Origin of the sequence: Roseisalinus antarcticus, from assembly GCF_900172355.1 — a bacterium.
GTDB classification, from domain to species: Bacteria; Pseudomonadota; Alphaproteobacteria; order Rhodobacterales; family Rhodobacteraceae; genus Oceanicola; species Oceanicola antarcticus_A.
The window spans coordinates 1-56,377 of record NZ_FWFZ01000001.1 but is presented as its reverse complement, the minus strand read 5'-3'; the positions used below and the strand labels follow the sequence as shown (position 1 = coordinate 56,377).

The window sequence follows — 56,377 nt, the reverse complement described above, 5'->3', positions numbered from 1 at the left end:
TGCCGCAGATCAAGGGCACGATCGTCGTGGTCTGGACGACCATCACGATCCTCGTGCTCAAGGTCTATGACATCGTGGCGGCCATGGGCAGCCAGTACCGCAACCTCGAGATCCTGCCCACCCAGATGATGCAATACTTCGACAGCGGAAACTATGGTTTCGCGACAGCGATTTCCGTCGTGATCATGGTGCTCGTCCTGCCCGTGATGGTCTGGAACATCCGTCAAGCCCGCGCAGAAATGCGCTGAGAGGGGGACAGTAACATGGAAAATATCGCTGGACAGAAATCGAGCCTCGGGATCGTCACCCATGTGGCGACCTTCCTGCTGGTCCTGATCTGGATCATCCCCACGCTGGGGCTGTTCGTCACCTCGATGCGCGACCAGGATGCGATCTCGCAGACCGGCTGGTGGCGGGCGCTTCAGGGCTCTCCGCAGACCTATGTCCTTTCGGCGCCGGTCGACGACCAGGTGCAGGACGGAGACCTCTGGGTCGTCGAGTTGAACGTCTTCGAGGGAGCCAGCGCCGAGGAACTGCCCGAGGACATCATGGACCGCAGCGCCGTCGCCTCGTTCGGTACGTCGCGTCTGCGCGGCCCCTCCACCGATCCGGGCGAAACCGCCGAGGGGCGCGGCGATCTGATGGTCACCGTGCAGTCCAACGGGGATCTGCGCGCCACGTCGCCGGAACGGTTCGACGGACCATTGGTCCTGCCGATGGCGCTGGTCGCGCCGCCGCAGCTGACCACCGAGAACTACTCCGAAGTCCTGACCGACATGAACGCCGAGGAGCGGGCCCAGGCCCGCGACCAGGGGGCGACGCTCACCGACATGCTGTTCAGCGACGAGGCCCTGTTCGGCCCCTTCATCAACACGCTGACCGTGTCGATCCCCGCGACGGTGATCCCGATCATCATCGCGGCCTTCGCGGCCTACGCGCTGGCCTGGATGGATTTCCCGGGGCGCGGGCTGTTGATCGCCATCGTTGTCGGCCTTCTGGTGGTGCCGTTGCAGCTTGCCTTCGTGCCGTTGACGATCATCCACAGCTGGTTCGGAATCGAGAAGAGCTTTCTCGGGATCTGGCTGGCGCATACCGGCTTCGGCTTACCACTCGCGGTCTATCTCTTGCGAAACTACATGGTGGGCCTGCCGCGCGACATCATCGAATGCGCTAAGGTCGACGGCGCCACGGATTTCGAGATCTTCCTCAAGATCGTCCTGCCGCTGAGCTTTCCGGCGCTGGCCAGTTTCGCGATCTTCCAGTTCCTGTGGACCTGGAACGACCTTCTGGTGGCCTCGGTGTTCCTGCCGTCCGATACCGAAAGCACGGTCATGACACGGTTCGTCGTGACCAACCTGCTCGGCTCGCGCGGGGGGGAATGGCACATCCTGGCCGCGGCCGCCTTCGTGATGATCGCGGTCCCGCTCGTGGTGTTCTTCACGATGCAGCGTTACCTTGTCCGCGGACTCCTCGCGGGATCGGTAAAATAGGAACGCAAAATGAGCTTGGCTGAATCAGACGCGCCACAAGCGCATCTCGAAGCGGACCCTGACTGGTGGCGGGGCGCGGTGATCTACCAGATCTATCCGCGCTCCTACCAGGACAGCAACAGCGACGGCGTGGGGGACCTGGGCGGCATCGTGCAGCGTCTGCCCTACATCGCCTCGCTGGGGGTCGACGCGATCTGGATAAGCCCGTTCTTCACCTCGCCGATGAAGGATTTCGGCTACGACGTCTCGGATTATTGCGACGTCGATCCGCTGTTCGGGACGATCGACGATTTCGACGCGGTGGTCGAGATGGCCCACAGCCTTGGCGTCCGGGTGATGATCGACCTGGTGTTGTCGCACACCAGCGCAGAGCATCCGTGGTTCATCGAGAGCCGCGCCAACCGCCAAAACCCCAAGGCCAACTGGTATGTCTGGGCCGACGCCAAGCCCGACGGCACGCCGCCCAACAACTGGCTGTCGATCTTCGGCGGATCAGGCTGGCAATGGGACAGCCGGCGCGAGCAATATTATCTGCACAATTTCCTCGTGTCGCAGCCCGACCTCAACTTTCACGAACCCCAGGTCCAGGAGGCGCTGCTCGACGTGGCGCGCTTCTGGTTGGAGCGGGGGGTCGATGGCTTCCGTCTCGACACGATCAATTTCTATATCCATGACAAGCATTTGCGGGACAATCCTCCGCTGGCGCCCGAGCTTCGCAACGCCAGTATCGCGCCCTCGGTGAACCCCTATAATTACCAGGAGCACCTCTACTCCAAGAACCAGCCGGAAAACCTTGATTTCCTGCGCAAATTCCGCGCGGTCATGACCCCCTACAACGCCGCCGCCGTGGGCGAGGTCGGCGATGCGCAGCGGGGCATGCAGATCATGGGCGAATATACCGCCGGCGACGATCTGATGCAGATGTGCTATGCGTTCGAATTTCTCGCGCAGGATCAACCTACTGCGGGACGTATCGCAGAGGTGATGACCCGCCTCGACGAGGAAGCGGCCGATGGCTGGGCCTGCTGGGCGTTTTCCAACCATGACGTGGTCCGTCACGTCTCTCGCTGGAACCTGACGGAACCGGCCAACCGGATGCTGACCACGCTCATCATGTGCCTGCGCGGCTCGGTCTGCCTCTACCAGGGCGAAGAGCTGGGCCTGCCGGAGGCGGATGTCTCCTACGAGGACCTGCAGGATCCCTATGGCATCGAGTTCTGGCCCGAGTTCAAGGGCCGCGACGGCTGCCGGACCCCGATCCCTTGGGAGCCGTCGAACCAGTCGGCCGGCTTTACCGATGTGAAGCCCTGGCTGCCTGTTCCGATCAAGCACCTGCACCAATCCGTCGCCGTGCAGGAACAGGACGCGTCCGCAATCCTGCACCATTACCGCCGGGCGATCGCCTTCCGTCACGCCAATCCGGTGCTGATGAACGGCGACCACGACGCGGTGCGCCACATGGGCGACGTCGTCTATTTCTTGCGGTCGCAGGACGGGGTGAGCCTGCTGTGTGCGTTCAACGTCTCGGACCAGCCGTCCGAATTCGAATTGCCCGAGGGTAGGTGGAAGCAGGTGGGTGCAGAGCTTGGCTCGGCCGCCGTGCCCACAGATGGCAAGCTGCTTCTGGAGCCATGGCAGGTCTGCCTGGCCGAGCGGCAATAACAAAGAAAACGTCAGGGAGGGAACACAATGGCCGACTTGAAGCTGACGAATGTCGCCAAGACTTATGGTGGCACCGTCGAGGTGCTCAAGAACATCAACCTCGATATCAAGAAGGGCGAACTCATCGTGTTCGTTGGGCCATCGGGCTGCGGCAAGTCCACGCTGTTGCGGATGATCGCGGGGCTGGAAAAGATCTCGGGCGGCGAGCTGGAGATTGACGGGGACGTGGTCAACGACGTGCCGCCCGCGCAGCGCGGGATCGCGATGGTGTTCCAGTCCTACGCGCTCTATCCGCACATGACCGTGCGCGACAACATGACCTTCGCGCTGAAGCTGGCCAAGAAGTCGCCGGCCGAGATCGACGCCGCGGTGGCGAAGGCCTCCCGGATCCTGCAGCTTGAACCCTATCTGGACCGTCTGCCCAAGGCCCTGTCGGGCGGGCAGCGTCAGCGGGTGGCCATCGGCCGGTCCATCGTGCGCGATCCCAAGGTGTATCTCTTTGACGAACCGCTTTCGAACCTCGATGCGGCGCTTCGTGTGGCGACCCGGATCGAGATCGCGCAGCTCAAGGAATCGATGCCGAATTCCACGATGATCTACGTGACCCACGACCAGGTCGAGGCGATGACCCTGGCCAGCCGGATCGTGGTCCTGGCCAACAAGGGCATCGCCCAGGTCGGCACCCCGCTGGAGCTTTATGAGCGGCCCGAGAACGAGTTCGTCGCCCGCTTCATCGGCTCGCCCGCCATGAACCTGTTTTCCGGCGAAGTGACCGAGACCGGAAGCCGGACCGTGGTCAAGCTCGACAATGGCGGGACGGCCGTCTCATCGGTGCCGACCCAAGCCGCGGACAAGGGGCTGAAGGTCAATGTCGGCGTGCGCCCGGAGGATTTCGTGCCCGCCGACGGCGAACCGCTCTATACCGGCCATGTGGACATCACCGAGGCGCTTGGCGAGGTCACGCTGCTCTATTGCGATGCCGTCGATAACGAAGAGCCGGTGATCGCCAAGCTGCCGGGCATCCAGGCCAATGTGCGGGGCACGGATGTCAAGCTGACGGCCGAGCCGGACAAGGTGCAGATCTTCGCCAACGGCCAGTCGCTCTATTACCGCTAGGCGTATGGCGCAGGTCCTGACGAAAGGATGTCACGCGGTCGTCGCGTGGCATCCTTTTTCATGTCCGGAGGAGGCGTCAGTCAGGGAATGATGCGGGTGTACTTGGTCCCGTCGACCGTGGCGCCGACGCGCAGCCCCGCCTGGGCAAAGACCAGCGCGATGATCGGCGAGCGCGAGGTCAGCGTCTCGGCCGCCAGGCTGTCGGCCTGATCGCGCAGGGCGTATTCGACGTTGGCCCCGGCGACCCAGCCGTCGCTGCGGCGGAACTCCAGCAGCGCCTCATCGGTCATGAAGAACAGGACGTGCGAATATTGCTGCGCCCCGATCTGCAGCCCGCCCGAGAGCGTCGTGGCCGAATAGTAATCCACCGTGGTGCCGCCGACCCGTAGGGCGCCGGTGCCGTAGGCGCCGCCGATGCCGAAGCCGGCCTCGGTGATCAGCGGCATGACCAGCATGCCGGTGGATTTGCCCATCAGGTCGAAGGAGGAAGGGTAGCGCTGTTGCATGAAGGCCAGCGTGCTGTCCACGCGGGCGTCGATGGTCGCATCGTTGGTGTTGCCGATCCCGTTGCCACAGGCGGCAAGCGCCACGGGCGCGACCGAGGCGGCGATAAAGCCGCGTCTGGTGAAAGTGCTCATGTTGTGCCTCATCTGCCTGTCGGCCTTATGTGACCGATCACCGCAGACTATAGGGGCCAAGACGCCCGCTGTCACTACGGGTTGCGCACGGCCGGCGGTCCGCGGCCGGGTCAGCCGCCCAGAAGCTCGGCCGCCTCGGGGGCGAAATAGGTCAGGATGCCGTCGCAACCCGCCCGGCGGAAGGCCATCAGGCTTTCCATCATCACCTTCGGCCCGTCGAGCCATCCGTTCTGGGACGCCGCCTTCAGCATCGCGTATTCGCCCGAGACCTGGTAGGCGAAAGTCGGTACGCCGAAGCTGTCCTTCACCCGCCGGCAGATGTCGAGATAGGGCATGCCGGGCTTGACCATGATCATGTCCGCTCCCTCGGCCAGGTCCCGTTCCACCAGTCGCAGCGCCTCGTCGGAATTGGAAGGGTCCATCTGGTAGGTCGTCTTGTCGCCCTTCAGCGCCCCCGAGGCGCCCACCGCGTCGCGGAACGGGCCGTAGAAGGCGCTGGCATATTTCGCGGTGTAGGACAGGATCGCAACTTTCTGATATCCCTCGCTTTCAAGTGCCGTGCGCATGGCGCCGATACGGCCGTCCATCATGTCCGAGGGTCCGAGGATATCGGCGCCGCAGGCGGCCTGGGCCAGCGCCATCTTCACCAGCGCCTCGACCGTGCGGTCGTTGACGATCTCGCCGTCTTCGACATAGCCGTCCTGGCCGTTGATGTTATAGGGATCGAGCGCGATGTCGGTCATCACGGCGATCCCGGGGGCGGCGTCCTTGACCGCGCGGATCGCGCGGTTGGCGATGTTGTCGGGGTCCCAGGCCATGGCGCAATCCTCGGTCCGGGCCTCCTGCGGGGTGTAGGGAAAGATGCAGATCGCGGGAATGCCCAGGGCTTCGGCGCGCCTGGCGGCCTTTGCGACCCGGTCCACGGTCAGCCGCGAGACGCCGGGCATCGAGGGGATCGGCTCTTCGGCGTCGTGCCCGTCCATCACGAAGACCGGCCAGATGAAATCGGCGGGGGTGAGGGTTGTCTCGCGCACCATGGCGCGCAGGGCGGGCGTGCCGCGCAGGCGGCGCAGGCGCGCCGCGGGGAAGGGGGCTACGGTGGGTTTCATCTGGGCAGGCCTTTCGTGTCACAATTTCGAGGTGCCATGGAATATCGCGTTCCACAAGGCTCGCCTTCCCGGAAATGCGCGGTTAGGTTCCGCGAAAATGACGAGCGGCGGCTGCAAGTGAACTGGACAGAAACGGTCTTCGAAGTCATCGACATGCGATCCTTCTCGAATCTGTGGTTCTGGATCGCGCTGGCGGTGGTGTGGTCGACGGCAAGCCATTGGGTGCTTGGCGTTCCGTTCGACATGGTCACCCGGGCCCGGCGACACGGCGGCCAGGCGCAGGCCGACCTCGAGGAGATGGTGCGGATCAACGTCTCGCGGATCCTCTATATCGGGCGGGTGTCCGGCCTGGTCCTGCTGGGGTTTCTCTGCTTCGTGCTGACGAGCCTCGCGGTGCTGGGCTTTGCCTATAACGTGGAGTTCGCCCAGGCGCTGTTCCTGCTCGGCCTGCCGATGTCCTTCGTGGGGGCGCTGTCGCTGTCGACCGCCCGGCTGATCGAGACCGAACGGCCGGAAGCGGAGGTGTTGAACAAGCGGCTCACCCGGCACCGCCAATATGTCCAGGTCATCGGGATGCTGTCGATCTTTGTCACAGCACTTTGGGGTATGTGGCAGAACCTCGACCGCAGCTTTCTGTTCAACGGCTTCTAGGGGGCGCTGCCCCCTCTTGGCCCGGGGCCAATTCACCCCCGGGATATGGCAAGGCAATGAAGAGCCGGGGGGCGCATCGCGCTTGACACGGACCGCGCAGGGGGTAGGTCAGCCACCATGTCCGAGACAACCTCCCTGACCGTCGGCGGCGCTCCCGAAGGGTTCGACGCGCGCCTTGTCCTTGCCGAGGCCGCCAGGCGCGGCGGGGCCGTCATCCATGTGGCCCGCGATGACAAGCGCATGGCCGCGATGCAGGCGGCGCTTGCGTTCTTCGCGCCCGAGATGCCGGTTTTCGTCTTTCCGGGCTGGGATTGCCTGCCCTATGACCGGGTGTCGCCCAATGCCGATATCTCGGCCACGCGGATGGCGACGCTGGCGGCGCTGGTACATGCGATGCCCAAGCGGTTCGTCCTGCTGACGACGATCAACGCGGCCAGCCAGAAGGTGCCGGCCCGCGAGACCCTGCGCGAGGCGGCGTTCCGCGCGGTTGTGGGCGAGCGCATCGACGAGAGTGCGCTGCGCGGGTTCCTGGCGCGGATGGGGTTCTCGCAGGCGCCCACGGTGACCGAGCCCGGGGATTACGCGGTGCGCGGGGGGATCATCGACATCTATCCGCCGGGCGAGAGCGGGCCGGTGCGGCTCGACCTGTTCGGGGATACGCTGGACGGGGCGCGGAGGTTCGATCCGGCGACCCAGCGGACCACGGAGAAGCTCGACATGGTCGAGCTTGCGCCGGTGTCCGAGGTCATTCTGGACGAGGCGGCGATCACCCGGTTCCGGCAGAACTACCGCCTGGAATTCGGCGCCGCGGGCACCGACGACCCGCTCTACGAGGCGGTGAGCGCGGGGCGCAAGCACCAGGGGGTGGAGCATTGGCTGGGCCTGTTCCACGACCGGCTGGAGACCCTGTTCGACTACCTGCCCGGTGTCTCCGTGACGCTGGATGACCAAACCGACGCGGTCCGCGACAGCCGCTGGCTGATGATCGCGGATGCCTACGAGACCCGCCGGCTGGCCCTGGAGCAGAAATCGCGGCACGACAGTGTCTACAAGCCCGCGCCGCCCGGGACGCTCTATCTCGACGATGCGGGCTGGCAGGAGGCCATCGGGGGGCGGCGGGCGCTGCGGTTCTCGCCACTGCCGCGGGCCTCGGGGCCCGGCGTGATCGACGCAGGCGGGCGCGTGGGGCGCAACTTTGCGCCGGAGCGTCAACAGGAAAGTATAAGCCTTTTCGGTGCCTTGGCCGCGCATATTCGTGCAAAGCTCGAAGACGGGCCGGTGGTCATCGCCTCTTACTCCGACGGGGCGCGGGAGCGTCTTGCCGGGTTGATCGAGGACGAGGGGCTGACGGAGACGATTGCGGTCCCGGACTTCACGCGGGTTGGCAAGAGAGGCCTGCATCTTGTTGTCTGGGCATTGGAATCCGGCTTCGAAGGGCCGCTGGACGACCGCCGGTTCACGGTCATTGCCGAGCAGGATGTGCTGGGCGACAGGCTGATCCGCACCACAAGGCGCAAGCGGCGGGCCGAAAATTTCCTGACCGAGACCCAGAGCCTGACGCCCGGCGATCTGGTGGTCCATGTGGACCACGGCGTCGGCCGCTACCTGGGGCTGGAGGTGGTGACGGCGGCGGGCGCGGCGCACGAATGCCTGCTGCTGGAATATGCCGAAAAGTCAAAGCTCTACCTGCCAGTCGAGAATATCGAGCTGCTGTCGCGCTTCGGCCACGAGGAGGGCCTGCTCGACCGGCTGGGCGGCGGTGCCTGGCAGGCCAAGAAGGCCCGCCTGAAGGAGCGGATCCGCGAGATGGCCGAGCGCCTGATCCGCGTCGCCGCCGAACGCGCCCTGCGCACGGCCGCAACCCTCACGCCGCCCGACGGCATGTGGGAGCAGTTCCTGACCCGCTTCCCCTATGCCGAGACCGACGACCAGTTGACGGCGATCGAGCAGGTGCTGGACGACATGTCTTCGGGCAGCCCGATGGATCGGCTGATCTGCGGCGACGTGGGCTTCGGCAAGACCGAGGTGGCCATGCGCGCGGCCTTCGTCGCGGCGATGTCGGGGGTGCAGGTCGCGGTGATCGCGCCCACGACGCTGCTTGCCCGCCAGCACGCGCAATCGTTCAAGGAGCGGTTTCGCGGCTTTCCGGTCAACGTGCGATCCCTGTCGCGCTTCGTGGGCCAGAAGGAGACGGCGGAGACCAAGGCGGGGCTGATCTCGGGCGACGTGGATATCGTCGTGGGCACCCATGCGCTGCTGGCGAAATCGGTGAAGTTCCGCAACCTCGGCCTGCTGGTGATCGACGAGGAACAGCGCTTCGGCGTGGGGCACAAGGAACGGCTGAAGCAGATGCGCTCGGACGTGCATGTGCTGACGCTGACGGCGACGCCGATCCCGCGGACGCTGCAGATGAGCCTGTCGGGGGTGCGCGAGCTGTCGATCATCGGCACGCCGCCCGTCGACCGGCTGGCGATCCGCACCTATGTCTCGGAGTTCGACACGATCACGATCCGCGAGGCCCTGCTGCGCGAGCGTTACCGCGGCGGACAGAGCTTTTTCGTCGTGCCGCGGATCTCGGACATGGCCGAGATGGAGGCGTTCCTGCGCGAGGAGGTGCCGGAGGTCAGCTTCGTCACCGCCCATGGCCAGATGGCGGCGGGCGAGCTCGACGACCGGATGAACGCCTTCTACGACGGCAGATACGACGTGCTTCTGGCCACGACGATCGTCGAAAGCGGGCTCGACATCCCCACCGCGAACACGATGATCGTCCACCGCGCCGACATGTTCGGGCTGGCGCAGCTCTATCAGATCCGGGGGCGGGTCGGGCGCTCCAAGACGCGCGCCTATGCCTACATGACGACCAAGCCGCGCACCCGGCTGACCGAGCAGGCAGAGAAGCGGCTGCGGGTTCTGGCCTCGCTCGACACGCTGGGCGCGGGGTTCACGCTTGCCTCGCAAGACCTTGATATCCGGGGCGCCGGCAACCTTCTGGGCGATGAGCAATCGGGCCAGATGCGCGAGGTGGGCTATGAGCTCTACCAGCAGATGCTGGAGGAGCAGATCGCCAAGATCCGTTCCGGCGAGGCGGAGGGGATCGTCGACGACGGCCAGTGGGCGCCGCAGATCAACCTTGGCGTGCCGGTGCTGATCCCCGACACCTACGTGCCCGACCTCGACGTGCGGCTGGGGCTCTATCGGCGGCTCAGCGACCTGACCACCAAGGTGGAGCTGGAGGGCTTCGCCGCCGAGATGATCGACCGCTTCGGAAAGCTCCCAAAGGAGGTCAACACGCTGATGCTTGTCGTGCGGATCAAGGCGATGTGCAAGCGGGCCGGGATCTCGCATCTCGATGCGGGGCCCAAGGGCGCGACGATCCGGTTCCACAATGACAAGTTCGCGAGCCCGGTGGGTCTGGTGGAGTTCATCCAGGCGCAGAACGGGCTGGCCAAGGTCAAGGACAACAAGATCGTCGTGCGGCGGGACTGGACCAAGGAGGCCGACAAGATCAAGGGCGCCTTTGGGATCGCCCGCGACCTGGCCGAGAAGATCAAGGCGAAGAAGGCGGCGTAACTCTCGGACGGGGCAGAAGAAACCCGTTCAGGATCAACAGGCCTCCCGCGAGCAAGACAAAGCCTGCATAGGCGCGCGGGGCAAGATCCTCTCCAAGCACGACCGCGCCCAGCACGATCGCCGTGGGCGGGATCAGCAAGGTGCAGAGCGCGACGTTGCCGCTGCCGGCCATGCCCAGGACCCGGTAGTAGAGCACATAGGCGAAGGCCGTGGACACGCAGGCGTAATAGGCAATGGCAGCAATGGTTTGCGGGGCGAGGCTCAGGTCCGGCGGACCCTCGAACAGCAGCGCCAGCGGCACCGACATCGCGGCCGACATGGCGAGCGTGCCCGCCGCCGCCACCTCGGCCCGGACGCCGCGCAGCCGGATCCGCGCCCAGATCGTCGCCAGCGCATAGCAGAGCGTACCCGCGAGCACCGCAAGCTGCGCCAGCGACGTGATGTCGAACCGCGCGAGCGTGGCAAGGCCGATGGCCACGGCGGCGCCGGCAAAGCCGGTCGTGACCCCCAGCGCCTTGCGCAGGGTCAGCCGTTCGTCGGCAAAGACCAGCGCCGCGAGGATCACCGCCCAGATCGCCGTCGTCGCGTTGAGGATCGAGGTCAGCCCCGTCGGGATGTGCAGCTGCCCCCAGGCCATGAGGGTGAAGGGCAGGACGTTGTTGATCAGGCCCATGACGAGAAAGCCCACCCAGACCGACCGGCCTCGGGGCAGGGGCAACCGGCGCAGGGCCACGACGGACCACATCACCAGCGCCGCCCAGAAGGTCCGGTGGGCGACGACCCAGAACGGCCCGATCTCGTTCAGCGCGATCCGGATCGACAGGAAGGACGCGCCCCAGATCACCGAGAGCAGCAGCAGCTCGGCCCAGGCGCGGGGGGTGAGGGTCTGTTGGGTCATGCCTCACATGATGCCGGATGCGGGGCGGGGGCAATCCGGAACATGCGGCAAGCGCGGGCAGGGCCAGGGCCCCGGCAGGTGCCGGGGCCCGGGATGACCCACAAGGGCCGGCCTAGTCTAGAACGCTGTTCCGAATGTCATGCCGAGGGCAAGGGAGTCGCCGCCGTCGAAGGTCGTGCCATCCTCGGTGACCGCGTTGCCGAGCTGTTGGTAGTCGATCCCGAGGGTGATGCGCGAATTGCCCATCACATAGGTGCCGCCGATGCCGATCCCGCGGGTGCCGTCCGTGGGCGACAGCCGGCTGGCGAAACCGCCCTGCTGCTCCTCAAAGGTGACCCGCGCGAAGAGCGACAGATCCTCGGTGACCTGCCGGCCCACGCCGACGCGATAGGTGGTCACGTCGTCGTCGATCGATGTCACCACGTCGTCGAACAGCTGCTCGTAGCCCGTCGTCCGGATCTCCCACACCGACCATTCGGCGTGGCGGACCGAGCCGAAGAGCAGTGTCTTGGGGGCGATCCCGGTCTGGAAATCGAGGGTCCAGGTATCGGGCATCTCGACGTCCATGGTGGAGTCGAGCGAGAGGCCGGCGGCGGGCAGGATCTCGTTGGTGGAGAATTCGTGCGTCAGGCCCTGTTCATAGGTCAGCGCCACGCGCAGCGCGATCTCGGGGCGTTCGTAGGCGACACCGGCGATCATCCCGACCCGGGTATCGCTGTCGGTGCGGGCGGAATAGGCCAGGGTCCCGGCCGGGGCGCTCGTGGCCAGCACGCCGGCCGGGGCGTTGCCCGCGGCGGCGGCCTGACCGAGGCCCGCGCGGATCATCTGGTCGGGAATCGTGATCGACGCGCGCGAGATGACCTGCCGCGCCCCGCCATAGACCGAGAAGGACTCGTTGAAGTCGTATTTCAGCACGACCGCATGGCCCTTGCTGTCCCAATCCGCGGTCAGCCCGGAGTAGAAGCCGTCGCGATAGGTCGAGTTGGCGCCGAAGGGCTTGTTCCAGAAGAACGACAGCGAGATCTGGTCGTTGATCTGTGTGCGCAGGCTGAAGGACGGTGCGCCGAAATCGTCGGCCATGTCGCCCGATGTGCCCCCGCCCAGGGCGCCCGGATAGCTGCCCTCGACAGTCGGGTGCACGGCGGCAAAGCTGAGCTCTGCGTAATTGCCGTCCTGGAACAGCAAGGAATAGTTGTTGCCGATCCGATCAATGCCGCCTGCGGTCGCGGCGGTTGTCGTCGTAAGCAGCGCGGCAATGGCCGCCGTTGTGTGTTTCATGTGCCTCCCTCCGACTTTGGCCGGTGTGGCCTGTCGTCCTCGGGTAACTTTATTGCGGGCGGTGCCGTTTTCGGTCAATTCCTGACGCCGCGTCAGAAAATGACCCGAACGTCACGTCACAATTTCGCGACAGATTCGGCGCGGCTGCGGTTGCCGCTCAGGATATTGGCGTAATTGGCCGCGAAGATCACGCCGCCGCCGAGCAGGACGTAGATGTCGAAGCCCTCGCCATAGAACAACATTCCGATGATCGCGATCAGCGGCAGGCGCAAGAAGTCGATCGGCATCACCACGCCCGCGGGGGCCAGCGACAGCGCGGTGGTCAGGCAGAAATGGGCCAGCAGGCCGGCGCAGCCGATGACCACGAGAAACGGCGCGGTCGTGGCGGTGGGCAGGGCCATCTCGCCATCGGCAAGCCCGCAGACCAGGCCGAACACCGCCTGCATCACCGTCAGCCAGAACAGGATCGACAGGATCGTGTCGGTCCGGGTCAGCCGCCGGGTCAGCACCGCGGTCAGGCCGAAGCCGACCGCGCAGGCGGCGGCGGCGAGGATACCCGCGTTCAGCCCGTCGGGAGAGGGCCGCGCCACGATCAGGATCCCGGCAAAGCCGATGGCCGCGACGATCAGGGCGCGGCGGGTGATCTTCTCCGACAGGATCAGCGGCGCGAAGAGCAGCGCCCAGATCGGCGTGGTGAATTCCAGCGCGAAAAGCTGCGCCAGCGGGATCATGGTGATCGCGAAGAACCACAGGTTCTGGCCGATGAAATGCGCGAGGTTGCGCAGCCCGTGCAGCCGGAATTGCTGCGCGCTGATCTGGCCGAGGCTGTTGGTCATCCGGCCCACCACCAGCACGATCACCACCCCTGTCAGCGACCGGTAGGTCATGATCTCGAACGTGTCGAGCGACAGGCTGACGGCGCGGGCCGCCACGGCCATGGAGGTGAAGGAGACCACGGCGCCAAGCATCCACAGCGACGCGCGCAGCGTCACGGGCGTGGGAACGGAAGCGGGGATCTGGGTCATGATAAGGGCCTCGGGGCTTGATATGGCCGGTCTGCCCGATTGCGGCCCGGGCGACAACCGGACGTGGCCGTCAGTTCAACAGCTTTTGCGGAAGATAATCGCCGAGCCCCACCGCCTGGCCGGCGGACCAGAGCGCCGCCCGCGCCACGTTGCCCGGCCATTTGATGCCCTCGAGCAGGACCAGCTCCGCCTTGTGGGCGGGGCTCCTGACGTCGAACCGCGCACTCTGGCAGGCCGCGGCGACGGGGGCGCCGGCCCAGGCCATGCTCGCGGCCCCGCGCCACAGGTGATAGCCGCTGCTGACCAGCAGCAGGCTGCCCCCGCGGGCGAGGCGGGGCTGCGAGAACAGCGCGTTCTCCAAGGTGGAGCGGGACAGCGGCTCGACGCTGGTGGCCGAGGGCGGTAGCCCTTCGGCCATGGCCAGCGTGTCCATCTGGCGCGCGACCGGGTCGGCCCGTCCTTCGGAGGCGTCGCCGGTGAAATGCAGATGGCCGACGATGCCGGCCTGATAAAGGTCCAGCCCCGCCCGGGCGCGCGCCTCGCTGGCCCGGCCCAGGGTCCCGTCGCCCGCGAGCCCCGCGCCCAGCACGACGGCGGTGTCGAACCGTGCGTCCCCGGACAGCAGGTCCGCGCAGGACGGGGTCGTGTAGGCCGAGCCCACCGCGGCGGCGGCCCCGGCCCCGACGCTGGCTGCGGCCAGAAGAAACAGGGTCCGGATCACTCCCATTCGATGGTGCCTGGGGGCTTGGAGGTGATGTCGTAGGTCACGCGGTTGATGCCGCGCACCTCGTTGATGATCCGGGTCGCGGTCTCTCCCAGGAAATCGTGGCTGAACGGATAGTAATCCGCGGTCATGCCGTCGACCGAGGTCACGGCCCGCAGCGCACAGGCATACTCATAGGTCCGCCCGTCGCCCATCACACCCACGGTCCGCACCGGCAGAAGCGCCACGAAGGCCTGCCAGATCTCGTCGTAAAGCCCGTGTTTGCGGATCTGGTCGAGATAGACCGCATCGGCCTTGCGCAGGATGTCGAGCTTGTCGCGGGTGATCTCTCCGGGACAGCGGATCGCGAGGCCGGGGCCGGGGAAGGGGTGGCGGCCGATGAAGCTCGCCGGCAGACCCAGTTCGTGGCCGAGGGCGCGGACCTCGTCCTTGAAGAGCTCGCGCAGCGGCTCGACCAGCTTCAGGCCCATCTTCTCGGGCAGGCCGCCCACGTTGTGATGCGACTTGATCGTGACCGAGGGACCGCCCGAGAAGGACACGCTCTCGATCACGTCGGGATAAAGCGTGCCCTGGGCCAGGAACCCCGCCCCCTCGATCTGGTCGGCGTATCTCTGGAACACGTCGATGAACAGCCGGCCGATGGTCTTTCTCTTGACCTCGGGGTCACTGACACCCTCAAGCTCGCCTATGAACAGATCGGCCTCGTCGGCGTGGATCAGGGGTATGTTGTAATGGTCGCGGAACATCGCGACCACCTCGCTGGCCTCGTTATGGCGCAACAGGCCGTGGTCGACGAAGACGCAGGTCAGCTGGTCGCCGATGGCCTCGTGGATCAGCACCGCCGCGACCGAACTGTCGACCCCGCCCGAGAGCCCGCAGATCACCTGCGCATCGCCGACCTGCTCGCGGATCAGGCGGATCGCCTCTTCGCGGTAGGCGGCCATGGTCCAGTCCCCGGCAAAGCCCGCGAGCTTCACGAAGTTCTCGTAGAGCGTCCTGCCGTTGGGGGTGTGATGCACTTCGGGGTGGAATTGCACCGCGTAGAAATTCCGCTCCGGGTCGCCGGTGATGGCGAAGGGCGCGCCGGGCGAGGTGCCCAGAACCCGGAAGCCCGGCGCGATCTCGGCCACGTGGTCGCCGTGGCTCATCCAGACCTGCTCGCGCCCCTCCAGGAACCAGCCGGTCAGCAGATCGGGCCGCGCGCCGTCCTCGGGCGTGACATAGGCGCGGCCGAACTCGGCGGTGCCGTCGCCGCGCTCGACCCGGCCGCCCAGCATCTGCATCATCACCTGCTGGCCATAGCAGATCCCCAGCACCGGCACCCCGAGCTCGAACACCTCCGCCGGCGGGCGCGGAGAGCCCGCGTCGATCACCGAGGCCGGGCCGCCCGACAGGATCACCGCGCGGGGTGCGAAGTCTGCCAGGAACGCGGGCGTCACGTTCTGGAACGGGTGGATTTCGCAATAGACGTTCAGCTCTCGCAGGCGGCGCGCGATAAGCTGCGTGACCTGGCTGCCGAAGTCGATGATGAGGAGGGGGTCATGGGCTGTCATGGAAGGCGTCGTAGGCCGACCCCGGGGTCCTTGCAAGCCGCGCCCGCGCGGTGCGGGCGCCCTCGATGTCGTTTTCCGGTCCGAGACGCCGGAAATTCACCACACGCGCCCGGATGGCGGGCGTAAGACACCCCAAGCAGAACAAGGGGTGCGGGCATGACCGAAGTGAAAGCAGCGCGGCGCGGGCGGGGCGGCGGCGGAGCCGCGCGACGGGCCGAACGGACGGCCGTGCATTTCGAGACCGCCCGCTACATCGAGCGCAACATCCCCAACCTGGAGATCCTCGACGAGGCCGCGTTGCGGATCATCGAGACCAACGCCGAGACGATCCTGGCCGAGATCGGCGTGAATTTCGTCGAGAACCCGGGTGCGCTGGAGCGTTGGCGGCAGGCCGGGGCCGAAATCGAGGGCGAACGGGTGCTCATCCCCCGCGGCCTGGCCCGAAAGCTCTGCGCGACCGCGCCGGGCCGGTTCACCCAGCACGCCCGCGATCCGGCCAAGTCGGTCGAGATCGGCGGCAACACCCTGGTGCTGGCCCCGGTCTATGGCCCGCCGTTCGTGCGCGACGCCTTCGGCGGCCGGCGCTATGCAACGATGGAGGATTTCCAGAAATTCGTGAAGCTCGCCTACATGTCCAAATGGTTGCACCATTCGGGCGGCACGGTCTGCGAGCCGACGGACATTCCGGTCAACAAGCGCCATCTCGACATGATTCTGGCGCATATGACCCTTTCCGACAAACCGTTCATGGGATCTGTCACCGAGCCCTCGCGCGCCGCCGATTGCGTGGAAATGTGCGAGATTCTATTCGGGAAACAATTTGTTTCCGAAAATACGGTAATGACCTCGCTCATCAATATCAATTCGCCGCTGACATTCGACGCGACGATGATGGGGGCGCTTGAAGTCTATGCCGCCGCGAACCAGGCCTGCATCGTGTCGCCCTTCATCGTGGGCGGGGCGATGGCGCCGGTGTCGGTCGCGGGCACGCTGACCCAGGTCATGGCCGAGGTCATGGCAGGTGTCGCCTATTCGCAGCTCGTGCGGGCCGGGGCGCCGGTGATCTTCGGCGCGTTCGTGACCTCGATCGACATGAACTCCGGCGCGCCCACCTTCGGCACGCCCGAGGCGAGCCAGATCACTTTCGGCGCCGGACAGCTGGCCCGGCGGCTGGGGCTGCCGTTCCGCTCGGCGGGGGGGTTCTGCGGCTCCAAGCTGCCCGACGCGCAGGCCGGCTACGAGGCGGCCAATTCGCTCAACACCGGGCTCTATTCCGGGGTCAATTTCATGCTCCACGCCTGTGGCTGGCTGGAGGGGGGGCTGGTCGCCTCTTTCGAGAAATTCGTCATGGATGCCGACCAGTTGGGCGTGCTTCATCATATGGCGCGCGGCATCGACATGTCCGAGAACGGTCAGGCGATGGACGCGATCCGCGAGGTCGGCCCCGGCGGACATTTCCTGGGCTGTGCCCATACCCAGGCCAACTTCAAACAGGCGTTCTGGCGGTCCGACCTGCTGGACTACAAGCCGTTCGAGACCTGGTCCGAAGCAGGCGGCGCCGACACCCAGACCCTGGCCGCGGTGCGCGTCGAAAAGCTGCTGGGCCAATACCAGGCGCCGGCGCTCGATCCCGGGATCGAGCAGGCGCTGCGCAGCTATGTCGCCGACAAGAAGGCCTCGATGAGCGACGCCTTCTCCTGAGCCGGCCCGCCCGGCTCAGGCCACGGCCGTGGGGCGGGCGCTGGCGCGCAGCAGCTGCGCCTCGCCCATGATGGCGATCAGCACGTCCACGTGACGCGCGACCGAGTAATCGGCTGCGTGGCCGCGACGCTTGCTGTCCTGAACCTCTTCGATCTCGAGCAGGCGCAACAGCGCCGTGCCGGTCCGCGGGACGCCCGCGGTGCGCAGAATCCGCGGCAGATGCGAATCGCGATGGTATTCCTCGACCCCGAATCGGGCAGCGCTCACAAGCAATTTGGGGCGTTTCAGGGCGCCAACCATTCCGAAAAGGTCCTGCATCGATCCGTCTCCTGTGTTTCTCGATGCTGTGGAAGATACACAACCTTGGCGTGTGTTGCGTGTGGACAAGTTATTAAGAACGCCGTCCATATCATTGTTTAGACTTTTGAAACAAAGATAGGGGTGAAAACAGCAATTAATGTTTGGGTAACGAATACAACCCAAGGGTGCATTCGTTCCGGCAGAAGGCCGGTGGCCAGAACAGGTCGGGACCGAGACGTTCCAGGAGTAGGCGAATGAAAAGCCGCATGCACGAAACGAGCCGCGAAATCATGCCGTTGCCCGGTTGGGTGCCGGAATCGGTGCGGCACTACCTGGCCCACACGGAGAGCGGATTGCCGATCCGGGCGCTGGCGCGGCGCGGAGAGGTCCATGCCTCGACGGTGCTGAGACAGGTGCGCAAGCTGGAGGCGCGGCGGGATGATCCGCTGGTCGACGGGGCGCTGAGGGCGCTGTCGCAGATCATGCCCAAGGCTGTGGACAGCTCTGGGGAAAAAAATGGGGACAATACCGCGCCCGACGTCGCCGTCCTGACGGACCAGGACAGGATCGACCAGGAATCGATCCGGATCCTGCGCCGGCTGTGCGAGACCGGGGCGACCCTGGCCGTCGCCCGCGACATGGACCGCGCGGTCGTCGTGCGCGACGGGCCGGACGGAGAGCCGGCCCGCACCGCTATGGTCGAACGCGGGATCGCCCAGATCCTCGCGTTGCAGGAGTGGATCGCGAGCGATGCGCCCGCCGCCCGGATCGCGCGCTATCGCGTCACCGCCACCGGTCGGACCGCGCTGCGCGAGCTTGTGGCCTCGGTTGAGAACGCGGCGGCGCGGCGTGGCGCCTCCGGCATGGCCGAGGCGCAGGCGGATTTTCATGGCCGGCCCGACGCCTCCGGCCAGCGCGGCCCGCGTTTTGCCATCGCCGAAAGCCCGCTGGCCGGCCTGGCCCGGCGCCGGGACCGGGACGGCAAGGCGTTCCTGCGCAAGGAACTGGTGGCCGCCGGGGAGCGTCTGCGCGAGGATTTCGAGCTTGCACAGATGGGGCCGCAGATGACCCAGGACTGGAGCCGCTTCGTGACCGCCGGCGCCTTCACCTCGTTCCGCGACGGCGGCGGCGGGCCGCTCGCGGTGACCGACGCCAAGGACCGGGTGGCCGCGGCGCTCGCCGATCTGGGTCCGGGGCTGGGCGACGTGGTGCTGCGTTGCTGCTGCTACCTCGACGGGATGGAAGAGACCGAGCAGCGCATGGGCTGGTCCGCGCGCTCGGGCAAAATCGTGCTGCGCATCGCGCTGGAACGGCTGCGCCGGCACTACGACGAGCAGGGCACGCTGGCCCCCAAGATCGGCTAGGCACGGCCCCGGATCGGGCTACGGGGGCGGGGGCCGAAGGGCGCCGGCCCCTTTGGCCTGTCCGCGCTCCGCCCGGGCCGCGATTCGGCCAGAATCGCCTCTGGAGCGCGACTAGATCAAGTTTTAGATTAACAAAATCAATATCCTGAAGCCATTTGCGCAACAATCCCACCCTTGCCTGCCGCGCAGGCGCCGGGATGCGAACGATGCCCGATCATTGCCACAGATCGGTCCAGAAGCGGGCCAGAATGAAGCGCCAATTGGGCCGGTCAGCGGGACACACCCGCCTTACCATCAGCAAACGGCCCGGCCCGTCCGAGCCTCCAGACCGGAGACAAAATCATGTTCGTCAACAAGACCAAATACTTCGACGCCGCAATTCCAGTAGAGGCGCCGATCGTCGGCACCGTCGGCCTGCTCGCCGGCACGCGGGTGGAGACCGCCGCCGGCTGGCGGGATGTGGCCGAATTGTGCTGCGGCGACCTGTTGTTCACCATGGACGGCGGCTGCCGCCCGCTGCACGACATCCGGATCGCCCATGGCGGCGACGACGCGGTGCGGGTCCCGGCCGGCGTTCTGGGCGCCGATGCCGACACCTATCTGGCACCCGATCAGCTTGTCCTGGTCGAAACCGGCTGGGCCATCGACTGGCTGGGCACCCCGGTGGCGCTCGCCCGGGCCGGCGATCTGGTGGGGGTGATGGGCATCCGCCGCAAGGCCGCGCCCACGCGCCACCTGCGGATGCCGGTTTTTGCCGAGGAAGAGATCCTGTTCGCAGCCTCGGGTCTGCGGCTCTTCACCCCTGGCGGGCTCGCGCCCTCCACGCCGGAATATTTCGTGCTGCTGGACCGCGAAGAGGCCGCCGAGGTCCTGCGCATGGGGCCGCAGTGACGCGCACCGGGCCCGGCGCGTGTTGCACGCGGCGCATGGCCGCTGGCGCGCGGCGGGCCTTGGACAATCGCGGGCAGGAGGGCTATGTCTCTGACACGGCAAGAGGAGAGCCCGATGAGCCCGCGCGATCTGAAGATCCCAGGACAGCGCCACCCCGAGAAGGCGCACCGCCCAGACAATGCCCAGCCGAGGAAACCGGACTGGATCAGGGTGAAGGCCCCCACCTCGGAGGGCTATCACAAGACCAAGGACATCATCCGCGAGCACAAGCTGGTGACGGTCTGCGAAGAGGCCGGTTGCCCGAACGCGGGCGAATGCTGGGCGCAGGGCCATGCCACCATGATGATCATGGGCGAGATCTGCACCCGCGGCTGCACCTTCTGCAACGTGGCGACCGGGCGGCCTGACGAGCTTGACGCGTTCGAGCCGGGACGCGTCGCCGATGCCGTCGCAAAGCTGGGGCTGAACCATGTGGTCATCACCAGTGTCGACCGCGACGATGTAGACGATGGCGGCGCCGAACATTTCGCCCAGACGATCCGCGCGGTCCGTCACCGCGCCCCGGGCACCACGATCGAGATCCTGACGCCGGATTTCCTGCGGTGCGGCCCCGAGGCGCTCGAAACCGTGGTCGCCGCGAAACCCGATGTCTTCAATCACAACCTTGAAACCGTGCCGGGGCTTTACCCCGAGGTGCGGCCGGGGGCGCGCTATTTCCACAGCCTGCGCCTGCTGCAACGGGTCAAGGAGCTTGACCCGACCATGTTCACCAAGTCCGGCATCATGGTGGGCCTCGGCGAGGATCGTCAGGCCGTGGGCCAGGTGATGGACGACATGCGCGCTGCGGATGTCGATTTTCTGACCATCGGCCAGTATCTTCAGCCGACGTCGAAGCACCACCGCGTGGATCGCTTTGTCACCCCCGAAGAGTTCAAGTCCTATGAGAAGACCGCCTATGGCAAGGGGTTCCTGATGGTGTCGGCCACGCCGCTCACCCGGTCGAGCTATCATGCCGGCGACGATTTCGCGCGGCTGCGGGACAACCGGCTGCGCAAGCTGGGCGAGATCGCCTGACGGCCCGGACCGGTTTGACCGTCACCCCGGCGATGCGGGCGCCCCACGCCAGAGATTGACCGCCGTTCGCGGCTCTGGCACTGCTCTGTGACGGGGCCTTGCGCGAGGAACTTCATGAAGGTCATCATCTGCGGGGCCGGTCAGGTTGGCTGGCAGATCGCCCGTCATCTGTCGGGCGAACGCAACGACGTCACGGTCGTGGACAACAATCCCGATCTGGTGCGCCGGGCCACCGACACGCTGGATGTGCAGGGGATCGCCGGTTTCGCGAGCTATCCCGACATTCTCGCCAAGGCCGGCGCGAAGGACGCCGACATGATCATCGCGGCGACCCATTCGGACGAGGTCAACATGGTCACCTGTCAGGTGGCCCATTCGGTCTTTGCCATCCGCCGCAAGATCGCGCGGCTGCGGTCGCAATCCTATCTCGACGCGATCTATTCCGATCTCTATCGCCGCGACCACATGCCCATCGACGTGGTGATCTCTCCCGAACGCGAGGTGGCCGAGGCCGCGCTGCAACGGCTGGCCGCGCCGGCCGCCTTCGATACCGAGCAGTTCCTCGACGGGCGCGGCACCCTGCTGGGGATCAAGATCGACGAGGATTGCCCGGTGGTCAACACGCCGCTGCGGCAGCTCAACGACCTGTTCTCGACCCTCAAGGCGATCGTGGTCGGCCTGCGCCGTGATGGGCAACTGTTCGCGCCGGCGCCGGGCGACCAGATCTTTCCCGGCGACAGCGCCTATGTGTTTTCCGAGACCGGCGATGTCGTGCGCACGCTTGAGATCTTCGGCAAGACCCATCGCAAGCAGGAGCGTGTGGTCATCATCGGCGGCGGCAACGTCGGGCTCGCCGTGGCGCGGGCGCTGGAAAAGCAGGCCGAACGGGTGCGGGTGAAGGTCATCGAACGCAACCGGCGCTGCGCCGAGCTGGCCGCCGACGCCCTGGACCGGACCATCGTGCTGCACGGCGACGGGCTCGACACCGGCCTGCTGGCCGAGGCCAATATCAGCCGGGCGGACGCCGTGCTTGTGGTGACAGATGACGACAAGACCAACCTGCTGGCCGCCGTGCGCGCCAAGGGCATGGGCTGTCCGATGGCGATCTGCCTGTCCAACGACCCGACCCTGGTGTCGCTGATGGAGCCGCTAGGCATCGACGCCTATATCAACCCGCGCGCCACCACCGTCAGCTCGATTCTGCGCCACGTCCGGCATGGCCGGGTGCGCGACGTCTATTCCATCGGCGATGCCGAAGCCGAGCTGATCGAGGCGCAGGTGCTCTCGACGTCGCCGATCGCGGGCCAGAAGATCCGCGACATCGAGTTTCCCGAGGGCGTGCTGGTCGGCGGGCTGGTCAAGGCCGGGCGCTATGTCAAACCCGATGGCGAGACCCGGGTGGAGGAGGGGGACCTGGTGACGATCTTCGCCATGGCCAGCGACGTGCCCGAGGTCGAGCGCCTGCTTCAGGTCTCCATCGACTTCTTCTGATGCGCGGGCCCCTCAAAGATCGCCGCAAACCTCGCCAGCCGCTTTTCGTGGTGCTGATGTGGTTCGGGGCGGGGGCGATGTTCATCCCCGGACTGCATGCCTATGCCCGCGAGGAATATCCCATCGGGCAGGCCTTCGTGAACGGCGCCCTGCTGTTCATCCTCACCTCGGTCATGGTGGCGCTGGCGCTGCGCGGGCGCCTGCCGGACGAAAGCGCCTTTGCCCAGCTCGCCGCCCTGCTGGCCGCCTTCACCGTGCTGCCCCTGGGCTTTGCGCTGCCGTTCTGGGCGGCCCTGGGCGACGGCACCCTGTTCGGCGCCTGGTTCGAGATGGTCTCGGCCTTCAGCACCACCGGCGCCACCCTGTGGGTCGATGCGACGGCGCTGGACCCGTCGCTGCACCTCTGGCGGGCCATCGTCGGCTGGATGGGCGGGCTGCTGATCTGGGTTGCGGCGGTGGCGGTCTTTGCCCCGCTGAACCTCGGCGGCTTCGAGGTGCGCGCCAATATCGGCCGGGGCGATCTGTCGACCCAGTTCAGCCAGGTGACCCGGACCGCCGGCCCCTATGAGAGGCTGGACCGCTATTTCATGCAGCTTGCCCCGATCTATGGCGGGCTGACACTGGGTCTGGCGATCTTGCTCATCATGTCGGGCCAGGATCCGTTTCATGCGATCTGCCACGCGCTTTCGGTCATGTCGACCTCGGGGATCACCCCGGGCGACGGCCCGGTCGGCGCCGGCGGCGGGATCTGGGCCGAGGTCGTGATCCTGGCCTTTCTGGTGCTCGCCCTGTCGCGGCGGACCTATGGGCGCAGCCTGCCCGGAGAGAGCGGCGCCGCGCTGATCCGCGACCCCGAGTTCCAGCTTGCGATGGCGATCATCGGCGCGGGCTCGGCCATGCTGTTTGCCCGGCACTGGCTGGGCAGCGGCGGCGACGGGGATTTCATCCGCGCGGCACAGGCGCTCTGGGGCGGGCTCTTCACCATCGCGTCGTTCCTGACCACGCTGGGCTTCGAGAGCCAGTACTGGGAGGGCGCGACCGCCTGGTCCGGCCTGCAGGCGCCGGGGCTGGTGCTGCTGGGCCTCGCGATCTTCGGCGGCGGCATCGGCACCACCGCGGGGGGGGTCAAGCTGCTGCGGGTCTACGCGCTCTACAAGCATGGCAACCGAGAGTTGCAACGGCTGATCCTCCCGTCCTCGGTCGGCGGCGCAGGCGCCGAGGCGCGGCGGATCCGCCGCGGGGGCGCGATGATCGCCTGGGTGTTCTTCATGCTTTTCGCGATGTCGCTGGCCGCGATCATCCTGTTCCTGACGGCCACCGGCGTGAACTTCGAGGATGCGGTCGTGCTGGCCATCGCCGCGCTGGCCAATTGCGGACCTCTGGCAATGATCGCACCCGAGGCGCCGATCTCCTACGCGGCGCTGCCGCAGGTCGCCCAGGTCGGCCTCGCGGTGGCGATGATCGTCGGGCGGCTGGAGCTTCTGGCCGTCATCGCCCTGCTGAACCCCGATTTCTGGCGCTCCTGACGGGCGCTCTCCGGGGGGATCCGCGCAATGGGGGTGGAAACTCGCCGTTAGGCGCGACATACTGCCCGCAACAGGGAGAAGGGCCAATTGGCCCGCTGCAAGAACAAGAACACAAGAACACAAGAACAAAGGGTTGGGCCATGGCGGCTGACAGACAGAACCTCCAGGACGCGTTCCTGAACCATGTGCGCAAGACAAAGGTTCCAGTGACGATCTTCTTGATCAATGGTGTGAAGCTGCAGGGTGTGATCACCTGGTTCGACAGTTTTTGCGCGCTGCTGCGCCGGGACGGGCAATCGCAGCTTGTCTACAAGAGCGCGATCTCCACGATCATGCCGTCGCAGCCGATCAGCCTCTATGAAGGCGAAGATTGACCTCCGATCCCGAGGGCGACGGGCCCAAGGCAGGCCCCACGCGGGCCTATGTGCTGCACCCCGATATCCGCAACGATCCGGACCGCAAGGAAGCGGCCCCGGCGCTTGAAGAGGCCGTGGCGCTGGCCGCCGCCCTGCCGGACCTGGAGGTCGGCGGGGCCGAGGTCGTGCCGCTGGCCCGGATCAAGCCCGGGATGCTTTTCGGCAAGGGCAAGATCGCCGAGCTGAAGGCCCGGATCGAGGCCTCGGACACCGAGCTGGTGCTGGTCGACGGGCCGGTGACCCCGGTGCAGCAGCGCAACCTCGAGAAGGAATGGGGCGTCAAGCTGCTGGACCGGACCGGGCTGATCCTCGAGATCTTCTCGGACCGCGCCCGGACCCGCGAGGGCGTGCTGCAGGTCGAGATGGCCGCGCTCAGCTATCAGCGGACGCGGCTGGTGCGGGCCTGGACCCACCTGGAACGTCAGCGCGGCGGGCTCGGCTTCGTCGGCGGCCCCGGCGAGACCCAGATCGAGGCGGACAGGCGGGCCATCGACGAACAGCTGACCCGCCTGCGCCGGCAGTTGGAAAAGGTCGTGCGGACCCGGACGCTGCACCGCGCGGCCCGGGCCAAGGTGCCGTTCCCGATCGTCGCCCTCGTGGGCTATACGAACGCCGGAAAATCCACGTTGTTCAACCGGTTGACCGGCGCGGACGTGATGGCCAAGGACATGCTCTTCGCCACGCTCGACCCGACCATGCGCAAGGTCGCGCTGCCCTCGGGGCTGGAGGTCATCCTGTCGGACACGGTGGGCTTCATCTCGGACCTGCCGACGCAGCTGGTGGCCGCGTTCCGCGCGACCCTCGAAGAGGTGCTGGACGCCGACCTGATCCTGCATGTCCGCGACATCGCCCATTCCGAAAGCGCCGAACAGGCCGAAGACGTCCAGGCCATCCTGACCGGCCTCGGTATCGACGAGACCGCGCCGCTGTTCGAGGTCTGGAACAAGGTCGACCTGCTGGCACCTGAGGACGCCGAGGCGCTTTCGTCTCTGGCGGCGCGGCGCGAGGGCGTATTCGCGGTGTCCGCGCTGACCGGGACGGGTCTGACCGGGCTTCTGGACGCCGTGTCCGAGGCGTTGACCGAGCCGCGCGAGACCGAGGTGCTGACCCTGGGCTGGGAGGATGGGCGCAAGCGCGCGTGGTTGTTCCAGGAGGACGTGGTGACCGAGGAGGCCGAAACCGAAGAGGGGCACCGGCTAACGGTGCATTGGACCCTGCGGCAAAAGGCGCGTTTCGCCCGGCTGAAGTGAACCGATCGCAGCCGGGCTACGTTTAGCTCTATAAAGGAGCTGCCATGTCCCTCGTCATTCTCTACGTCTCCACCACGGTCGTTTTTCTGGTCGTGGACGCGCTCATGCTGTCCAACGTGATGCGCCCGCTGTTCGAGCGTCACATAGGCGACTGGCTGGTCGACGGGTTCCGCGTTGCGCCGGCCGCGCTGTTCTACCTGTTCTACATCGGGGTGGTGACCTGGATGGTCACCTGGCCCGCCCTGCGCGACGGGCTGCCGACGGTGGCCATCTTGCTGCCCGCGGCGCTTTTGGGCGCGATGGCCTACGGCACCTACGAATTCTCCAACTATGCCACGCTGGAGCGGTGGCACTGGTCCATGGTCGCGGTGGATCTGGCCTGGGGCACGGTGTTGACCGCGGGCTCGGCCTGGGCGGGGCTGGCGATCACCCGCGCTCTGACCTGACCTCGCCGCCTTGATCGGCGCGCGGTGGCCTGACCTGACGGAGAGCTGCCTGACGGCAACTCGCAGGTTTTTTGGGACGCCTTGAGAGCTGAGCCCGTCAGGTAGGCGCGGTCCTGGCGGCCGGGCGCGGGATCATGGCGGCGTGGTGGGCCGCAGGGTGGTGATCCCCACGGAGCCGCCGCGGGCCAGCGCGGGATCGAGCGACATGGGGATGTATTCGCCGCGCCGCCAAAGCTCTCCGAGGTCGTCGTAGTAGCGTGACAGGAAATGGCCCGATTGGCCGGTCGAGGTGATGAAGACCGACGAATCCGGATCGGCGAAATCGTAGACCCCCCGGTAGGCGGCGGAATGGACGTTGAGGAACGGGTCCGGCCCGGTGCCCAGCGTTCGGCCCCGCTGCAGGGTGTTGTCGCCGCCGCTGGTGGATTGGCGGATGTTGACGAACCAGCGCAGCACGGGCACCTCGCCCAGCACCGGGTGATCGTGGGTCGCCTCGTGCGCATCGCCCCAGCGCAGGGTCTGCAGGTCCGAGCCATAGGTCTCGGCGACCCAGACCAGCGCATCGTCCAGCGCCTGGCGCGAAATGTCGGTGCAGGTCTCGGTCGGCGCGGATTGCAGCACGTCGCACCAGCGCGCCGCCCCGTTCACGTTGCGGAACACGCGCTCTATGAACAGCGGCTCCACATGGGTGAATTCCGCGGCCAGTGGCCCCAGGTCGTCGCGGATCAGCCGTTGTTGCAGGAACCGGACCCAGGCGGCGTAGAGCAGCGGTTCGGGCAGGTGCTCGTTCATCTCGCCGTTCCAGTCGGCCAGCAGGCCGAGGGCGACCTGCCGCTGACGCTCGGGCGTGCCCTCGGGGGCGGCCTCGCCGGTGAACCACAGGTCCGCCCCGATCAGCGGCAGAAGCGACCGCGCGGTAAAGCTGACCGTGTCCAGCTGCGCCTCGGTGAAGCTCTCGCGGGTGTGGACCTCGCGCGATTGCATCAGCCGGCGCCAGCGGTTGACCCGCTGGGTGTCGCCCCAGCCGAAGGAGACGTGGCGCGGGAAGGGCGCGTCGAGGATCTTGTTGTTGGTATGGCCCACGAGGCCGCCTTCGGGGTTGACCCACTGGGGGTTCTCCTCGGGCGGGAACATGCCGTCCCAGCGGTTCTGCGGCCGGTAGCCGAAGGTGGGCATCCGCCCCTTGCTCTCGTGCGCGGGGTCGCGGCGGGGCATGGCGCCCACCAGGCGCAGGGCGATGCGGTTGCGGTCGGCCAGGGTCAGCATCTGCGCGGGGGCCACGTAGTTGTAGGAGGCGCGGATCGCCTCGTCGATGGTCCGGGCGCGCATCAGGTCCATGGCGGCGGTCAGCGTCGTGTCATCCTCGCTGAGCGCGGTCCAGGCGACCGAGGTGACATGGCCCGGCGGGCGGATCGTGCCGAGGTTGTAGTGCTCGGGCGGCAGGACCGGGCCGTTCTGCGTCCATTGCAGGTCGATGGTCACGGGGGTCGCGCCGTGGACGTTGATGATGCTCTCGCGGGTGCGGAACGGGGCCCAGCCGTCGGGCGTGCGGTAAAGCGTGGCGTCGGTGGCGTTGACCTCTTCGACATAGACATCCGTGTCGTCGAGATAGGCCGAGGTCAGCCCCCAGCCGATATCGGCGCTGCGCCCTGTCATCACCACCGGCACGCCCGGGATCGTCGCGCCGATGACTCCGCCGGTGGCAAGCTCCAGCCGCGCGAGATACCAGATCGAGGGCGCGGTCAGCTGCAGATGCGGGTCGTTGGCCAGCAGGGTGGAGCCCGTGGCCGAGCGCGAGGGGCCGGCCGCCCAGGCATTGGACGCGCCCGCGAGGTCGGGCGGATTGACCGGCGACAGCGGGCCGGGCGGGGCAGAGGTGTCGGCGGCATGGCGCGGGGCACCGGGGATCAGCGCCTGATAGCGGGGCAGGGCCGCTATTCCGGGGCCCGGCGCGTCGGGCAGGATGTCGCTGACCCGGTCGTCGTCCAGCAACAACGAGGTGCGGGCGCGCAGCACCTCGCGGCCCAGGTGGCTTTGCAGCTGCAGGGCCATCAGTTTCACGATGGCGATGCTGTCGGGGGGCGACCAGGTCGAGATCGGGTGGTTGAAAAGCCACATCTCGGGGGCGCCGCGCCCGCGGGCGCCGGCATTGACCTCGGCCAGCCAGGCATTGACGCCTGCGGAATAGGCCTCGAGCGCGGCGCGGGTCTGCGGGTCCTGGTCCTCGACCGACCGGACGGCGGTGGTGTAGATGTCCAGCCGGCGCATCAGCTTGTCGGTCTCGAGCGTGCGGGGGCCGAAAAGCTCTGACAGGCGGCCCTGGGCGGTGCGGCGCAGCATGATCATCTGCCACAGGCGATCTTGGGCATGGGCATAGCCCAGGGCGAAGAACACGTCATCGTCGGTCGCGCCGAAGATATGGGGCACGTTGGCGTTGTCGCGCACGATCTCGACCGGCGCCGAGATCCCGGCCACGCTGTAGTTGCCGTTGTAGTCGGGCAGGCTGCGGGAGGCGAAGTAATAGGCCAGCGCAAAGGCCGCGACCCCGAGGATCACGAGACCGGTGGCGAGGCGAAGAAGCCAGCGAAAGAGTAGACCCATGGATGTTCCGGGCGATTATCGGCTGCGATGTTGTTGACCGGGCGCTCCGGTCGGGTAGGAGTCAGGCTCCGTTCTACAGAACATGAGGCGAGGGACAAGCGAATGGCGAAGGTGACGTTTCTGGGGCTCGGCGTGATGGGCTATCCCATGGCCGGCCATCTGGCGGCGGCGGGGCACGAGGTGACGGTCTACAACCGCACCCACGCCAAGGCGGAGGCCTGGGTGGCCGAACATGGCGGGGCCGCGGCGAAGACTCCGGCCAAGGCGGCCGCGGGGGCCGAATTCGTCATGTGCTGCGTCGGCAACGACGACGACCTGCGCAGCGTCTGCCTCGGCGAGGACGGCGCCTTTGCGGGCATGGCACGGGGGGCGGTCTTCGTCGATCACACCACCGTGTCGGCCCAGGTGACCCGCGAGATGGTCGAGGCGGCGACCCCGGCGGAGCTGAGCTTTGTCGACGCGCCGGTCTCGGGCGGCCAGGCGGGGGCGGTCAACGGCCAGCTTGTGATCATGTGCGGCGGCGACCAGGCCAGCTATGACGCGGCAGAGCCGATGATGGCGGTCTATTCCAAGATGTGCCGCCGCCTGGGCGAAAGCGGCGCGGGCCAGCTGACCAAGATGGTCAACCAGATCTGCATCGCGGGGCTGGTCCAGGGCCTGTCGGAAGGGCTGCATTTCGCAGAGAAGGCCGGCCTCGACGGCCGCGCCGTGGTTGATGTGATCGGCGGCGGGGCCGCCGGGTCCTGGCAGATGGTGAACCGCTACGAGACCATGCTCGACGACGCGTTCGAGCATGGCTTCGCGGTCAACTGGATGCGCAAGGATCTGGGCATCTGCCTGCAGACCGCCGACGAGGTGGGCGCGAGCCTGCCCGTCACCGCGCTCGTGGACCAGTTCTACAAGGACGTCCAGAAGATGGGGGGCGGCCGCTGGGACACGTCCTCGCTGTTCAAGCGCCTGCGCAAGATCGACGAGGCCTGAGCGGGCGAGGCCCCCCTTCGCGCGGGGGCCTTTCCCGGCACCCTCAAGACCTGGTGCGCGGGCGGCGCGGCTCAGGCTTCGGGCACCAGGCCGCGGGGCGAGAAGCGCAGCACGACCAGCAGCACGACCCCCATGGTCAGCAGCCGCATGTGGGCGACCGAATCCTGCAGATGCGCGGCCAGCGCCGAGCCTTCCGGCATTCCGGCCGTGATCGAGCCGAGGAGCGCCGCGCCCAGCGGCTCGACCTGCACCCAGAGCCACCAGATCAGGAAGCCGCCCAGCGCCGCGCCGTAATTGTTTCCCGACCCGCCGACGATGACCATCACCCAGATCAGGAAGGTGTAGCGCAGCGGCTGGTAGGTGCCCGGCGTCAGCTGCCCGTCGAGCGTCGTCATCATCGCCCCCGCGATGCCGCAGACCGCCGAGCCCAGGATGAAGATCTGCAAATGGCGACGGGTCACGTCCTTGCCCATGGCCTCGGCCGCGGTCTCGTTGTCGCGGATCGCGCGCATCATCCGGCCCCATGGAGAGTTCAGCGCCAGCTGGGCCAGCACCAGGATCACCACCAGCACGACCGTGAAGAGGGCGCTGTAGCCGATCTTGACCGAGAGCGTCGAGGCGGTCACCGGGTCAAGACCCCACTCCGCCGCGCGGGCCACGAAGGCCGGGTCGTTCTGCAGGTCGATCTCGTAGGGCACGGGCCGGGGCAGGCCGATGACGTTCTTGACGCCGCGGGTCATCCAGTCCTCGCTCTTGAGGATGGCGATGATGATCTCGGCGATGCCGAGGGTGGCGATCGCCAGGTAGTCCGAGCGCAGGCCCAGCGCGGTCTTGCCGATCAGCCAGGCCGCCCCGGCCGCCAGCAGCCCGCCCACCGGCCAGGCCAGCACCACCGGCAGGCCGAGCCCGCCCAGATAGCCGGTCGAGGCGGCGTCGACCGCCTCGATCGCGTCGCGGGCCGGATCGAACAGCATCCGGTAAAGCACGAAGCCCACCACCACGATCCCCAGCGCCACCCAGCCGCGCAGGCGCCGCGGCAGGCGGGCATGGGCCAGGATCGCCCCGGTGATGGTCAGCGCCCCGAGCACCAGCGCGGACATCATCCCGACGCCGCCCGCCGCCCAGGCCGCCTCGACCGGCGGCATCGAGATCAGGACCGTCGCGAGCCCGCCGAGCGCCACGAAGCCCATGACGCCGACGTTGAACAGCCCCGCAAAGCCCCATTGCAGGTTCACCCCCAGCGCCATGATCGCCGAGACCAGCCCCATGTTCAGGATCAGCAGCGCCGAGTTCCAGCCCTGCACTATCCCGGTCCCGACGATCAGAACCGCGATCAGCCCCGCAAAAAGCGGTATGCGCACAGCGTTGGTCATACGGATTTCCCCTTGAAGAGGCCCGTGGGCCGGAACAGCAGCACCACGATCAGGATCACGAAGGACACCGCGAACTTGTATTCGGTGGTCAGCAACTGGACGAGGCCGTCCGGCTCCAGCGCCTCGGGCAGCAGGTAGCCCAGGATCTTCTTGAGCGGATAGGTGATCGTGACCTCGGCGAAGGCGATCACGAAGCCCCCCGCGATCGCCCCCAGCGGAGAGCCGAGGCCGCCGACGATGGCCGCGGCGAAGATCGGCAGCAGAAGCTGGAAATAGGTGAAGGGCTTGAAGCTCTTGTCGAGCCCGTAGAGCGTGCCGGCCACCGTCGCCAGCGCCGCCACCAGAACCCAGGTCACCATGACCACCCGCTCGGGGTTGATGCCCGACAGCAGCGCCAGGTCCTCGTTGTCGGAAAAGGCGCGCATGGATTTTCCGGTGCGGGTGCGGTTCAGGAACCAGAACAGCGCGGCCACCACCAGCACGGCGGTGACGATGGTCAGGGCTTGCGTGGTGCGCAGGGACAGGCCCTCGTCCAGCCCGCTCCAGTCGCGAAAATCCCGCGCCGAGATCAGGAACCGCGCCCCGTCGTCAAAGCTCTGGTCGTCGACGCCGATGATGAATCGCGTCAGCCCGTTGTAGACGAACATCACGCCCATGGAGACGATCACAAGGATCACCGGCGCCGCCTTCTGGCGCCGGTAGAAGCGATAGACCGCGCGGTCGGTGGCCAGCAGAAGCCCCGCTGCGGCGGCAATGCCGAAGGGCAGGGCCAGCAGCGCGGTCGGCATCGGCCCGAGCGAGACACCCCAGGATTGCAGCAGCCAGGTCACCAGCACCGTGGCCATGGTGCCGAAGGCCATGCTGTCGCCATGGGCGAAGTTGGAAAACCGCAGGATGCCGTAGATCAGCGTCACCCCCAGCGCCCCGAGCGCAAGCTGCGCCCCATAGGCCGTGGCCGGAATGATCACGAAGTTGGTGATCGCCACGAGGGCGTTGAGCACATCCATTCTGTCCCGCCCCATTCAGCCTTTGCGGGCGTGCCGACATCTGTCCGTTCACTCCGCACGCGGGGCCCCGGGGGCGCCCGTGTCACGGTGATCGGCCTCGTCGGGCGCCCGCCTCGCTGTCGATCCGCGCCGCACCCCCAAAACCGCAGGTCCGAGGGCCTGCGCGGGGCATTCGGGATGTCTACCGAGCGGCGGCTGGGGCTGCAACGATGTTTTGGCCGCGGGACGGACCGCGCGGGCGGCCGGTCACTCCTCGGCGGTGGCGCAGAGGCCCTCCGAGATCGAGTCGACCTCGCCGTTGGAGAAATAGATGAGCTCCGACGCGCCGCCGGGCTTGATCGTGAGGATATACTCCGCCCCCGGCGTGGCCTCGAAGGCGCGGGTGCCGTTCGTGGTGCTGCTGTCGGGCTCGATCACGCGGATTGCGCTGCCGGACCAGCTGGCGGTGCCAAGTTCTTCGGGGCCATAGTTGACATCGGCGTCGGCACCGCCGCCGCTCGAGCTTTGCAAGGTGCCCGCTTCGGGGGTGTCAGAGCCGTCGCTGGCCTCCTGCGTGTTGTTGACCGGCACCTGCGGCGGGACCAGGTGGACGGCAAGGCTGTTCTCGGCGCAGGCGCCCTCGGGCGTGCAGACCATGGTGTACTGGCAGTCGAAGGCGGCCGCGACGGGCTGCGCCGCGAGCAGGGCAAAGGACAACGGCAGCAGGATGCGCATTGGTTTGGACATGAAACTGTCTCCGGTGGTCATGAACTGATCTTCACGTAGACGACGAAAATCCGGCAGGTTTTGGGCGCGAAAGGGGCAGTGTTGGGTCAGTATGCCCGCAGGGCACGGCAATTGCCCCCTGGCCGCGCCCGTCGGGGCCACGCGGGGTGCGCGCGCTCAGCCGCCGAGGAAGGATTTGCGGACCTCGGGATCGGCCAGAAGCTCCGCCCCGGTGCCGGCATAAGCATTGGCGCCCTGCACCAGGACATAGCCCTTGTCCGCGATCTCCAGCGCCTGGCGGGCGTTCTGTTCGACCATCAGGATCGGGATGCCGGTGCGGGCGACCTCGATGATCCGGTCGAAGAGCTCGTCCATGACGATGGGCGAGACGCCGGCCGTGGGCTCGTCGAGCATCAGCACCTTCGGTTTGGTCATCAGGGCGCGGCCCACCGCCACCTGCTGACGCTGGCCGCCGGACAATTCGCCTGCGGGCTGGCGGCGCTTGTCGCGCAGGATCGGAAACAGGTCGTAGATCTGCTCCATCGTGGCGCGGACATCGTCGCGGCGGATGAAGGCGCCCATCTCGAGGTTTTCCTCCACGGTGAGCGAGGGGAAGATGTTGCGCACCTGCGGCACGAACCCCATCCCGGCCACAACGCGATCCTGCGGCGAGAGGTCGGTGATGTCCTGCCCGTCGAGCGAGACATACCCCCCGCGCAGGTCGAGCATCCCGAACACCGCCTTCATCGCGGTGGATTTGCCCGCACCGTTGGGGCCGACGATCACCGCGATCTCGCCGCGGTCGACGGAGATGGTGCAATCATGCAGGATGTCCGCGCCCTTGCCGTAGCCGCCGGTCATCCCGATGCCGGCCAGATAGGCGCTTTCGGTCGAGGGCCTGGCCGTCCCTGCGCGAAAGCCCGCGAGGTCGCCGCGCCCGTGCGGGTTGGCGATCGAGCGGTCGCGGTTGCCGCGATCGGAATAGCTGTCGCTGTCGGTCATGGGCGGGCCTCCTTCCGGGGGGGTCTCATTCCATAGGCTCGGTCGTCAGCGGGTCCAGCGGCCGGGGATCCGGGCGGTTGGCGCGCATCATGTAGCTGTCCGGCTCGGCCGGCGGGGGCAGCGCAAGCGCCGCCAGCACGGCGTCGTGAAAGGCGCTGTGCAGCGGAGAGAAGCCCGCCCCCGCATCGAACGTCTGCACGAAGATACCGAAGCCGTCGCCGAGCGCCAGGGTGTCGGCGATGGTGGTGGTCGCGCCATCGGGCGCGGTGATCTGGTAGACCACCTGCTCGGCCGCGCGGTCGCCCAGGTCGATGCGGTCGGTCCTGAGCACCGGCAGGCCGTTCTCCATCCCCCGCTCCGCCGCGAGATAGGCGTCGAGCGCGGGTCGCATCAGCGCGGGGTCCGTGGTCGCCGTGGCCGAGAGCGGGGCGACCTCGACCGTGGCCCCGAGCGTGTCGTGGTAGAACAGCGCAGGGCCACCGGTCTGCGCGGACGCCGGCGCCAGGACCCCGCTGTCGGCGCAGACGCGCACGTCGCGGGGCAGGTCGGTGCACAGGGGCTCCGCCCCCGCGGGCGCGGCGGGAGCCTGGGCCAGCGCCAGCAAAAGCAGGGAACCGGCCGCCGCCCTCAATGCACGCCCTCGACCGATGCGATGGTCGCCATGTGCAGAGCCGAATGGGCCTCGTCCAGGTATTCGCCGGGGGCGCTGGACTGGATCAGGACGACCCCCTCGGCGGCGCTCAGCATGGACAGGACGAAGACCCGCGGCGCACCGTAGGCCCCGGTCCGGAAGGCGAAGCGGACGGGCGTGGCGTCGGGCAGGGCGGGGCGGTCCTCGATCAGCGGGACCAAGGTCGAGGCATCCTCGCCGATCAGGATCTCGGCCATGTCCGACACCATCAGCCGCAGCTCGTCCGGGGTGAGCGGCGCGGTCTCCATCGGGACCCATTGCACGATCACGCTGGTGTCGCCCGCGCCGAAGGACAGGCCCGAGGTCACCGGCTGCGGCGTCAACCCCGCCAGCAGGCCCGCCGGGCAGAACCGCACGGGCGGCGCGATGTCGACGCAGCTCTCGGCGGCCGACACCTGCGCGGGGGCGGCGGCAAGCGCCAGGACCAGCGGCAGGGCGAGGCGCACGACGCGGATCACGCCCCGGCCCCCTGCTTGACCTTGTTCTTGAGCCCGGTGCCCAGGTAGGCCTCGATCACCTGCTCGTTGGCCTTGATCTCGGCCAGGGTGCCCTCGGTCAGCACCTTGCCCTCGGCCATGCAGATCACCGGGTCGCAGAGCCGTTCGATGAATTCCATGTCGTGCTCGATCACGACGAAGGTATAGCCGCGCTCCTTGTTGAGGCGGATGATCGCGTCGCCGATGGTGTAGAGCAGGGTGCGGTTCACCCCGGCGCCGACCTCGTCGAGAAACACGATGCGGGCGTCGACCATCATCGTCCGGCCCAGCTCCAGCAGCTTCTTCTGGCCACCCGAGAGGTTGCCGGCCTTCTCGTCGGCCAGGTGCGATACGGTCAGGAATTCGAGGACCTCGTCGGCCTTCTCGGCCAGGGCCTTTTCCTCGGCGCGGATCCGGCCGCGCCCGACCCAGGCGTTCCAGAGCGTCTCGCCGCTCTGCGCCCCGGGGACCATCATCAGGTTCTCGCGCACCGACATGGAGCCGAATTCATGGGCGATCTGGAAGGTCCGCAGCAGGCCCTTGTGAAACAGATCATGCGGGGGCAGGCCGGTGATGTCCTCTCCCTCCAGCGTGACCTTGCCGGAGGAGGGCGCGAGCGCCCCCGCGATCACGTTGAAGAGGGTGGTCTTGCCCGCGCCATTGGGGCCGATCAGCCCGGTGATGGTGCCCGGCGCGATGCGCAGCGAGGCGCCGTCCACGGCGTGAAAACCGCCGAAGGACTTGGTGACGTTGTGCACCTCGATCATGGCATTCCCCCGGGTCGGCGGCCGCAGCGCGCATCCGCCCCTCTGCAAGCGATGGACGGCGCGGGATATGCCCCGCGCCGCCCCGTCGGTCAAGCGATCCCGCGGCTCAGCGGAACTGCACCGTCACGTAGTCGCTGTCGGTGACCGTGTATTCCCGGTAGGTGCCGGCGGCTTCGCCCGGCCCGATCAGCTCCACATTGGTGGCGCCGACGTAATCCACGTCGCCCCCCGAGGCGAGGATCTCCAGCGCCTTGCCAAGCTCGCCCGGCAGGATCGGCTCGCCCGGGGCGTTGGCCACGGCCAGCACGTTCTCGGCGATCACCGAGGGCGTGGCCTCGCCGCCCGCCATCATCGCCAGCGCCAGAAGCGCCGCCGCGTCATAGCTTTCGCGGGTGAAGGAGCTGTCGCCGTTGATGCCGGCCGCCGAGGTGATCTCGACGAAGGCATCCGCGCCCTCGCCCTCGGACCACGGAACCGCGCCGAAGGAGCCTTCCATGTCGGCGCCAAGCTCGGCCAGCAGGGCATCGCCATACATGCCGTCGCCCATCATGAACGTGTCGAAGGCGCCGGTGTCCAGCGCGGACTGGATCACGCCCTTGCCGCCCTGGTCGGAATAGCCGAGCACCACGAGGATCTCGCCGCCGCCGGCATCGAGCGCGGCGACCTCGGCGGAATAATCCGCCTTGCCGTCCTCATGGGGGGCCGTGATCGTCACGGTGCCGCCATTGGCCTCGAAGTTGGACACGAAGCTGTCCGACAGGCCCTTGCCGTAGTCGTTGTTGGTGTAGGTCACAGCAACCTCGGTGATGCCGCGTTCGTCCAGCATGCTGGCCAGCACTTCGCCCTGGCGCGCGTCGGACGGCGCGGTGCGGAAGAACAGGCCGTTGTCCTCGGCGCTGGTGAGGCCGGGCGAGGTGGCCGAGGGCGAGATCATCGGCACGCCGTTGGGCACCGCCACGTTGGCCAGCACCGCGCCGGTCACGCCCGAGCAATCCGCGCCCACGATCGCGACCACGCCGTCGGAGGTCACAAGCCGCTCGGCCGCGGCGGTGGCGGCACCGTTGTCGATACAGGTCGAATCCGCGCGGACCGGGGTCAGCGTCTTGCCGTCGAGGAACATGCCGCTGTCGTTGACCTCGGTCATCGCCAGCTCGGCGGCATCGGCCATCATCGGCGTCAGGCTTTCGATCGGGCCGGTGAAGCCCATGATCACACCGATCTTCACTTCTTCGGAATGGCCGGCCGCAAAGGCCTGGGTTCCCAGAAGGGCCGCGGTCGTCGCGAGAAGCAGTTTCATCATTGTTCGTCTCCCAGTTGGACAGATTTATCCACCGCGAATCCTAGTGATATGCAGATGGAAAGAAAAGCGGTCGGTTGCCGGGGCCACTTGCCGGGCGCCCCGCCGCGGCGCTAACGTCGGGGCACCGGGTCATCCGGCCCGGTTCGGACGCCGCGGTTCAGTCGACCGAGTTCATTCAACCCTGTTCATTCAACCCTGTTCATTCGAAAAAGGACCCGCTCCATGATCCGCTCTGCCCTGATCGTTCTCGCCTCGGTTCTGCTGCCGCTGTCCGGCCAAGCGCAGGTGCGCGACAGCGTCTTTGCCGATTATGCCTCTTACGAGACCTTCGTGAACACCCATGTCATGGCGCGGGATTTCATGCCCCTGGTCCAGGATCTCGGCGGCCGCGACGAATACACCGAGGCCGACCTCGCCGGCATCACCCGCAGCCTGCGCATGGCCTTCCCCCGCGACTTCGAGAACGCGGCCCTCTTCAAGCTCGTCCCCCTCGAGAACGGTTTTTTCCAGGAAGCCCGCGCCTATTGGACCGGAGAGCAATACGGCTGGTATTACGCGATGCTGCACGACACCGGCGCCGAGCTCGTGGTCATCAACTTCACGCTCAACACCGACGTGGCGGTGATCCTGGCCAAGTTCTAGGCGGCTCGGCGCACCAGGTCAGGCCCCGGGCCGCACGCCATGGGCGCCGCGCTCCCGGTAGGGGGTGGTGTCGTAGTGCGACCGGTAGCATTTCGAGAAATGCGAGGGCGAGGTGAAGCCCGAGGCCAGCGCCACGTTGATCACGCTCATGTCGGTCTGCATCAGCAGGTTGCGCGCCTTCTGCAGCCGCAGCTCCATGTAATAGCGTTTCGGCGAGCGGTTCAGATAGCGCCGGAACAGCCGCTCCAGCTGCCGCGTGGACATGCCCACGTCGCTGGCGAGGATGGCGGGGCTGATCGGCTCCTCGATATTGGCCTCCATCATCTGGATGACCTGGCTCAGCTTCGGGTGGCGGACGCCGATGCGGGTGGGGATCGACAGGCGCTGGGTGTCCTGGTCGGTGCGGATCGAGGAATAGATCAGCTGGTCGGCCACAGCACTGGCCAGCTGTTCGCCATGGTCGTCGGCGATCACCTTGAGCATCAGGTCGATCGAGGCGGTGCCTCCCGCCGTCGTGATCCGGTTGCCGTCCACGACAAAGACCGACTTGGTCAGCGTCACCTCCTCGAATTCCTCGGCGAAGCTGTCCTGGTTCTCCCAGTGGATTGTCGCCTTCCTGCCGTCCAGCAGCCCCGCCTTGGCCAGCGCATAGCCCGCGGTGCACAGCCCGCCCATCGCCGCCCCCCGGCGCGCCTCTCGGCGCAGCCAGCCGACCAGGCGCTTGGTGGTGGCGGCCTGGACGTCGAGCCCGCCGCAGACCAGGATCGTATCCTCGCGGTTCATCTCCGCCAGATCCATGTCGAGGCCGAGGGTGATGCCCGCCGAACAGGTCGCCGTCTCGCCGCCCTCACCCGCCAGCGCCCAGGTATAGAGCCTGCGCCCCGACATCCGGTTGGCGATGCGCAGCGCCTCGACGGCGCAAGAAAAGCACAGAAGCGTAAACTGGTCGAGGAGCACGAACACGAAGCGGTGCGGCTTCGCGGGCGGGTCCTTGATCTCGACGGTCTGGGGTTCGATTTCCATGGGGCGACCCACTGGTGCTGCATTGACGCGCGACCTGAACAGGTTTGCCCGGTGGGATCAAGCCGGAGCCTCTGCGGCAAAGGTGCCGATTTGCCGTTGGCGGGGCGGCCTCCAGCGGCTATACGACCCCGGCATTGCAAACCCCGCGGGCGCCGCGGACCTGATACCCGAGCCGGAGACGACAGATGAGAGAATGGCAGAAAACCGACTGGCGCAACAAGCCGCGGGTGCAGATGCCGGATTATCCCGATGCGGCCGCCCTTTCGGGCGTCGAAGCCCATCTGTCGAAGTATCCGCCGCTGGTCTTCGCGGGCGAGGCACGCCGGCTGAAGGCCGCGCTTGGCAAGGCGTCGCGGGGCGAGGCCTTCCTGCTGCAGGGCGGCGATTGCGCCGAAAGCTTCAAGGATTTCTCGGCCGACGCGATCCGCGACACCTTCAAAGTGATGCTGCAGATGGCGATGGTTCTGACCTATGGCGCCAAGGTGCCGGTGGTGAAGGTCGGCCGCATGGCCGGCCAGTTCGCCAAGCCGCGCTCGGCCCCGACCGAGGTCGCGGGCGGGCAGGAGCTGCCCAGCTACCGCGGCGACATCATCAACGAGCTTGAGTTCACCCCCGAGGCGCGGATCCCCGACCCCGAGAAGATGATGCAGGCCTACACCCAGGCCGCGGCGACGCTGAACCTGCTGCGCGCCTTCTCCACGGGCGGTTTCGCCGATGTCCACCGGGTCCACCAGTGGACGCTGGGCTTCACCGACCGCGAGGAATCCGAGCAATACCGCGCCATGGCGGACCGGATCTCGGACACGCTGGACTTCATGAACGCCGCCGGCCTCAACGGCGAGACCAATCACGAGCTGGCCACCGTCGAGTTCTACACCAGCCACGAGGCGCTGCTGCTGGAATACGAAGAGGCGCTGACCCGGGTGGATTCGACCTCCGGCAAATGGCTCGCGGGCTCCGGCCACATGATCTGGATCGGCGACCGGACGCGGCAGCCCGACGGCGCCCATGTGGAGTTCTGCGCCGGCGTGCAGAACCCGATCGGCCTGAAATGCGGGCCCTCGATGACCAGCGGCCACCTCAAGGCGCTGATGGCGAGGCTGAACCCCGCGAACGAGGCCGGACGGCTGACGCTGATCACCCGCTTCGGCGCGGGATCGGTGGGCGAGCACCTGCCGCGGCTGGTGAAGGCCGTCGAGGAAGAAGGCGCCAACGTGGTCTGGACCTGCGATCCGATGCACGGCAACACGATCAAGTCGGCCACCGGCTACAAGACCCGGCCGTTCGACAGCGTGCTGCGCGAGGTGCGCGAGTTCTTCGCAATCCACAAGGCCGAGGGCACCGTCCCCGGCGGCGTGCATTTCGAGATGACCGGCTCGGACGTGACCGAATGCACCGGCGGCGTGCGCGCGGTCACCGAAGAGGACCTGTCGGCGCGCTACCACACCGCCTGCGATCCGCGGCTCAACGCGTCGCAATCGCTGGAGCTGGCCTTCCTCGTGGCCGAGGAGCTCTCGGCCCGCCGCACGGTCCTGGCCCCCGCCAAGACCGGCTGACCCTAGCCCCCGCCAAGACCGGCTGACGCCGCGGCGATCGCGACACCGACGGGCGGCGTGAGAGATCACGCCGCCCGTTCGCGACTTTGCGTGCCCTCGGGGGCGGTCGGTTTCGCTGTTCGGGCGGGGTGCGGGGCAGGGCGGACCGCTGTCCCGGCCCCAAGGGCCAGACCAAGGAAATCGCGCCCCGATCCGACGGGCGGCGCGGGCCTTCGACCTGCGGCGCAATGCCAATCATTTCCGTCGAATTTTCGACAAGGCGCAGGCGGGCCATCGTGTCGATCGCCGCGCGTGTTGTGTCCGACCGGATCGGACCAGCGCGTTCGTTCGCCCTCGCGCACCGCCCTCAGCCGTTGTCCACGACCAGGCGCAGATAGGGCCGCCGCCGCTCGACGGCGGGCGCTCTTGCGGGCCGTTCGGGGCGCACGCGCGGGGCGCCAGAGAGCGCTGGGGCCGGGCGCGGGGCCTCGGCCCCCTCGCGTCCCGTCTCTTCGATCTGGGCCAGCAGGGTCTCGCGCAGGTCGGCGCTGGAGGGCGAGCGCACCCGCTCGGCCCGGATCACGCCGGGGGCGATGTCGAAGCGACGCGGTGCGCTGCCGATCGTCCCGTCGACCATCAGCGCACCGAGGCAGGCCGAGACCATGCCGTCGTCGCCGATCAGCGGCAGCAGAAGCAGCCGGCCGGACAGGCGGGGACGTCCGAGGCCGCGGCGCGAGGCCACCGGGATCTCGACAATGGTCGGCCCGTCGAACACGGCCCGAAGCTGCTCGGACAGGACCTTGCGCGCCTCGACCCCGAAGAAGGCGGTCAGCGGCATGCCCCGCGGATCCATCCCCAGCACCTTGGTCAGCTGCTGGCCCGCGACCCGCAGCCGGCCCACGTTGGGGGCGACCCGCTGCATCAGGAAGGCATGGGGCAGGGAGTCTTCCAGCCGGGCGGGATCGACGTCGCGCCGCTGGGGCAGCCGGTGGCCACCGCGCAGCTCGTTCCAGTAGCGCTCCATCTGCCTCAGCGCCGGAATATGGGCTGGGCGGTCCTCACCGGGGATCAGGGTGGTTTGGTCGGTCATGGTGTCGCTCTCCTCGCTCACGTCGGGCCCCCGCCCCATTCACGGACCGGCCTGTCAACCGGCCACTTCCGTCGTTCATCTTTTATTAATATAGCGCCTTTTTCCTGCCATAATACCACTCAAAATGTTAACGGGTTAACGCCTTGCCACGGGCGGTCATCTGGCCTTAGGTGCCCGCGGAACGACGGGAGGGAGCGGCGTTTGACCCGATCCATGACAGCTTTTGCCAGCCGCAGCGGCAGCGTCGGCACGACCGCCTGGGCCTGGGAGGTTCGCGGCGTGAACGCCCGCGGCCTCGATCTGCGGCTGCGGCTGCCCGACGGTGTGCCGGGGCTGGAGGCGCTGGTGCGGCCTCGGCTCACAGCGCGGCTTGGGCGCGGCAGTATCACCCTCTCCCTGAGGCTCGACCGCCAGCAGGGCGGGCCGGAGCTGGTGCTCGACCCGGTGCAGCTGGACCGTGTGCTCGATACGCTGGCGCGGATCGAGGCGCGGGCGCTGGAAAGCGGGCTGACCCTGGCGCAGCCAAACGCCGCCGATGTCATGTCGGTGCGCGGGGTGGTGGCGACGGCTGTCGACGACGCCGTGGACAAAGGTCTGACCGATGCGCTGATGGCGGATCTCGAGGCGCTGATCGACGCCTTTGACGCCATGCGGCGGGGCGAGGGTGCGGCGCTGCAGGGGCTGATCTCGGGCCAGCTCGACACCATCGTGGCGCTGCTGGACGAGGCCGACACCGTGGTCGAGGCCCGGCGAGACGAGACCCGGGCGTCGATGGCCACCGCGCTGCGCCGGGTGTTCGAAGACGTGCCCGAGGCCGACGAGCCGCGCCTGATGCAGGAGCTGGCGCTGATCGCGGTCAAGCAGGACGTCACCGAAGAGATCGACCGCCTGCGCACCCATGTGGATGCCGCCCGCGCCCTGCTGGCCGAGGACGCGCCCGCGGGCCGCCGCCTCGACTTTCTGGCGCAGGAGTTCAATCGCGAATCCAACACCCTGTGTTCCAAGGCGCAGAACAAGGCGCTGACCGGGGTCGGGCTGGCGCTGAAGGCGGCCATCGAGCAGATGCGCGAACAGATTCAGAACGTGGAGTAGGCCATGGCGCGGCGCGGATTGCTGATTATCCTTTCCTCGCCCTCGGGCGCGGGCAAATCGACCATGACGCGGCGGCTGCGCGATTGGGATCCCTCGATCCGCTTCAGTGTCTCGGCCACCACCCGCGCGCCGCGCGAGGGCGAGGTGGACGGCGTCGATTACCACTTTCGCAGCGAGGCCGAATTCAAGCAGCTGGTGATGGACGGCGAGATGCTGGAGCATGCCCATGTCTTCGGCAATTTCTACGGCTCGCCGCGCGGCCCGGTCGAACAGGCGATCGAGAGCGGCTGCGACGTGCTGTTCGATGTCGACTGGCAGGGGGCCCAGCAGATCAAGAACTCCGTCCTGGGCAAGCATGTGCTGGCGGTCTTCTTCCTGCCGCCCTCGATCCCTGAGCTTCAGCGCCGGCTGGTCAGCCGGGGCCAGGACAGCGCCGAGGTGATCGCCAAGCGGATGCAGAAAAGCTGGGACGAGATCAGCCATTGGGACGGTTACGACTACGTGCTCATCAACGACGACCTGAACGACACCGAGGCGCGGCTGAAGACGATCCTGACCGCCGAGCGCCTGCGCCGCCCGCAGCAACCCGACCTGGTGGACCATGTCCGCAAGCTGCAAATGGAATTCGAGGAGAGCCTATGACCCTGTATGCCCTTGACGCCCACCGCCCCGAAATGGACCCCAGCGCCTGGGTCGCCCCCGGCGCCCACGTGATCGGCAAGGTGGTGCTGGAGGCCGATACCGGCATCTGGTTCGGCTCCACCCTGCGCGGCGACAACGAGCCGATCGTGGTCGGCCGGGGCAGCAACGTGCAGGAGAACTGCGTGCTGCACACCGACATGGGCTTTCCGCTGACCATCGGCGCGGGCTGCACCATCGGCCACAAGGCGATGCTGCACGGCTGCACGATCGCAGAGAACTCGTTGATCGGCATGGGCGCCACGGTGCTGAACGGTGCCCGGATCGGGCGGAACTGCCTGATCGGCGCGGGCGCACTGGTGACCGAGGGCAAGGAGATCCCCGACGGCAGCCTGGTGTTGGGGGTGCCGGGCAAGGTGGTCCGCGCACTCGACGACGAGGCGATCGAGGGGCTGCGCCAGTCGGCGCTCGGCTATCAACAGAACGCCCGGCGCTTTCGGCTCGGGCTGGAGGCATTGGCATGAACGACAGCAACACCGTCCGACGCACCCCGTGGCCCGAGACCGGCTCGCGGCCCCTGGTCACGCCGCTGCAGCCGTCGGTGGTCTATGTCTCGGACGACCCCGATGCGCTGGACGCACAATATGCCGACGGGTCGGGCTATACCTATGCCCGCGAAGGGCATCCCAATGCCGAGGTTCTGGCCCGCAAGATCGACGCGCTCGAAGGCGCCGAGGGCGGGTTCGTCACGGGCTCGGGCATGTCGGCGGTGGCCGCGATGTTCCTCGGTCTGCTGAAGGCGGGCGACCATGTGATCGGCGCCGACCAGCTTTACGGCCGCAGCCTGCGGATGATGCGGCAGGACCTGCCGCGGTTCGGGATCGAGACCACCCTCGCCGATGCCACCGACGCCGAGGCGATCCGTGCCGCGATCCGGCCCGAGACCCGGCTGATCCTGGTGGAGGTGATCTCCAACCCCACGATCCGGGTGGCGGACATGGAGGGGATCCTCGCGGTGGCGCGCGAGGCGGGCGTGCTGCTGGCGGTGGACAACACCTTCACCACGCCCCGGCTCTACCAGCCGCTGCTGCGCGGGGCGGACATCGTGCTGCACTCGGTGACCAAGCTGCTGGCGGGGCATTCGGACGCCACGCTGGGGTATGTCGCAGCGGCCGACCCGGCGCTGACCGCGCGGATGATGGAGGCCAACGTGACCTTCGGCCTGACGGCGAGCCCGTTCGACTGCTGGCTGGCCGAGCGCGGGCTGCAAAGCTTCGGTCTGCGGCTGGACCGGGCCGAGGCCAATGCCGCCGCCCTGGCCCAGGCGCTGTCGGCGGTGCCCGGCGTGGCGCGCGTCATCTACCCGACCCTGAGCGGCCATCCCGACCACAACCGCGCGGCGACGGTGCTGGGCGGGCGGGGCGGCAACATGCTGAGCTTCGAGATCGAGGGCGGGCGGGCCGCGGCCAACGCACTTGTCCGCGCGGCGCCGGACATCGCCTTTGCGCCCACGCTCGGCGATGTGGGCACGACGCTGTCGCATCCCGCCTCGTCCTCGCACCGGCTGGTGGACGCCGAGGCCCGCGCGGCCGTCGGGATCTCGGAAGGCTTCTTCCGGGTCTCGGTCGGGGTGGAGCCGGCCGACATGCTGGTTGCCGAATTCACCGCCGCCGTCGACGCCGCGCGGACGGCGAGCTAGCCTTGCAGCAGGGTGCGCGTCTCGAGGATGTCGAAGTCGATGTCCGGCGCGGCCAGCGATATTTCGCGCCGCACGATCGCGACATTCGGCAGATTCTCCGCGATCGCGCGGTAGAGGCCGCTGAACGCGAGAGTCTGCAGGCGCAATGCGAGGTCGAGCGCGTCGAAGCCATCGCCAAAGAGCGGCGACAGGACGATCTGCGGCGCACACCGCGTCAAGAGGGGCGGGTCGAGCTCGTCGAAGCCGCAGAAATGAAAGCCCTCGAGAGCTGGCAGATCGGGTTGCCGGCTCAACCAACGCTGACTGTTCCCCACGACAAGATAGATCTGTCCCGTCACCGGTGTGTCGCCTGCGAGCCGTTTCATGACAATGGATCACCTCAGCAAGTGAAGCCTTCACCTGTCGCCATGGCACCACGAGTTTCGGCGCGATGTCAGACGCCAACCTCCTTTATGTTAGGGTGTTGCACGGAAGGCACCGCGAAGATGTCAATCAAACACATCCGCGTGAGGATGTGCCCGTGACCGGAAGCCTGCCGGATGTCGGTGCGCTGATCGCGGCGATCCCCGGCCCCAGCCTCTATATCGGGCCGAACGAGCGGGTGCTGGCGCTGAACGACGGGGCGCGCGATCTGCTCGGGCACTACGGGCTGGGGCAGCACTACATCACCGCCCTGCGGCAGCCCGATGTGCTGGACGTTGTCGAGCAGACCTTCCAGGACGGCAAGCCCCGCGTGACCCGGTACCTGGGCACCATCGGCCGGCGCGACGCGACCTGGCAGGTCACCGCCGCGCCCGCGATGCTGAGCTCCGGGCGGGGCATCCTTCTGAGCTTCGAGGATGTCACCGCGGTCGAGGAGGCCGGGCAGATGCGGCGCGATTTCGTCGCCAACGTCAGCCACGAGCTGCGCACGCCGCTGACCGCGCTGCTGGGCTTCGTCGAGACGCTGAAGGGGGCGGCGAAGGACGATCCGGTGGCGCGGGACCGTTTCCTGACGATCATGGAGCGCGAGGCCGGCCGGATGTCGCGCCTGGTCGAGGACCTGCTGTCGCTCAGCCGGGTGGAGGAGGGCGAGCGGGTCCGGCCGACCGATCCGCTGGCCCTGTCGGACCTGGTGGCGGATGTGGCGGAGTTTTATCGCCCCCTCGCGCAGGCGGCCGGGCTGGAGTTGCGGGTGAAGCTGCCCGAAGCGCCGGTGACGATCCCCGGGGATGCGTGCCAGGTCCGGCAGATCCTGAACAACCTGCTGGAGAACGCCATCAAGTACGGCCGCGGCGGCGGGCGCGTGGATGTCAGCCTGACCGGGCCCCTGGCCGAGGGGGCGCTGCGCAGCGACGGGGTGCGCCTGGTGGTGCGCGATCATGGCGAGGGCATCGCCTCGCATCATATCGCGCGGCTGACGGAACGGTTCTACCGGGTGGATGCGCACCGCTCGCGCGAGGTCGGCGGCACCGGCCTGGGCCTGGCCATCGTCAAGCACATCGTCAACCGTCACCGTGGCCGCCTGCGAATCGAAAGTGCGCCGGGGCAGGGAAGCCGCTTCACGGTGATCCTTCCGGCGCGGTGACGGCCGCTTCGGTCTGCATTGACCCGTCCGGGAAAGATTAACGCAAGGTCAAGCGGCGGAATCGCGGGGTGTCATCTAACTTTTACATTCCTGTCACAAAAGCGCAGCGCGGGGCCCCTAGCGGTCGCGGCGAGGGTGCGGCCGGGGGGTCGCGACCCCCGAGAAAACTGACAGGAGCAATCAATGTCTTTTGCGAAACTGACCGCCTCGACCCTGGCGATCGCCGCCGTCTCTGCGACCGCTGCCGTGGCCCAGACCCGCAACAACGTGCAGGTCGCCGGCTCGTCGACCGTGCTGCCCTATGCCTCGATCGTGGCCGAAGTCTTTGGCGAGAACACCGACTTCCCGACCCCGGTCGTTGAATCCGGCGGCTCCTCCGCCGGCCTGGCGCGGTTCTGCGAAGGCGTGGGCCCGAACACGATCGACATCGCCAATGCCTCGCGCGGGATCCGCGCCGGCGAGATCGAGACCTGCGCCGAGAACGGCGTGACCGACATCATCGAAGTGCGCATCGGCTATGACGGAATCGTCTTCGCCAGCCAGATCGACGGGCCGGAATTCACCGCGTTCGAGCCCTCCGACTGGTTCACCGCCCTGGCCGCCGAGCTTCCCGTGGACGGCGCGATGGTCGCCAACCCGAACATGACCTGGGACGAGGTCAACGCCGACCTGCCCGGCGCCGAGATCCTGGCCTTCATCCCCGGCACCAAGCACGGCACCCGCGAGGTCTTCGAAGAGCAGGTCCTGCTGCAGGGCTGCGAAGACACCGGTGCGATGGGCGCGATGATGGACATGGGCATGGACGAGGATGCCGCCGAAGGCGCCTGCATGGCGGTCCGCACCGACGGCCTGTCGGTCGACATCGACGGCGACTACACCGAGACCCTCGCCCGCATCGACGCCAACACCAATGGCGTCGGCGTCTTCGGCCTCGCGTTCTACGAGAACAACACCGACAAGCTGAAGGTCTCGACCATGGGCGGCGTCGCCCCCTCGACAGAGACCATCGCAAGCGGCGAATACCCGGTCTCGCGGCCGCTCTATTTCTACATCAAGGCGGCGCACATCGGCGTCATTCCCGGCCTGAAGGACTATGCCCAGTTCTTCATGGCGGACGAGATCGCCGGCCCGAACGGTCCGCTGGCGAACTACGGCCTCGTCGCGGACCCCGAGATCGCCGAGACCCAGGCGATGATCGCCGACGAAGTGACCATGGGCGCCGATATGTGATCGGCCCCGGGGGGGGGGGAGCGGCCTGAAGGTCGCGCCCCCCCCCAACCCTCTTGATTTCTTTTCCCGTTTCATGATTTCAGCCGGACGCGCAACGCAACCCGCCCCGCAGGAGCCCTGATGTCCGCCCTCTGGATCCTTCTCATCGTGCTCGCCATCGCCGTGATCGGCTATGTGCTCGGGCGCGGCCGCGCCATGGCCTCGGCCGGTGGCGATATCCGCAACCTGCACTCGCTGCCGTCCTATTACGGCTTCAACGCGGCGCTGACCGGGCTGGTCCCGGCGTTGCTGCTGATGGTGCTCTGGACCCTGGGCCAGCCGCTGGTGATCGAACGCTCGGTCGCGGGCGGGCTCGACCTCGCGGCGGAGGCCACAGCCGCCGACCGCAGCCTGTTGATGGCCGACGTGCGCCGGGTGGCCGACGGGCTCGACGCGGCCGTGGGGCAGGGCGTGCTGGGCGGCGACGCCTCCCGCGCCCTGGAGAACGGCGACGAGATCCGCGAGCTTTTGGGCGGCATCGGCGTGGCGCTCGGCTCGGACGTGACCGAAGACACCCTGCGCGCGGCCCAACGCTATCGCACGATGTCCCACACCGGGTCGCTGGCGATGACGATCCTGGTCATCGCCGCCTCGCTCGGCGGCACCGCACTGGCCTACCGCATGACCACCCGGGATTTCCGCGCCCGCAACACGGTGGAGCGCGGGGTGCTGGTGCTGCTGATCGCGGCGGCCTGCCTGGCCATCCTGACGACGTTGGGGATCGTGCTGTCGCTGATCTTCAACACGGTGGAGTTCTTCCGGCTCTATCCCGCGACCGACTTCTTTTTCGGCACGACCTGGAGCCCGTCCTTCGGCGGCGGCTCGTCGCTGGGCATCCTGTCGCTGCTCTGGGGCACGTTCTACATCTCGCTGATCGCGCTCATGGTGGCAGTGCCGATCGGCCTGCTGGCCGCGATCTATCTGTCGGAATACGCCAGCCCGCTGGTGCGCTCGGTGGCCAAGCCGTTGCTGGAGGTGCTCGCAGGGATCCCGACCATCGTCTACGGCCTCTTCGCGCTGCTGACGGTCGGCCCGCTGCTGGTCGACATCTTCGGCCAGGACGGCGTGCTGGGCGTGGACTGGATGGGCGGCGGCACGGCGGTGATGACCGCGGGGCTGGTGATGGGGATCATGCTGATCCCGTTCGTGTCGTCGCTCTCGGACGACATCATCAACGCGGTGCCGCAATCCATGCGCGACGGCAGCCTCGGCCTCGGCGCCACCCATTCCGAGACGGTCAAGCAGGTGATCCTGCCCGCGGCCCTGCCGGGCATCGTGGGCGCGATCCTGCTGGCGGCGTCCCGCGCCATCGGCGAGACCATGATCGTGGTGCTGGGGGCGGGGGCCGCGGCCCGGCTGTCGCTCAACCCGTTCGAGGCGATGACCACGGTCACCGCGAAGATCGTCAGCCAATTGACTGGCGACGCTGACTTTTCCTCGCCCGAGGCGCTTGTCGCCTTCGCGCTGGGGATGACGCTCTTCGTCATCACCCTCGCGCTCAATGTCTTCGCACTCTGGATCGTGCGCCGCTACCGGGAGCAATACGAATGACCGACGCGTCCGCCGCCTCCGCCGCCGCGCCGCCCGCGGTGCGCAAATCCTCCCTGCACCAGCTCGACGCGCGCACCAAGAAGCGCAACGCCTCCGAGGCCCGCTTCAAGGCCTATGGGCTGGGTGCCGTGCTGATCGGTGTCGCCTTCCTGGTCGCCCTGCTCTACGCGATCATCTCGAACGGGACGCCGGCCTTCACCCAGACGTTCGTGACGGTCGAGGTCCCGCTGGAGCCCGAGGCCGTCGAGGCCGCCGAGGCCTCCTTCGTCAAGACCTCCGCCTACCGCGAGATCATCTACACCGCGCTCGCGGAGCGGCTGGCCGAGGCCGGGATAGAAACCGACATGGGCCCCGAGGAGCTGGGGCAGATCCTGTCCTCCTCCGAGGCCGGGCAGATGCGTGAATTCGTGCTGGCCAATCCGGACAGGGTCGGCGGCACGGTCGAGTTCCGCTTTTTCGCATCCTCGCGGGTCGACGGCTATTCCAAGGGCCGGGTGACGCGCGAAAGCCTTGCCCGCGACAACAACCTCTCGGCCGCGCATCTGGACCTGGTGGACCGGATGGAGGCGGCCGGGATCGTGGAGAGGTCATTCAACTGGGATTTCATATTCGGGGCCGATGCCTCGGATTCCCGGCCCGAACAGGCCGGGATCGGGGTGGCGATGCTGGGCTCGTTGTTCATGATGTTCGTTGTGTTGTTCCTGGCCTTGCCCATAGGTGTCGCCGCCTCGATTTATCTTGAGGAATTCGCCCCCAGGAACCGCTGGACCGACCTGATCGAGGTCAATATCTCGAACCTCGCGGCGGTGCCGTCGATCGTCTTCGGCATCCTCGGCCTCGCGGCGTTCATCCAGTTCGGCGGATTGCCGCAATCGGCGCCGCTGGTGGGCGGGCTGGTGCTGACGCTGATGACACTGCCGACGATCATCATCTCGACACGCGCCTCGCTGCAATCGGTGCCGCCGTCGATCCGGGCCGCCGCGCTCGGGGTCGGCGCCTCCAAGATGCAATCGGTGTTCCACCACGTCCTGCCGCTGGCCATGCCGGGGATCCTGACCGGGACGATCATCGGCCTGGCGCAGGCACTGGGCGAGACCGCGCCGCTGCTACTGATCGGCATGGTGGGCTATATCGCCACGAACTACCCGGACGGCGTCGCCTCCGGCTTTCTCGACCCGAACTCGGCCATGCCGGCACAGATCTACGAATGGGCCAAGCGCGCCGACCCTGCGTTCTACGAACGCGCCTGGGGCGGGATCATCATTCTGCTGCTGTTCCTGATGACCATGAACATCGTCGCAATTCTGCTGCGCCGCCGCTTTGAACGCCGTTGGTAACGTGAGAGGGTATGAAAATGGACGACCTGAGACTGACGGAGAGAAGCGTGGACCAGAAAGAGATCAAGATCAGCGCGAGCAACGTGCAGGTCTACTACGGGGAGACCCACGCGATCCGGGATGTGAGCGTCGAAATCGAGGACAAGACAGTCACCGCCTTCATCGGCCCTTCGGGCTGCGGCAAATCGACATTTCTGCGCTGTATCAACAGGATGAACGACACCATTGATACGGCCAGGGTGAGCGGCGATATTCTGATCGACGGCGAGGACATCTATGACAAGCGTGTCGATCCGGTCCAGCTGCGCGCCAAGGTCGGCATGGTCTTTCAGAAGCCGAACCCGTTTCCGAAGTCTATCTATGACAACGTGGCCTACGGCCCGCGGATCCACGGGCTGGCCAGGAACAAGGCCGATCTGGACGACATCGTCGAGCGCGCCCTGCGGCGCGGGGCGATCTGGAACGAGGTCAAGGACCGGCTGACCGCCCCCGGCACCGGCCTGTCAGGCGGCCAGCAACAGCGTCTGTGCATCGCCCGGGCCGTGGCGACCGAGCCCGAGGTCCTGCTGATGGACGAGCCCTGTTCCGCGCTGGACCCGATCGCCACCGGCCAGGTCGAAGAGCTGATCGACGAGCTGCGCGAAAGCTATTCGGTCGTGATCGTCACCCATTCCATGCAACAAGCCGCCCGGGTCAGCCAGAAGACCGCGTTCTTTCACCTTGGAAACATGGTGGAATTCGGCGAGACCGGCAAGATTTTCACAAACCCCGAAGACAGCCGCACCGAAAGCTATATCTCGGGACGTATTGGATAAATGCCATGATTTCCGACGAACAACATATCGTCTCGGCCTATGACCGAGAGCTTGAATCGATCCAGGCGCTGGTGATGAAGATGGGCGGCCTGGTCGAGGCCGCGATCCTCGACGGTGCCCGTGCGCTCGAAACCCGGGACCTGGAGCTTGCCGACAAGGTGCGCCGCGGCGACCGGACAATCGACGAGCTCGAAGAGCGGATCAACGAGGAATGCGCCCGCACCATCGCGCTGCGCGCTCCTGTCTCGGCCGACCTGCGGGTACTGCTGACGGTGTTCCGCCTGTCGGGCAGCCTGGAGCGGGTTGGGGACTACGCCAAGAACATGGCCAAGCGCACGTCGGTGCTGGCCGAGATGCGCCCGATCCAGGGGGCCGATGCCGCGACGCGCCGGATGGCACGCGAGGTGCAGCTGATGCTGAAGGATACGCTGGACGCCTATATCCGCCGCGACGCGCAGCTGGCCGAGGACGTGCGCCAGCGCGACCATGACATCGACCAGATGTACAATGCGCTGTTCCGCGAGTTCCTGACCTTCATGATGGAGGACCCGCGTAACATCACCGCCTGCATGCACCTTCTTTTCATCGCCAAGAACGTCGAGCGCATGGGCGACCTGGTGACCAACATGGCCGAGCAAGTGATCTATCTCGTGACCGGAACCATGCCCGAGGATACCCGCCCCAAGGGCGACGAGACGTCCTTCATGGGCGCAGAGGACGAGGACGACTGACATCATGAACGCCTCGCAACCCCATGTTCTGATTGTCGAAGATGAAGTCGCGCAGCGTGAGGTCCTGGGCTACAACCTCGAGGCCGAAGGCTTTCGCACCAGCCGGGCCGAGGATGGCGAGCAGGCGCTGATCCTGGTCGAGGAGGACATGCCCGACGTGATCGTGCTGGACTGGATGTTGCCCAACCTCTCGGGCATCGAGGTGTGCCGCCAGCTCAAGACCCGCGCGACGACGCGCGACATCGCCATCATCATGCTCTCGGCGCGGTCCGAGGAGGTCGACAAGGTCCGCGGCCTCGAGACCGGCGCCGATGATTACGTGGTCAAGCCGTATTCCATCAGCGAGCTGATGGCGCGGGTCCGGACCCAGCTGCGCCGGGTGCGTCCGGCGACGGTGGGCCAGGTCCTGAACTTCGACGACATTGTCCTGGACGCCGAAACCCACCGGGTGCGGCGCGGCGAACAGGCGCTGAAACTCGGCCCGACCGAGTTTCGGCTGCTGTCGACCTTCATGGAAAAGCCCGGGCGGGTCTGGTCGCGCGAGCAATTGCTCGACCGGGTCTGGGGGCGCGATATCTATGTCGACACCCGCACCGTGGACGTCCATATCGGGCGCCTGCGCAAGGTTCTGACCCAGAACGGCGGCGCCGATCCGGTGCGCACCGTGCGCGGCGCGGGCTACGCCCTGGGCTAAAATTGGGCGCAAGGGGCCGGGCAGGGGTCAAAGCGCCACGGGCCCGCGATGAAGGGCCGAGGGGGCTTGGCTTCCTGAGGGCAAGACTTCAGCATCGCGCCAGCCTTTGCAGGAGAATCCATGCCGTCGAGTCGTACCAGCCCGTCCTTTCCCGATTCCGAGTATTGGGACAGGATAGAGAAAACCCGCGCCGCGATGGAAGCCGAAGGGCTCGACGCGATCCTGATCACCGATCCGTCGAACATGTCCTGGATCTCGGGCTATGACGGCTGGACCTTCTATGTCCACCAGGCGGTGCTCTTGTCGATGGAGGGCGAGCCGGTCTGGTGGGGCCGGGGCATCGATGCCGCCGGTGCCATGCGGACGGTGTTCATGGAAGAGGACAACATCTTCGGCTATGCCGACGATTACGTTCAGAACCCTGACAAGCATCCGATGGAAGACCTGGCCAAGCTGGTCGACGCTTACGGCCACGGGACGCAGCGCGTCGGCATCGAGATGGACAATTATTACTTTTCGGCAAGTGCTTACAAGACGCTCTTGAAGTGCCTTCCAAAGGCGGATTTCCAGGATTGCACCGGCCTCGTCAACTGGCAACGGACGATCAAGTCGGAGTTCGAGCTGATCTACATGCGCCGGGCCGCCGATATCGTCACCGCGATGCACGAGAAGATCCGCAACTTCGCGGAACCCGGCATGCCAAAGCACAAGCTGGTGGCCGAGATCTATCACACCGGCATTTCCGGCGTCGGCGGGCACTGGGGCGATTATCCGGCGATCGTGCCCATGGCGCCGTCGGGCCTCGACGCCACGGCGCCGCATCTGACCTGGGACGACACGCCGCTGCGGACGGGCGAGGCGACGTTCTTCGAGATCGCGGGCGCGCACCGGCGCTATCATTGCCCGCAATCGCGCACGTTGTTCCTGGGCAAGCCGCCGCAGAAATACCTGGATGCCGAGATGGCCGTCGATGACGCCACCGAGGCCGCGCTGGAGCAGGCGCGGCCGGGCAACCGCTGCGAGGACATCGCCAACGCCTTCAACGCGGCGCTGGCGCGGCACGGGTTCATCAAGGACAACCGCTGCGGCTATGCGATCGGGCTCAGCTATCCGCCGGACTGGGGCGAACGGACGATGTCGTTCCGCGCCGGCGACCGGACCGAGCTGCTGCCGGGGATGACGTTCCACTTCATGCCGGCGCTCTGGCTCGACGATGGCGGGATCGAGACCACAGAGCCGATCCTGATCACCGAGAACGGTCATGACAGGCTGTGCGACACGCCGGGGGGGCTGGTCGTCAAGGCCTGATCCAGTCGTATCTTTCCAGGCCGGAGAGTCCGGGAGGCGGCGTCATGGGGCCGGGCGCTAAGGCTCATAATCAGTATTATGTAAATAAAAGATGTGAGAAACATCCGCGGTTTCAGCCCGAACCGCCCTCAGATGCCGGCAATCTCGCGCAAACGCTCTGAATCCGTGAGGCTGAGCCTGCGGCCCTTGCTCGCCAGGATCCCCTCGCGCGACCACAGCCGGATCTGGCGGTTGACGTTTTCCCGGGCCAGCCCCGCGAAATCGCCGATCTCTGCCTGCGAGACGAACTCTCGCATGACCAGGGTGCCATCCGCGTCCGGCGTGCCCCATTTGTCGAAGAGCCGCACAAGGACCAGCGCCAACCGCTGCGCACCGTCGGTCAGCGCCTGCTGCGCGTGGATCTCGGAGGCGTCGCGCAGCTTGCGGCACAATTCGCGGATCAGGCCGATCGCCAGCGTCGGGTTGCGCTCCAGATAGCCCATGACCTGTCCGCGCGTCAGAAGCCGGCCCGTCACCGGCCCCGCGGCGACCGCGTCGGCACTGCGCGGACCGCCGTCGAGCACGGCGAGATCGCCCAGCACCTCGCCCGGCCCCATCTGGGTCAGGATCGAGCGGCGACCTTCATGTGACGTGACGCTGACCTCCACGCGGCCGGTCTCGATCAGGACCATCGTGTCGCCGTCTTCGCCCGCGGTCAGAATCGTCTGCCCCCGGTCGAAACTGACCGACCGCGCCAACTCCAACAGGTCCGCCCGGTTTTCTTCGGGCAGGCTGTCGAGCAGGACGCCGCGCTGCGCCGGCCCGTCCGATTCCGGACTATTTTCCAAGATCTGTGACTCCAATCACATGCTGATCCGAATGCCTGAGGCATGATAAACGAGTATCCCCCGGATGCGAGTGGTCTTCAGAGGATCGGCTCGCGTGTCCCGTGGTCCGGGGGATGCGACCCAACTCCTGCAAGGCGATGATTGCCGTAGGGTTCCCAGCCCGGTCAACCTGTCATATTGGTGCAAGATGGGTCCCTTGCGAAAGACTGCAGACATGAGCATGCTCAGCGACTACCTGGATGCTCTGACCAATGCGGCCACGGTCGAAAGCCTCTGGCGGCAGCACACGGACCGGATGGCCGAATATGGGTTCGACCGGCTGATCTACGGCTTCACCCGCTACCGGTTCGGCGAGTCCCTCGGGGATCCGCAGGATTGGGTCGTTCTGACCAACCAGTCCCCGGAATATATGGAGCGGTTCATCGACGAAGGCCTCTATCACCATGCGCCGATGCTGCATTGGGCGTTGGAGAACGACGGCGCCTGTTCCTGGCGCTGGATCGCGCAGCCCGGGAACCTGACCGCCGAGGAGCAGCGCGTGGTGGCGGTCAACATCTCCATGGGCGTGGTCGCCGGCTACACGATCAGTTTCCGGTCGGTCTCCGAACGCTCCAAGGGCGCCATCGCGCTGACCGCGCGGCCGGGGCTGACCCAGGCCGATGTCGAGGAGATCTGGGAGAAGCACGGCTCCGAGATCGTGGTGATGAACAACGTGGCGCATCTGAAGCTGCTGTCCCTGCCCTATTCCGGCGCCCGCACGCTGACCAAGCGGCAGCGAGAGGTGTTGCAATGGGTCGGCGACGGCAAGACGACCCAGGACGTGGCGCTGCTTTTGGGGGTGTCGCCGGCCACGGTCGAGAAACATCTGCGGCTGGCGCGCGAGGCGCTGGACGTGGAGACGACGGCGCAGGCGATCCTCAAGGCCGCCTTCTACAACCAGATGTTCGTCTTCGAGGCGTGAAACGCTAGAAACTGTCGCGTGACGCCGCGTCCAACGACAGAACGTTTCGTCCTTGCGGTCAGGTTTCCCATACTTTCGTCGACGCTACGTCAATGCGAGAGTGATCGTGTTCCGTGAGTGGTGGCCTTAGGCCAGGGAACATTGACCCGAAACCCCTTGTTATTGCAGGGCTCTTCTGGTCGAACCGGGAAACCGGACGCTGGTCCCGTCGGGGAATTTTGCCTCGACGGGCCGGCACAAACTTGGGCGTCGTCGGCATCCCAATCCCCGACGATGTCCGCTGTCCCCAAGGCGGCACCGCGAGTCTCCCACCGCGGTGCCGTTTCGGCCGTTCGGGGGGGGGGGGGGGGCTTCTCGGGGCGGGGGGCTTGCGGACGCACACCCGGTGGGTGGGCGGGTGAGCGTGACGGAGTGGGAGGACAACCCCTGGTTCCTGGGTGTTTGGGGCGCCCTGGTCTGCCCCCGCCGTGCCGCTGTCGCCTGGTATATCCCCCGACACACCGCCCCCCGTGTCTCTT

At 67.1% G+C, this 56,377-nt stretch carries 52 protein-coding genes (1 of these 52 cut by a window edge); 31 read left to right on the top strand and 21 right to left on the bottom strand.

The annotated features are described in order from the left end of the window. The 4 genes in view from ROA7023_RS00260 to ROA7023_RS00245 are tightly spaced (at most 27 nt apart) and all read left to right on the top strand, a layout consistent with a single transcriptional unit that may run on beyond the window. On the top strand, positions 1-248 hold the final stretch of the coding sequence (locus tag ROA7023_RS00260; protein WP_085876999.1) for a carbohydrate ABC transporter permease. The gene continues 742 nt to the left of window position 1, outside the view; 248 of the gene's 990 nt are visible here — the last part of the coding sequence; its start codon lies off the left edge, out of view; its stop codon occupies positions 246-248. Positions 249-263: 15 nt separating this feature from the next. After that, positions 264-1,490, top strand: a complete 1,227-nt coding sequence (locus ROA7023_RS00255) for a carbohydrate ABC transporter permease (RefSeq protein WP_085876998.1) — start codon at positions 264-266, stop codon at positions 1,488-1,490. 9 nt (positions 1,491-1,499) lie between these two features. Continuing rightward, positions 1,500-3,152, top strand: a complete 1,653-nt coding sequence (locus tag ROA7023_RS00250) for an alpha-amylase family glycosyl hydrolase (RefSeq protein ID WP_085876997.1) — start codon at positions 1,500-1,502, stop codon at positions 3,150-3,152. Between the two features lie 27 nt (positions 3,153-3,179). After that, positions 3,180-4,268, top strand: a complete 1,089-nt coding sequence (locus ROA7023_RS00245; protein ID WP_085876996.1) for an ABC transporter ATP-binding protein — start codon at positions 3,180-3,182, stop codon at positions 4,266-4,268. An 80-nt stretch (positions 4,269-4,348) separates the two neighbouring features. On the opposite strand, the gene ROA7023_RS00240 is transcribed toward ROA7023_RS00245, so the two are convergent. Beyond that, positions 4,349-4,906: a lipid-binding SYLF domain-containing protein gene (locus ROA7023_RS00240; RefSeq protein WP_085876995.1), complete on the bottom strand. Its 558-nt coding sequence runs from the start codon at positions 4,904-4,906 to the stop codon at positions 4,349-4,351. Between the two features lie 110 nt (positions 4,907-5,016). After that, complete coding sequence (hemB, locus tag ROA7023_RS00235) at positions 5,017-6,015, bottom strand: porphobilinogen synthase (RefSeq protein ID WP_085876994.1); 999 nt, start codon at positions 6,013-6,015, stop codon at positions 5,017-5,019. A gap of 117 nt (positions 6,016-6,132) precedes the next feature. Between hemB and ROA7023_RS00230 the strand changes: the two genes are divergently transcribed. Then, on the top strand, positions 6,133-6,666 hold the full coding sequence (locus ROA7023_RS00230) for a component of SufBCD complex (RefSeq protein WP_085876993.1): 534 nt from the start codon (positions 6,133-6,135) through the stop codon (positions 6,664-6,666). A 117-nt stretch (positions 6,667-6,783) separates the two neighbouring features. Beyond that, positions 6,784-10,239: a transcription-repair coupling factor gene (mfd, locus tag ROA7023_RS00225; protein WP_085876991.1), complete on the top strand. Its 3,456-nt coding sequence runs from the start codon at positions 6,784-6,786 to the stop codon at positions 10,237-10,239. Here the strand turns inward: mfd and ROA7023_RS00220 are convergent. From ROA7023_RS00220 to guaA, 5 genes are all read right to left on the bottom strand, one after another. Then, a complete protein-coding gene (locus tag ROA7023_RS00220) occupies positions 10,217-11,137 on the bottom strand; it encodes a DMT family transporter (RefSeq protein WP_085876990.1) in 921 nt (306 codons plus the stop codon). The two genes, mfd and ROA7023_RS00220, sit on opposite strands and share 23 nt — an antisense overlap. A gap of 117 nt (positions 11,138-11,254) precedes the next feature. Beyond that, on the bottom strand, positions 11,255-12,415 hold the full coding sequence (locus ROA7023_RS00215) for an outer membrane protein transport protein (RefSeq protein ID WP_085876989.1): 1,161 nt from the start codon (positions 12,413-12,415) through the stop codon (positions 11,255-11,257). Positions 12,416-12,531: 116 nt separating this feature from the next. Continuing rightward, positions 12,532-13,440 carry a DMT family transporter gene (locus ROA7023_RS00210; RefSeq protein WP_085876988.1) on the bottom strand — a complete coding sequence of 303 codons (909 nt, stop codon included), beginning with the start codon at positions 13,438-13,440 and terminating at the stop codon, positions 12,532-12,534. A 70-nt stretch (positions 13,441-13,510) separates the two neighbouring features. Further along, positions 13,511-14,167 (bottom strand): YdcF family protein, encoded by a 657-nt coding sequence (locus tag ROA7023_RS00205; protein ID WP_085876986.1) that lies wholly within the window; start codon positions 14,165-14,167, stop codon positions 13,511-13,513. Continuing rightward, positions 14,158-15,717, bottom strand: coding sequence for a glutamine-hydrolyzing GMP synthase (gene guaA, locus ROA7023_RS00200; protein WP_085876984.1), 1,560 nt, complete (start codon positions 15,715-15,717; stop codon positions 14,158-14,160). Before guaA ends, ROA7023_RS00205 begins: the two co-directional genes overlap by 10 nt. Before the next feature lie 156 nt (positions 15,718-15,873). Between guaA and ROA7023_RS00195 the strand changes: the two genes are divergently transcribed. After that, a complete protein-coding gene (locus tag ROA7023_RS00195; RefSeq protein WP_085876983.1) occupies positions 15,874-17,418 on the top strand; it encodes a trimethylamine methyltransferase family protein in 1,545 nt (514 codons plus the stop codon). 15 nt (positions 17,419-17,433) lie between these two features. Here the strand turns inward: ROA7023_RS00195 and ROA7023_RS00190 are convergent, their stop codons facing one another. Beyond that, positions 17,434-17,736 carry a DUF6477 family protein gene (locus ROA7023_RS00190; RefSeq protein ID WP_085876982.1) on the bottom strand — a complete coding sequence of 101 codons (303 nt, stop codon included), beginning with the start codon at positions 17,734-17,736 and terminating at the stop codon, positions 17,434-17,436. A gap of 236 nt (positions 17,737-17,972) precedes the next feature. Between ROA7023_RS00190 and ROA7023_RS00185 the strand changes: the two genes are divergently transcribed. The 8 genes from ROA7023_RS00185 (at position 17,973) to ROA7023_RS00150 (ending at position 26,176) form a co-directional block, all read left to right on the top strand. Further along, complete coding sequence (locus ROA7023_RS00185) at positions 17,973-19,082, top strand: DUF6456 domain-containing protein (protein ID WP_085876981.1); 1,110 nt, start codon at positions 17,973-17,975, stop codon at positions 19,080-19,082. A 342-nt stretch (positions 19,083-19,424) separates the two neighbouring features. Continuing rightward, complete coding sequence (locus ROA7023_RS00180; protein ID WP_085876979.1) at positions 19,425-19,973, top strand: Hint domain-containing protein; 549 nt, start codon at positions 19,425-19,427, stop codon at positions 19,971-19,973. Between the two features lie 114 nt (positions 19,974-20,087). Further along, a complete protein-coding gene (gene lipA / locus ROA7023_RS00175) occupies positions 20,088-21,047 on the top strand; it encodes a lipoyl synthase (protein ID WP_085876978.1) in 960 nt (319 codons plus the stop codon). A 114-nt stretch (positions 21,048-21,161) separates the two neighbouring features. Continuing rightward, on the top strand, positions 21,162-22,538 hold the full coding sequence (trkA, locus tag ROA7023_RS00170; RefSeq protein ID WP_085876977.1) for a Trk system potassium transporter TrkA: 1,377 nt from the start codon (positions 21,162-21,164) through the stop codon (positions 22,536-22,538). Continuing rightward, on the top strand, positions 22,538-24,064 hold the full coding sequence (locus ROA7023_RS00165) for a TrkH family potassium uptake protein (RefSeq protein ID WP_085876976.1): 1,527 nt from the start codon (positions 22,538-22,540) through the stop codon (positions 24,062-24,064). The genes trkA and ROA7023_RS00165 overlap by 1 nt, the downstream gene beginning before the upstream one ends. Positions 24,065-24,204: 140 nt before the next feature. After that, the gene (gene hfq, locus ROA7023_RS00160) at positions 24,205-24,438 is read left to right on the top strand and encodes an RNA chaperone Hfq (RefSeq protein WP_085876974.1); all 234 of its coding nucleotides are present in this window, start codon (positions 24,205-24,207) and stop codon (positions 24,436-24,438) included. Next, positions 24,435-25,730, top strand: a complete 1,296-nt coding sequence (gene hflX / locus ROA7023_RS00155; RefSeq protein WP_234991966.1) for a GTPase HflX — start codon at positions 24,435-24,437, stop codon at positions 25,728-25,730. The genes hfq and hflX overlap by 4 nt, the downstream gene beginning before the upstream one ends. 44 nt (positions 25,731-25,774) lie before the next feature. Next, the gene (locus tag ROA7023_RS00150) at positions 25,775-26,176 is read left to right on the top strand and encodes a DUF2177 family protein (RefSeq protein ID WP_085876973.1); all 402 of its coding nucleotides are present in this window, start codon (positions 25,775-25,777) and stop codon (positions 26,174-26,176) included. A 132-nt stretch (positions 26,177-26,308) separates the two neighbouring features. On the opposite strand, the gene ROA7023_RS00145 is transcribed toward ROA7023_RS00150, so the two are convergent. Further along, complete coding sequence (locus ROA7023_RS00145; protein WP_085876972.1) at positions 26,309-28,777, bottom strand: penicillin acylase family protein; 2,469 nt, start codon at positions 28,775-28,777, stop codon at positions 26,309-26,311. Positions 28,778-28,804: 27 nt separating this feature from the next. Between ROA7023_RS00145 and ROA7023_RS00140 the strand changes: the two genes are divergently transcribed. Beyond that, positions 28,805-29,758, top strand: a complete 954-nt coding sequence (locus ROA7023_RS00140; protein WP_370739178.1) for an NAD(P)-dependent oxidoreductase — start codon at positions 28,805-28,807, stop codon at positions 29,756-29,758. Positions 29,759-29,829: 71 nt separating this feature from the next. Here ROA7023_RS00140 and ROA7023_RS00135 read toward each other — a convergent pair whose 3' ends face one another. The 8 genes from ROA7023_RS00135 to ROA7023_RS00100 form a co-directional block, all read right to left on the bottom strand. Then, on the bottom strand, positions 29,830-31,131 hold the full coding sequence (locus ROA7023_RS00135) for a branched-chain amino acid ABC transporter permease (protein WP_085876970.1): 1,302 nt from the start codon (positions 31,129-31,131) through the stop codon (positions 29,830-29,832). Then, on the bottom strand, positions 31,128-32,138 hold the full coding sequence (locus tag ROA7023_RS00130; protein WP_085876969.1) for a branched-chain amino acid ABC transporter permease: 1,011 nt from the start codon (positions 32,136-32,138) through the stop codon (positions 31,128-31,130). The genes ROA7023_RS00135 and ROA7023_RS00130 overlap by 4 nt, the downstream gene beginning before the upstream one ends. Positions 32,139-32,384: 246 nt before the next feature. Continuing rightward, the gene (locus ROA7023_RS00125) at positions 32,385-32,864 is read right to left on the bottom strand and encodes a hypothetical protein (RefSeq protein WP_143535398.1); all 480 of its coding nucleotides are present in this window, start codon (positions 32,862-32,864) and stop codon (positions 32,385-32,387) included. A 156-nt stretch (positions 32,865-33,020) separates the two neighbouring features. Continuing rightward, positions 33,021-33,845 (bottom strand): ABC transporter ATP-binding protein, encoded by an 825-nt coding sequence (locus tag ROA7023_RS00120; RefSeq protein ID WP_085876967.1) that lies wholly within the window; start codon positions 33,843-33,845, stop codon positions 33,021-33,023. Between the two features lie 25 nt (positions 33,846-33,870). Continuing rightward, a complete protein-coding gene (locus ROA7023_RS00115) occupies positions 33,871-34,476 on the bottom strand; it encodes a hypothetical protein (RefSeq protein WP_085876966.1) in 606 nt (201 codons plus the stop codon). Continuing rightward, positions 34,473-34,994 (bottom strand): hypothetical protein, encoded by a 522-nt coding sequence (locus ROA7023_RS00110; RefSeq protein WP_085876965.1) that lies wholly within the window; start codon positions 34,992-34,994, stop codon positions 34,473-34,475. Before ROA7023_RS00110 ends, ROA7023_RS00115 begins: the two co-directional genes overlap by 4 nt. Next, on the bottom strand, positions 34,991-35,779 hold the full coding sequence (locus ROA7023_RS00105) for an ABC transporter ATP-binding protein (protein WP_085876964.1): 789 nt from the start codon (positions 35,777-35,779) through the stop codon (positions 34,991-34,993). The genes ROA7023_RS00110 and ROA7023_RS00105 overlap by 4 nt, the downstream gene beginning before the upstream one ends. Positions 35,780-35,885: 106 nt before the next feature. Beyond that, on the bottom strand, positions 35,886-37,079 hold the full coding sequence (locus ROA7023_RS00100; protein WP_085876963.1) for an ABC transporter substrate-binding protein: 1,194 nt from the start codon (positions 37,077-37,079) through the stop codon (positions 35,886-35,888). Positions 37,080-37,301: 222 nt separating this feature from the next. On the opposite strand from ROA7023_RS00100, the gene ROA7023_RS00095 reads away from it, so the two are divergent. After that, positions 37,302-37,721, top strand: coding sequence for a hypothetical protein (locus ROA7023_RS00095; RefSeq protein ID WP_085876962.1), 420 nt, complete (start codon positions 37,302-37,304; stop codon positions 37,719-37,721). 18 nt (positions 37,722-37,739) lie between these two features. On the opposite strand, the gene ROA7023_RS00090 is transcribed toward ROA7023_RS00095, so the two are convergent. Next, positions 37,740-38,744, bottom strand: coding sequence for a GlxA family transcriptional regulator (locus ROA7023_RS00090; RefSeq protein ID WP_085876961.1), 1,005 nt, complete (start codon positions 38,742-38,744; stop codon positions 37,740-37,742). Positions 38,745-38,929: 185 nt separating this feature from the next. On the opposite strand from ROA7023_RS00090, the gene ROA7023_RS00085 reads away from it, so the two are divergent. Further along, positions 38,930-40,300 (top strand): class II 3-deoxy-7-phosphoheptulonate synthase, encoded by a 1,371-nt coding sequence (locus ROA7023_RS00085; RefSeq protein WP_085876960.1) that lies wholly within the window; start codon positions 38,930-38,932, stop codon positions 40,298-40,300. Positions 40,301-40,646: 346 nt separating this feature from the next. Here the strand turns inward: ROA7023_RS00085 and ROA7023_RS00080 are convergent, their stop codons facing one another. After that, positions 40,647-41,369: a PAS domain-containing protein gene (locus tag ROA7023_RS00080; RefSeq protein ID WP_159458411.1), complete on the bottom strand. Its 723-nt coding sequence runs from the start codon at positions 41,367-41,369 to the stop codon at positions 40,647-40,649. A gap of 213 nt (positions 41,370-41,582) precedes the next feature. Here ROA7023_RS00080 and ROA7023_RS00075 point away from each other — a divergent pair, with 213 nt between their 5' ends. From ROA7023_RS00075 to ROA7023_RS00060, 4 genes are read left to right on the top strand one after another with little or no spacing between them, the layout of a single operon-like run. After that, the gene (locus ROA7023_RS00075; RefSeq protein ID WP_085876958.1) at positions 41,583-42,461 is read left to right on the top strand and encodes a YicC/YloC family endoribonuclease; all 879 of its coding nucleotides are present in this window, start codon (positions 41,583-41,585) and stop codon (positions 42,459-42,461) included. Between the two features lie 3 nt (positions 42,462-42,464). Further along, entirely contained in the window at positions 42,465-43,103 is a 639-nt protein-coding gene (gene gmk, locus ROA7023_RS00070) for a guanylate kinase (protein WP_085876957.1), read from the top strand. Next, the gene (locus ROA7023_RS00065) at positions 43,100-43,624 is read left to right on the top strand and encodes a gamma carbonic anhydrase family protein (protein ID WP_085876956.1); all 525 of its coding nucleotides are present in this window, start codon (positions 43,100-43,102) and stop codon (positions 43,622-43,624) included. The genes gmk and ROA7023_RS00065 overlap by 4 nt, the downstream gene beginning before the upstream one ends. Further along, positions 43,621-44,799 carry a trans-sulfuration enzyme family protein gene (locus ROA7023_RS00060; RefSeq protein WP_085876955.1) on the top strand — a complete coding sequence of 393 codons (1,179 nt, stop codon included), beginning with the start codon at positions 43,621-43,623 and terminating at the stop codon, positions 44,797-44,799. The genes ROA7023_RS00065 and ROA7023_RS00060 overlap by 4 nt, the downstream gene beginning before the upstream one ends. Here the strand turns inward: ROA7023_RS00060 and ROA7023_RS00055 are convergent. Further along, the gene (locus ROA7023_RS00055; protein WP_159458410.1) at positions 44,796-45,137 is read right to left on the bottom strand and encodes a hypothetical protein; all 342 of its coding nucleotides are present in this window, start codon (positions 45,135-45,137) and stop codon (positions 44,796-44,798) included. The two genes, ROA7023_RS00060 and ROA7023_RS00055, sit on opposite strands and share 4 nt — an antisense overlap. Before the next feature lie 182 nt (positions 45,138-45,319). Between ROA7023_RS00055 and ROA7023_RS00050 the strand changes: the two genes are divergently transcribed. The 8 genes from ROA7023_RS00050 (at position 45,320) to ROA7023_RS00015 (ending at position 54,071) form a co-directional block, all read left to right on the top strand. Then, a complete protein-coding gene (locus tag ROA7023_RS00050) occupies positions 45,320-46,366 on the top strand; it encodes a sensor histidine kinase (RefSeq protein WP_234991965.1) in 1,047 nt (348 codons plus the stop codon). Between the two features lie 183 nt (positions 46,367-46,549). After that, complete coding sequence (locus ROA7023_RS00045) at positions 46,550-47,596, top strand: substrate-binding domain-containing protein (RefSeq protein ID WP_085876952.1); 1,047 nt, start codon at positions 46,550-46,552, stop codon at positions 47,594-47,596. Between the two features lie 120 nt (positions 47,597-47,716). Continuing rightward, positions 47,717-49,186 carry a phosphate ABC transporter permease subunit PstC gene (pstC, locus tag ROA7023_RS00040; RefSeq protein WP_085876951.1) on the top strand — a complete coding sequence of 490 codons (1,470 nt, stop codon included), beginning with the start codon at positions 47,717-47,719 and terminating at the stop codon, positions 49,184-49,186. After that, positions 49,183-50,523 carry a phosphate ABC transporter permease PstA gene (gene pstA, locus ROA7023_RS00035; RefSeq protein WP_085876950.1) on the top strand — a complete coding sequence of 447 codons (1,341 nt, stop codon included), beginning with the start codon at positions 49,183-49,185 and terminating at the stop codon, positions 50,521-50,523. The genes pstC and pstA overlap by 4 nt, the downstream gene beginning before the upstream one ends. Positions 50,524-50,540: 17 nt before the next feature. Beyond that, positions 50,541-51,338 carry a phosphate ABC transporter ATP-binding protein PstB gene (gene pstB / locus ROA7023_RS00030; protein ID WP_085876949.1) on the top strand — a complete coding sequence of 266 codons (798 nt, stop codon included), beginning with the start codon at positions 50,541-50,543 and terminating at the stop codon, positions 51,336-51,338. A 5-nt stretch (positions 51,339-51,343) separates the two neighbouring features. After that, entirely contained in the window at positions 51,344-52,069 is a 726-nt protein-coding gene (gene phoU / locus ROA7023_RS00025) for a phosphate signaling complex protein PhoU (protein WP_085876948.1), read from the top strand. A 4-nt stretch (positions 52,070-52,073) separates the two neighbouring features. Then, entirely contained in the window at positions 52,074-52,763 is a 690-nt protein-coding gene (phoB, locus tag ROA7023_RS00020) for a phosphate regulon transcriptional regulator PhoB (protein WP_085876947.1), read from the top strand. Positions 52,764-52,883: 120 nt separating this feature from the next. Then, entirely contained in the window at positions 52,884-54,071 is a 1,188-nt protein-coding gene (locus ROA7023_RS00015; RefSeq protein ID WP_085876946.1) for a M24 family metallopeptidase, read from the top strand. A gap of 128 nt (positions 54,072-54,199) precedes the next feature. On the opposite strand, the gene ROA7023_RS00010 is transcribed toward ROA7023_RS00015, so the two are convergent. Beyond that, positions 54,200-54,898 (bottom strand): Crp/Fnr family transcriptional regulator, encoded by a 699-nt coding sequence (locus ROA7023_RS00010; RefSeq protein WP_234991964.1) that lies wholly within the window; start codon positions 54,896-54,898, stop codon positions 54,200-54,202. A gap of 214 nt (positions 54,899-55,112) precedes the next feature. Between ROA7023_RS00010 and ROA7023_RS00005 the strand changes: the two genes are divergently transcribed. After that, the gene (locus ROA7023_RS00005) at positions 55,113-55,859 is read left to right on the top strand and encodes an autoinducer binding domain-containing protein (protein WP_085876945.1); all 747 of its coding nucleotides are present in this window, start codon (positions 55,113-55,115) and stop codon (positions 55,857-55,859) included. Positions 55,860-56,377: the final 518 nt, after the last annotated feature.

Bases quoted from the DNA above. Each gene is read 5' to 3' on its own strand.
- ROA7023_RS00255 (WP_085876998.1), top strand. From the start codon at position 264: ATGGAAAATATCGCTGGACAGAAATCGAGCCTCGGGATCGTCACCCAT.
- ROA7023_RS00250 (WP_085876997.1), top strand. From the start codon at position 1,500: ATGAGCTTGGCTGAATCAGACGCGCCACAAGCGCATCTCGAAGCGGAC.
- ROA7023_RS00245 (WP_085876996.1), top strand. From the start codon at position 3,180: ATGGCCGACTTGAAGCTGACGAATGTCGCCAAGACTTATGGTGGCACC.
- ROA7023_RS00240 (WP_085876995.1), bottom strand. From the start codon at position 4,906: ATGAGCACTTTCACCAGACGCGGCTTTATCGCCGCCTCGGTCGCGCCC.
- hemB (WP_085876994.1), bottom strand. From the start codon at position 6,015: ATGAAACCCACCGTAGCCCCCTTCCCCGCGGCGCGCCTGCGCCGCCTG.
- mfd (WP_085876991.1), top strand. From the start codon at position 6,784: ATGTCCGAGACAACCTCCCTGACCGTCGGCGGCGCTCCCGAAGGGTTC.
- ROA7023_RS00220 (WP_085876990.1), bottom strand. From the start codon at position 11,137: ATGACCCAACAGACCCTCACCCCCCGCGCCTGGGCCGAGCTGCTGCTG.
- ROA7023_RS00215 (WP_085876989.1), bottom strand. From the start codon at position 12,415: ATGAAACACACAACGGCGGCCATTGCCGCGCTGCTTACGACGACAACC.
- ROA7023_RS00210 (WP_085876988.1), bottom strand. From the start codon at position 13,440: ATGACCCAGATCCCCGCTTCCGTTCCCACGCCCGTGACGCTGCGCGCG.
- ROA7023_RS00205 (WP_085876986.1), bottom strand. From the start codon at position 14,167: ATGGGAGTGATCCGGACCCTGTTTCTTCTGGCCGCAGCCAGCGTCGGG.
- guaA (WP_085876984.1), bottom strand. From the start codon at position 15,717: ATGACAGCCCATGACCCCCTCCTCATCATCGACTTCGGCAGCCAGGTC.
- ROA7023_RS00195 (WP_085876983.1), top strand. From the start codon at position 15,874: ATGACCGAAGTGAAAGCAGCGCGGCGCGGGCGGGGCGGCGGCGGAGCC.
- ROA7023_RS00190 (WP_085876982.1), bottom strand. From the start codon at position 17,736: ATGCAGGACCTTTTCGGAATGGTTGGCGCCCTGAAACGCCCCAAATTG.
- ROA7023_RS00185 (WP_085876981.1), top strand. From the start codon at position 17,973: ATGAAAAGCCGCATGCACGAAACGAGCCGCGAAATCATGCCGTTGCCC.
- ROA7023_RS00180 (WP_085876979.1), top strand. From the start codon at position 19,425: ATGTTCGTCAACAAGACCAAATACTTCGACGCCGCAATTCCAGTAGAG.
- lipA (WP_085876978.1), top strand. From the start codon at position 20,088: ATGAGCCCGCGCGATCTGAAGATCCCAGGACAGCGCCACCCCGAGAAG.
- trkA (WP_085876977.1), top strand. From the start codon at position 21,162: ATGAAGGTCATCATCTGCGGGGCCGGTCAGGTTGGCTGGCAGATCGCC.
- ROA7023_RS00165 (WP_085876976.1), top strand. From the start codon at position 22,538: ATGCGCGGGCCCCTCAAAGATCGCCGCAAACCTCGCCAGCCGCTTTTC.
- hfq (WP_085876974.1), top strand. From the start codon at position 24,205: ATGGCGGCTGACAGACAGAACCTCCAGGACGCGTTCCTGAACCATGTG.
- ROA7023_RS00150 (WP_085876973.1), top strand. From the start codon at position 25,775: ATGTCCCTCGTCATTCTCTACGTCTCCACCACGGTCGTTTTTCTGGTC.
- ROA7023_RS00145 (WP_085876972.1), bottom strand. From the start codon at position 28,777: ATGGGTCTACTCTTTCGCTGGCTTCTTCGCCTCGCCACCGGTCTCGTG.
- ROA7023_RS00140 (WP_370739178.1), top strand. From the start codon at position 28,805: ATGTTGTTGACCGGGCGCTCCGGTCGGGTAGGAGTCAGGCTCCGTTCT.
- ROA7023_RS00135 (WP_085876970.1), bottom strand. From the start codon at position 31,131: ATGACCAACGCTGTGCGCATACCGCTTTTTGCGGGGCTGATCGCGGTT.
- ROA7023_RS00130 (WP_085876969.1), bottom strand. From the start codon at position 32,138: ATGGATGTGCTCAACGCCCTCGTGGCGATCACCAACTTCGTGATCATT.
- ROA7023_RS00125 (WP_143535398.1), bottom strand. From the start codon at position 32,864: ATGTCCAAACCAATGCGCATCCTGCTGCCGTTGTCCTTTGCCCTGCTC.
- ROA7023_RS00120 (WP_085876967.1), bottom strand. From the start codon at position 33,845: ATGACCGACAGCGACAGCTATTCCGATCGCGGCAACCGCGACCGCTCG.
- ROA7023_RS00105 (WP_085876964.1), bottom strand. From the start codon at position 35,779: ATGATCGAGGTGCACAACGTCACCAAGTCCTTCGGCGGTTTTCACGCC.
- ROA7023_RS00100 (WP_085876963.1), bottom strand. From the start codon at position 37,079: ATGATGAAACTGCTTCTCGCGACGACCGCGGCCCTTCTGGGAACCCAG.
- ROA7023_RS00095 (WP_085876962.1), top strand. From the start codon at position 37,302: ATGATCCGCTCTGCCCTGATCGTTCTCGCCTCGGTTCTGCTGCCGCTG.
- ROA7023_RS00090 (WP_085876961.1), bottom strand. From the start codon at position 38,744: ATGGAAATCGAACCCCAGACCGTCGAGATCAAGGACCCGCCCGCGAAG.
- ROA7023_RS00085 (WP_085876960.1), top strand. From the start codon at position 38,930: ATGAGAGAATGGCAGAAAACCGACTGGCGCAACAAGCCGCGGGTGCAG.
- ROA7023_RS00080 (WP_159458411.1), bottom strand. From the start codon at position 41,369: ATGACCGACCAAACCACCCTGATCCCCGGTGAGGACCGCCCAGCCCAT.
- ROA7023_RS00075 (WP_085876958.1), top strand. From the start codon at position 41,583: ATGACAGCTTTTGCCAGCCGCAGCGGCAGCGTCGGCACGACCGCCTGG.
- gmk (WP_085876957.1), top strand. From the start codon at position 42,465: ATGGCGCGGCGCGGATTGCTGATTATCCTTTCCTCGCCCTCGGGCGCG.
- ROA7023_RS00065 (WP_085876956.1), top strand. From the start codon at position 43,100: ATGACCCTGTATGCCCTTGACGCCCACCGCCCCGAAATGGACCCCAGC.
- ROA7023_RS00060 (WP_085876955.1), top strand. From the start codon at position 43,621: ATGAACGACAGCAACACCGTCCGACGCACCCCGTGGCCCGAGACCGGC.
- ROA7023_RS00045 (WP_085876952.1), top strand. From the start codon at position 46,550: ATGTCTTTTGCGAAACTGACCGCCTCGACCCTGGCGATCGCCGCCGTC.
- pstC (WP_085876951.1), top strand. From the start codon at position 47,717: ATGTCCGCCCTCTGGATCCTTCTCATCGTGCTCGCCATCGCCGTGATC.
- pstA (WP_085876950.1), top strand. From the start codon at position 49,183: ATGACCGACGCGTCCGCCGCCTCCGCCGCCGCGCCGCCCGCGGTGCGC.
- pstB (WP_085876949.1), top strand. From the start codon at position 50,541: ATGGACGACCTGAGACTGACGGAGAGAAGCGTGGACCAGAAAGAGATC.
- phoU (WP_085876948.1), top strand. From the start codon at position 51,344: ATGATTTCCGACGAACAACATATCGTCTCGGCCTATGACCGAGAGCTT.
- phoB (WP_085876947.1), top strand. From the start codon at position 52,074: ATGAACGCCTCGCAACCCCATGTTCTGATTGTCGAAGATGAAGTCGCG.
- ROA7023_RS00015 (WP_085876946.1), top strand. From the start codon at position 52,884: ATGCCGTCGAGTCGTACCAGCCCGTCCTTTCCCGATTCCGAGTATTGG.
- ROA7023_RS00005 (WP_085876945.1), top strand. From the start codon at position 55,113: ATGAGCATGCTCAGCGACTACCTGGATGCTCTGACCAATGCGGCCACG.